General features: G+C 70.0%; 45 protein-coding genes and 1 pseudogene (2 of these 46 running past the window's edge). 29 read left to right on the top strand and 17 right to left on the bottom strand.

Translation table 11 applies throughout. From position 1 onward, the window contains the following. Both ACT3T5_RS07005 and ACT3T5_RS07000 read left to right on the top strand, forming a co-directional pair. A protein-coding gene (locus ACT3T5_RS07005) for a hypothetical protein (protein WP_444593989.1) crosses the window boundary here: on the top strand, window positions 1–28 show its final stretch. 1,286 nt of this gene lie to the left of the window's left edge; only the last 28 of its 1,314 coding nucleotides appear in the window; its start codon lies off the left edge, out of view; it ends in the stop codon at window positions 26–28. A 32-nt stretch (window positions 29–60) separates the two neighbouring features. Then, window positions 61–3,537, top strand: coding sequence for a DNA polymerase III subunit gamma and tau (locus ACT3T5_RS07000; RefSeq protein ID WP_444593988.1), 3,477 nt, complete (start codon window positions 61–63; stop codon window positions 3,535–3,537). Between the two features lie 78 nt (window positions 3,538–3,615). Here the strand turns inward: ACT3T5_RS07000 and ACT3T5_RS06995 are convergent, their stop codons facing one another. Both ACT3T5_RS06995 and ACT3T5_RS06990 read right to left on the bottom strand, forming a co-directional pair. Then, window positions 3,616–4,146 (bottom strand): GyrI-like domain-containing protein, encoded by a 531-nt coding sequence (locus tag ACT3T5_RS06995; RefSeq protein ID WP_444593987.1) that lies wholly within the window; start codon window positions 4,144–4,146, stop codon window positions 3,616–3,618. A 126-nt stretch (window positions 4,147–4,272) separates the two neighbouring features. Continuing rightward, window positions 4,273–5,607 (bottom strand): glycoside hydrolase family 125 protein, encoded by a 1,335-nt coding sequence (locus tag ACT3T5_RS06990; protein ID WP_444593986.1) that lies wholly within the window; start codon window positions 5,605–5,607, stop codon window positions 4,273–4,275. A 212-nt stretch (window positions 5,608–5,819) separates the two neighbouring features. Here ACT3T5_RS06990 and recR point away from each other — a divergent pair, with 212 nt between their 5' ends. Together recR and ACT3T5_RS06980 are read left to right on the top strand one after the other, a co-directional pair. Then, window positions 5,820–6,413 (top strand): recombination mediator RecR, encoded by a 594-nt coding sequence (gene recR, locus ACT3T5_RS06985; protein WP_444593985.1) that lies wholly within the window; start codon window positions 5,820–5,822, stop codon window positions 6,411–6,413. A 19-nt stretch (window positions 6,414–6,432) separates the two neighbouring features. Then, a complete protein-coding gene (locus ACT3T5_RS06980) occupies window positions 6,433–8,184 on the top strand; it encodes a hypothetical protein (protein WP_444593984.1) in 1,752 nt (583 codons plus the stop codon). A gap of 89 nt (window positions 8,185–8,273) precedes the next feature. Here ACT3T5_RS06980 and ACT3T5_RS06975 read toward each other — a convergent pair whose 3' ends face one another. The 5 genes from ACT3T5_RS06975 to ACT3T5_RS06955 form a co-directional block, all read right to left on the bottom strand. Beyond that, a complete protein-coding gene (locus ACT3T5_RS06975; RefSeq protein WP_444593983.1) occupies window positions 8,274–9,362 on the bottom strand; it encodes an ABC transporter permease in 1,089 nt (362 codons plus the stop codon). Further along, entirely contained in the window at window positions 9,362–10,474 is a 1,113-nt protein-coding gene (locus ACT3T5_RS06970) for an ABC transporter ATP-binding protein (RefSeq protein WP_444593982.1), read from the bottom strand. Before ACT3T5_RS06970 ends, ACT3T5_RS06975 begins: the two co-directional genes overlap by 1 nt. Window positions 10,475–10,748: 274 nt before the next feature. Next, complete coding sequence (locus tag ACT3T5_RS06965) at window positions 10,749–12,098, bottom strand: extracellular solute-binding protein (protein WP_444593981.1); 1,350 nt, start codon at window positions 12,096–12,098, stop codon at window positions 10,749–10,751. 186 nt (window positions 12,099–12,284) lie between these two features. Next, entirely contained in the window at window positions 12,285–13,196 is a 912-nt protein-coding gene (locus ACT3T5_RS06960) for a carbohydrate ABC transporter permease (protein WP_444593980.1), read from the bottom strand. A 13-nt stretch (window positions 13,197–13,209) separates the two neighbouring features. Then, window positions 13,210–14,073 (bottom strand): carbohydrate ABC transporter permease, encoded by an 864-nt coding sequence (locus tag ACT3T5_RS06955; RefSeq protein ID WP_444593979.1) that lies wholly within the window; start codon window positions 14,071–14,073, stop codon window positions 13,210–13,212. Between the two features lie 116 nt (window positions 14,074–14,189). On the opposite strand from ACT3T5_RS06955, the gene ACT3T5_RS06950 reads away from it, so the two are divergent. After that, window positions 14,190–16,481: an NAD(+) synthase gene (locus ACT3T5_RS06950; protein WP_444593978.1), complete on the top strand. Its 2,292-nt coding sequence runs from the start codon at window positions 14,190–14,192 to the stop codon at window positions 16,479–16,481. Between the two features lie 225 nt (window positions 16,482–16,706). Here the strand turns inward: ACT3T5_RS06950 and ACT3T5_RS06945 are convergent, their stop codons facing one another. The 3 genes from ACT3T5_RS06945 to ACT3T5_RS06935 all read right to left on the bottom strand — a co-directional run bounded on the left by ACT3T5_RS06945 (window position 16,707) and on the right by ACT3T5_RS06935 (window position 19,907). Next, on the bottom strand, window positions 16,707–17,591 hold the full coding sequence (locus tag ACT3T5_RS06945; RefSeq protein ID WP_444593977.1) for a carbohydrate ABC transporter permease: 885 nt from the start codon (window positions 17,589–17,591) through the stop codon (window positions 16,707–16,709). A gap of 49 nt (window positions 17,592–17,640) precedes the next feature. Then, a complete protein-coding gene (locus ACT3T5_RS06940; protein WP_444593976.1) occupies window positions 17,641–18,621 on the bottom strand; it encodes a carbohydrate ABC transporter permease in 981 nt (326 codons plus the stop codon). Window positions 18,622–18,689: 68 nt separating this feature from the next. Next, window positions 18,690–19,907, bottom strand: coding sequence for an ABC transporter substrate-binding protein (locus tag ACT3T5_RS06935; protein ID WP_444578554.1), 1,218 nt, complete (start codon window positions 19,905–19,907; stop codon window positions 18,690–18,692). A gap of 622 nt (window positions 19,908–20,529) precedes the next feature. Between ACT3T5_RS06935 and ACT3T5_RS06930 the strand changes: the two genes are divergently transcribed. Beyond that, on the top strand, window positions 20,530–21,513 hold the full coding sequence (locus ACT3T5_RS06930; RefSeq protein WP_444578556.1) for a sugar-binding transcriptional regulator: 984 nt from the start codon (window positions 20,530–20,532) through the stop codon (window positions 21,511–21,513). Window positions 21,514–21,711: 198 nt separating this feature from the next. Continuing rightward, the gene (locus ACT3T5_RS06925) at window positions 21,712–23,235 is read left to right on the top strand and encodes a mannitol dehydrogenase family protein (RefSeq protein WP_444578557.1); all 1,524 of its coding nucleotides are present in this window, start codon (window positions 21,712–21,714) and stop codon (window positions 23,233–23,235) included. Window positions 23,236–23,564: 329 nt separating this feature from the next. Here ACT3T5_RS06925 and ACT3T5_RS06920 read toward each other — a convergent pair whose 3' ends face one another. Next, window positions 23,565–24,521: a hypothetical protein gene (locus ACT3T5_RS06920; protein ID WP_444593975.1), complete on the bottom strand. Its 957-nt coding sequence runs from the start codon at window positions 24,519–24,521 to the stop codon at window positions 23,565–23,567. Window positions 24,522–24,675: 154 nt separating this feature from the next. Between ACT3T5_RS06920 and ACT3T5_RS06915 the strand changes: the two genes are divergently transcribed. The 7 genes from ACT3T5_RS06915 to ACT3T5_RS06885 all read left to right on the top strand — a co-directional run bounded on the left by ACT3T5_RS06915 (window position 24,676) and on the right by ACT3T5_RS06885 (window position 32,951). Continuing rightward, window positions 24,676–24,849, top strand: a complete 174-nt coding sequence (locus tag ACT3T5_RS06915) for a hypothetical protein (protein ID WP_444593974.1) — start codon at window positions 24,676–24,678, stop codon at window positions 24,847–24,849. A gap of 558 nt (window positions 24,850–25,407) precedes the next feature. Beyond that, complete coding sequence (locus ACT3T5_RS06910) at window positions 25,408–26,775, top strand: aspartate kinase (RefSeq protein WP_444593973.1); 1,368 nt, start codon at window positions 25,408–25,410, stop codon at window positions 26,773–26,775. Between the two features lie 152 nt (window positions 26,776–26,927). After that, complete coding sequence (locus ACT3T5_RS06905) at window positions 26,928–28,007, top strand: aspartate-semialdehyde dehydrogenase (protein WP_444594018.1); 1,080 nt, start codon at window positions 26,928–26,930, stop codon at window positions 28,005–28,007. Continuing rightward, window positions 28,004–28,906 carry a TetR/AcrR family transcriptional regulator gene (locus tag ACT3T5_RS06900; RefSeq protein ID WP_444593972.1) on the top strand — a complete coding sequence of 301 codons (903 nt, stop codon included), beginning with the start codon at window positions 28,004–28,006 and terminating at the stop codon, window positions 28,904–28,906. The genes ACT3T5_RS06905 and ACT3T5_RS06900 overlap by 4 nt, the downstream gene beginning before the upstream one ends. A 13-nt stretch (window positions 28,907–28,919) precedes the next feature. Continuing rightward, the gene (locus ACT3T5_RS06895) at window positions 28,920–29,450 is read left to right on the top strand and encodes a hypothetical protein (RefSeq protein WP_444578563.1); all 531 of its coding nucleotides are present in this window, start codon (window positions 28,920–28,922) and stop codon (window positions 29,448–29,450) included. Next, the gene (locus tag ACT3T5_RS06890; protein ID WP_444578565.1) at window positions 29,447–30,739 is read left to right on the top strand and encodes a glycosyltransferase family 4 protein; all 1,293 of its coding nucleotides are present in this window, start codon (window positions 29,447–29,449) and stop codon (window positions 30,737–30,739) included. Before ACT3T5_RS06895 ends, ACT3T5_RS06890 begins: the two co-directional genes overlap by 4 nt. A gap of 172 nt (window positions 30,740–30,911) precedes the next feature. Next, on the top strand, window positions 30,912–32,951 hold the full coding sequence (locus ACT3T5_RS06885; RefSeq protein WP_444593971.1) for an acyltransferase family protein: 2,040 nt from the start codon (window positions 30,912–30,914) through the stop codon (window positions 32,949–32,951). Between the two features lie 31 nt (window positions 32,952–32,982). Here the strand turns inward: ACT3T5_RS06885 and ACT3T5_RS06880 are convergent, their stop codons facing one another. After that, a complete protein-coding gene (locus ACT3T5_RS06880) occupies window positions 32,983–35,163 on the bottom strand; it encodes a potassium transporter Kup (RefSeq protein WP_444593970.1) in 2,181 nt (726 codons plus the stop codon). A gap of 107 nt (window positions 35,164–35,270) precedes the next feature. Next, window positions 35,271–37,241 (bottom strand): glycoside hydrolase family 127 protein, encoded by a 1,971-nt coding sequence (locus ACT3T5_RS06875; RefSeq protein WP_444593969.1) that lies wholly within the window; start codon window positions 37,239–37,241, stop codon window positions 35,271–35,273. A gap of 174 nt (window positions 37,242–37,415) precedes the next feature. Between ACT3T5_RS06875 and ACT3T5_RS06870 the strand changes: the two genes are divergently transcribed. Continuing rightward, window positions 37,416–38,423, top strand: coding sequence for a LacI family DNA-binding transcriptional regulator (locus tag ACT3T5_RS06870; protein WP_444593968.1), 1,008 nt, complete (start codon window positions 37,416–37,418; stop codon window positions 38,421–38,423). An 80-nt stretch (window positions 38,424–38,503) separates the two neighbouring features. Here ACT3T5_RS06870 and ACT3T5_RS06865 read toward each other — a convergent pair whose 3' ends face one another. Further along, window positions 38,504–39,625, bottom strand: coding sequence for an adenosine deaminase (locus ACT3T5_RS06865; RefSeq protein WP_444593967.1), 1,122 nt, complete (start codon window positions 39,623–39,625; stop codon window positions 38,504–38,506). A 251-nt stretch (window positions 39,626–39,876) separates the two neighbouring features. On the opposite strand from ACT3T5_RS06865, the gene ACT3T5_RS06860 reads away from it, so the two are divergent. The 6 genes from ACT3T5_RS06860 to arr all read left to right on the top strand — a co-directional run bounded on the left by ACT3T5_RS06860 (window position 39,877) and on the right by arr (window position 46,452). Then, window positions 39,877–41,445 carry an alkaline phosphatase D family protein gene (locus ACT3T5_RS06860; RefSeq protein WP_444593966.1) on the top strand — a complete coding sequence of 523 codons (1,569 nt, stop codon included), beginning with the start codon at window positions 39,877–39,879 and terminating at the stop codon, window positions 41,443–41,445. 116 nt (window positions 41,446–41,561) lie between these two features. Continuing rightward, window positions 41,562–42,407: a polysaccharide lyase family protein gene (locus tag ACT3T5_RS06855; RefSeq protein ID WP_444593965.1), complete on the top strand. Its 846-nt coding sequence runs from the start codon at window positions 41,562–41,564 to the stop codon at window positions 42,405–42,407. Between the two features lie 150 nt (window positions 42,408–42,557). Then, window positions 42,558–43,442: a glucose-1-phosphate thymidylyltransferase RfbA gene (gene rfbA / locus ACT3T5_RS06850; RefSeq protein ID WP_444578578.1), complete on the top strand. Its 885-nt coding sequence runs from the start codon at window positions 42,558–42,560 to the stop codon at window positions 43,440–43,442. Between the two features lie 74 nt (window positions 43,443–43,516). After that, entirely contained in the window at window positions 43,517–44,518 is a 1,002-nt protein-coding gene (rfbB, locus tag ACT3T5_RS06845; RefSeq protein ID WP_444593964.1) for a dTDP-glucose 4,6-dehydratase, read from the top strand. Continuing rightward, window positions 44,515–45,912 carry a sugar nucleotide-binding protein gene (locus ACT3T5_RS06840; RefSeq protein ID WP_444593963.1) on the top strand — a complete coding sequence of 466 codons (1,398 nt, stop codon included), beginning with the start codon at window positions 44,515–44,517 and terminating at the stop codon, window positions 45,910–45,912. Before rfbB ends, ACT3T5_RS06840 begins: the two co-directional genes overlap by 4 nt. A gap of 114 nt (window positions 45,913–46,026) precedes the next feature. Beyond that, window positions 46,027–46,452: an NAD(+)--rifampin ADP-ribosyltransferase gene (gene arr, locus ACT3T5_RS06835; protein ID WP_444593962.1), complete on the top strand. Its 426-nt coding sequence runs from the start codon at window positions 46,027–46,029 to the stop codon at window positions 46,450–46,452. 16 nt (window positions 46,453–46,468) lie between these two features. On the opposite strand, the gene ACT3T5_RS06830 is transcribed toward arr, so the two are convergent. From ACT3T5_RS06830 to ACT3T5_RS06820, 3 genes and pseudogenes are all read right to left on the bottom strand, one after another. Next, entirely contained in the window at window positions 46,469–47,188 is a 720-nt protein-coding gene (locus ACT3T5_RS06830) for a GAP family protein (protein ID WP_443350618.1), read from the bottom strand. A gap of 163 nt (window positions 47,189–47,351) precedes the next feature. Then, window positions 47,352–48,824: pseudogene (locus ACT3T5_RS06825) on the bottom strand (amidohydrolase); the annotation flags it as partial. Window positions 48,825–48,854: 30 nt separating this feature from the next. Further along, complete coding sequence (locus ACT3T5_RS06820) at window positions 48,855–49,028, bottom strand: hypothetical protein (RefSeq protein WP_444593961.1); 174 nt, start codon at window positions 49,026–49,028, stop codon at window positions 48,855–48,857. A gap of 206 nt (window positions 49,029–49,234) precedes the next feature. Between ACT3T5_RS06820 and ACT3T5_RS06815 the strand changes: the two genes are divergently transcribed. The 8 genes from ACT3T5_RS06815 to ACT3T5_RS06780 form a co-directional block, all read left to right on the top strand. Beyond that, on the top strand, window positions 49,235–50,191 hold the full coding sequence (locus ACT3T5_RS06815) for an ABC transporter permease (RefSeq protein WP_444593960.1): 957 nt from the start codon (window positions 49,235–49,237) through the stop codon (window positions 50,189–50,191). Window positions 50,192–50,196: 5 nt separating this feature from the next. Next, the gene (locus tag ACT3T5_RS06810; RefSeq protein WP_444593959.1) at window positions 50,197–51,279 is read left to right on the top strand and encodes a taurine ABC transporter substrate-binding protein; all 1,083 of its coding nucleotides are present in this window, start codon (window positions 50,197–50,199) and stop codon (window positions 51,277–51,279) included. A 38-nt stretch (window positions 51,280–51,317) separates the two neighbouring features. Continuing rightward, complete coding sequence (locus tag ACT3T5_RS06805; protein ID WP_444593958.1) at window positions 51,318–52,127, top strand: ABC transporter ATP-binding protein; 810 nt, start codon at window positions 51,318–51,320, stop codon at window positions 52,125–52,127. 118 nt (window positions 52,128–52,245) lie between these two features. Then, a complete protein-coding gene (locus ACT3T5_RS06800; RefSeq protein WP_444593957.1) occupies window positions 52,246–54,117 on the top strand; it encodes a glycosyltransferase in 1,872 nt (623 codons plus the stop codon). 154 nt (window positions 54,118–54,271) lie between these two features. After that, entirely contained in the window at window positions 54,272–55,003 is a 732-nt protein-coding gene (locus ACT3T5_RS06795; RefSeq protein ID WP_444593956.1) for an ABC transporter permease, read from the top strand. Continuing rightward, window positions 54,987–56,060, top strand: a complete 1,074-nt coding sequence (locus tag ACT3T5_RS06790) for an ABC transporter ATP-binding protein (protein ID WP_444593955.1) — start codon at window positions 54,987–54,989, stop codon at window positions 56,058–56,060. The genes ACT3T5_RS06795 and ACT3T5_RS06790 overlap by 17 nt, the downstream gene beginning before the upstream one ends. 10 nt (window positions 56,061–56,070) lie before the next feature. After that, on the top strand, window positions 56,071–57,255 hold the full coding sequence (wecB, locus tag ACT3T5_RS06785; RefSeq protein WP_444593954.1) for a non-hydrolyzing UDP-N-acetylglucosamine 2-epimerase: 1,185 nt from the start codon (window positions 56,071–56,073) through the stop codon (window positions 57,253–57,255). Beyond that, a protein-coding gene (locus ACT3T5_RS06780; protein ID WP_444593953.1) for a glycosyltransferase crosses the window boundary here: on the top strand, window positions 57,252–57,671 show its 5' portion. The gene runs 3,384 nt beyond the window's last position; 420 of the gene's 3,804 nt are visible here — the first part of the coding sequence; its start codon is at window positions 57,252–57,254; its stop codon lies beyond the right edge, outside the window. Before wecB ends, ACT3T5_RS06780 begins: the two co-directional genes overlap by 4 nt.

The raw sequence follows: 57,671 nt of genomic DNA, 5'->3' as shown, positions 1-57,671 counted from the left end.
CACAGAACCTGCTCGTCCCCAACGGTGAGGAACGTCGGGCACCTCAACTAGCCTGTACCGGTGGCCACAGCTCTGTACCGTCGTTATCGTCCCGAGTCCTTTGCCGAGGTGATCGGCCAGGACCACGTCACCACGCCTCTGCAGCGTGCGCTGCGCGCGGGCCGGATCGGTCACGCCTATCTGTTCTCCGGGCCGCGAGGCTGCGGCAAGACGACCTCCGCGCGCATCCTGGCGCGCTGCCTGAACTGTGCGCAGGGGCCGACGGACATTCCGTGCGGGGAGTGCGATTCCTGCCGTGACCTCGCTAACGGCGGCTCCGGCAGTCTCGACGTGGTCGAGATCGACGCCGCCAGTCATGGCGGTGTGGACGATGCCCGCGAGCTGCGCGAGCGCGCCTCCTTCGCGCCCGTGCGCGACCGCTACAAGGTGTTCATCATCGACGAGGCCCACATGGTGACCTCGGCCGGCTTCAACGCCCTGCTGAAGCTGGTGGAGGAGCCGCCGGACCACGTGAAGTTCGTCTTCGCGACCACCGAGCCGGACAAGGTCATCGGCACCATCCGCTCGCGCACCCACCACTACCCCTTCCGGCTGATCCCGCCGCAGGTGCTGGGCCCGTACCTCGAGGAGGTCTGTGTCGCCGAGGGCGTGAACGTCGGCGAGGGCGTGATGCCGCTGGTGGTGCGCGCGGGCGGCGGGTCCGCCCGTGACTCCATGTCGGTGCTGGATCAGCTCATGGCCGGCGCCGGGGAGGACGGTCTGGACTTCCCGACCGCGATCGCCCTGCTCGGCTTCACGGATACCGCGCTGCTGGACAGCGCGGTCACCGCGATCGCCGAGCGGGATGCCGGCGCGCTGTATGCCGCGGTCGAGCACGTGCTGGCGACCGGTCACGAGCCGCGCCGGTTCGTCGAGGACCTGCTGGAACGCATGCGTGACCTGATCATCCTGGCGGCCGTGCCGGACCGTGGCAGGGATCTGCTGCCGCAGGTCCCTGCCGATGAGCTCGAACGCATGGTGGGCCAGGCCGGTCTCTTCGAGCCTGCGGATCTCTCGCAGTGCGGCGACCTGGTCCACGAGACGCTCTCCACGATGAGCGGTGCGACGTCGCCGCGTCTGCACCTCGAACTGCTCGCCGCGCGCCTCGTGCTGCGCGACGAGCGTGCCGCGCTGGCAGCCGGGGGAGACGGTGCCGCTCCGGCGGGGCGGAATCTGCCTGCCGGAGGTCAGCAATCTGCAGGGGGCCGACAGGGCACACCGCTGCCGGGCCGTGGGGCGCCGTCTCCCGGCGCCGCCGGAGCAGCCGCTGTCGGGGGTTCCTCGGGGCGCGAGGAAGCGCGGCGCATCGCGCAGGAGAAGGTCGAATCCGCCCGTCAGTCGCGCGGTGGGCGCCCAGCGGCGCCAGCGGCGGAGCGCCAGGGCCAGCCCCAGGCACCGGAGGGTCGAGCGGACGCCGCGACAGCCTCACCAGGCTGGGACACCCCGGTGTCGCGCCCGGGAGGCCGCCCAGCGGAGCAGGGGGCCCCTCAGCAAGGAGCCGCCGCCCCGCAGAACGGGTCGCAGCACGGTGCGCAGGGTGGTGCCGAGCAGCAGTCGGCCCCGCAGCAGCCGTCTCCGCAGCACTCCGCCCCGCAGGAGCCTGCTCCCCAGGGCGCTCCTGCCCCGGCAGCCTCGGATACCGGCGGGAGCCAGGGACTGAACGCGGATTCCGTGCGGGAGCACTGGTCCGCGATCCTCGACGAGCTCGCGCAGATCCGTCGTCCCAGCTGGGCGCTCGTCGGCCAGAACGGGCATGTGCACGGCTCCCAGGGGTCGACGCTCCTCATCGGGTTCCGCACCGAGGGCCTCGTCGCCGCCTTCCGTCGGGGCACTGCGGCGGAGAACCTGGCGGATGCCGTGCGTCGGATCATGCATGTCGAGATCTCGGTCGACGCGGTCGTCGGAGAGGATCCGGGCCCCGGCGGTTCAGGACCGGGATCGTCAGGGCCAGGCTCATCGGGACCAGGCTCAGCGGGATCGGGCGCTCCGGGTCCGGGTTCGGCAGGCTCCGGCGGCGCGGGAGACGGTCCTTCCCGCGGTGCAGGCGGCTTCCAGGGCGACCCGGGCCGCGGCAGCGCCGGAGAGGGTAATGCTGCGCCCAGCGGCACGCCGGTTCCCTGGGGTGACGCCGTAACCCAGATGACGCCATCGGCAGCAGCCCCCACGGCACCGGCCTCCGCCTCGGCGGCCTCGGCCGCGTCGGCCCCGTCGGCCTCTGCTGCGCCCGCAGATCCGGTCGGGGCGCTGGCCCCGTCGGCGGCACCCGGAGGGCAGACCTCCGCGGAGGAGCCGCCCGCCTCGCTCGGTCAGCGCGCCGCTGATCGCGCGATGCAGGCGGCCGCTCGCGCCTCTCGCGGACGCGCCACGGTCCCCGGCGGCGCTGACCGTGTCGAGGACTTCGCCCCGGAGCCCGATGACCCGTATCCGCCGGACCCCGAGGACTCCTACCCGCCCGTCGACTATTCCGCGCAGGGGGCGCCCGCCGCTCGCCACGGGGGAGGCCAGCAGGATCCGGCGCCGTCGCCGGAGCGTGCGCCGCGCTGGTCGGACGCCCTTCAGCCTGCCGCGGGAACGTCGGCAGCAGCGCCGGATGCTGCCACCGGTACGTCGGCATCTCCGACACCCTCGACCGCGTCCGCAGGTACCGCCGATGCCGGCGACATCCCGGTCGTCGACGACGCCGGCCGCGACTCCGTACCCGCTGACCAGCCCCGGACCTTCGGACAGAACGCCCTGAAACAGGCGATCGCCGAAGGCCGCGTCGTCCGCTCACGTGCTCCGCGCACGGACGCTGCGCCGGACGCGACATCGGACGCGACATCGGACGCGACATCGGACGCGACGCCGGACGCACCGGTGAGCAGCATGGATCCGATCGACCCCCCGAACGACCCCGACCAGGGGTGGGGTGGCGCGCCCGGCCAAGCACAAGGGGAGGGCGTCGCCGACTCCGCACCGGACGATGCGCACGACGGCCCGGCACCAGCGGCCCGCTCTGAACAGCCTGCAGGCTCCGAGCTCTCAGCCTCCGCCGAGCCGTCATCGGGATCGGCCACCGGATCTGCCACTGCGCGCGCAGCCGCCTCCTGGGGCACGGCGACGGTCGCGGCTCCGGGGTCCGGACAGCCAGAGCAGCCCGGCTCGTCCGGTCAGGACTTCTCGGGCCAGGATTTCACGGGCCAGAACGTCACGGGTCAGGGCGACCCGTCCGTGGTTCCGACGGACACCGACCCGACCGGAGCAGCGCCGGCGGGCGCCCCGGCCCGCAGCGGCGCGGCACTGGTCCGCGAAGCCGCGCAGGCATCCCGCACAGCAGGCCTGCGCACCCGGGGGAGCCGCGGAGGCGCTGAGGAGCCCCAGGTCGACGCCGATCCGACCGGCGGCGCGACGCGCGACGATGACGATGCCGTGGTGTCGAAGCGCAATGGCCGCGAGGTCATCGAGACCGTCCTCGGCGGCAGGGTGCTCGAGGTCATCGACGAGACCAACAGGTACTGACCGATCGCCTGACCTGGGCCGCGAGGGACCAGTCCGGCTTGGGCCGGGAAGGACCAGTCTGATCTGGTCCGCGAGGGGTCAGACCGCGCGCGGCTCGAGCAGGCTGAACAGGTCCGTGCGCAGGGTTGCGGGGTTCGTATCGGGCGTCGGCGGAGTCACGTAGAACTCCCAGAACGGGTACGTCATCTGCTCCTCGGACTCGCCGATCTCCTCGGTGAACGCGCCCCAGCTCTCTGCGAGCGCACCGTATCCGCCCACGTGGCTGACCCATGCCACGCGCCCCGCGGGCAGCGTCGAGGCGATGACCTCGTAGGCGCTGGGCAGGGTGATCGGCGCGGACAGGGGAGTGTCGACCGGGAACCCGACCTCGACATCCGCGGTCGAGACCGGCGCCCGGTGATGCAGCGCGAAGGCAGGCCCGATCGGGTGGATCCCGGCCTCCTCGAGCGCCGCTCCGAGGTGGGAGAAGGTGCCGTCCATCAGGGACGAGATCTGGTACATCGGGAAGTCACGCTGGGACACCACTGCGGTGGGCACCTCCGGCGCATCGGTCACCCGGCAGGTGGTGGCCGGCTCGGCGGCGTCATAGGGATGCGGCAACGACGACATCGTGCAAAGTCCTGTTCAGAGTCGCGAAAGGGCCGTGCATGCTGCGACGGCCCGGGCTCGACGGTACCCCTCCGGCCCGGGTCTGACCAGTGCCGTCGTCGCGGGCCCGCCGCCCGGGCCGAACTGTCACAGGGAGGCGGCGCCGACCTCCCGGTGCACCCCGGCCATGTCCAGCGCCAGCTCGCAGAACATCGAGTTGGACCAGGAGAACCATTCGCGCGTGAAGGTCGACGGATCGTCGACGTGCACGCCCTCGTGCATCATCCCCGTGCCGCCGTCGGTGCGGATGAGCTGTTCGAGGATCCGCAGCCGCTCGGTGTCGTCGACCGAGGTGAGCCCCTCGACGTTCTTCCCGATCGGCCACACATGGTCCTTGGGCGTGTGCGGCGACCCCACTCCCTCGAGGTACAGGCCCGAGTAGTAGTACGGGTTCTGCCGCGAGAGCACCGCGGCGCGGGTCGCGAGGTAGGTCGGATCGTCGGCCGCGACGCAGTCCAGGTAGGGCAGGCCCAGCAGGCTGGGCACGTTCGCGTCGTCGAGGAACACGTGATGGCCCAGGCCGTCGACCTCGTACGCCCAGATCGGCGTCCCGTCGGCCCCCTCGATCAGACCGTGCTGCTGGAGCGCGTCGCGGATCTCGGTCGAGAGCCGGCGCGCCTCGGCGGCGTCCTCCGCCTGGCCGGCGACCTCCTCGAGCAGATCGCCCAGCCGTTCCAGGGAGAGCGCCAGGAAGTGGTTGCCCGGGATGTTGTAGCCCAGCTCGCAGGCATCGTCGCTGGGTCGGAATCCTGCCCAGACCAGGCCGTTCGGTGCGGTGAGCGAGCCGCGACCCTCACGTGCCAGGGTGTCCTGGGGTGTGCAGTTCGCACGTCGGAAGAAGTACTCGGAGCGCTCCTCGTGATGCTGCTCGGTGCGCACGGTGGCGAGGATCGTGCGGGCGGCGTCGAGGAACTGCTCGGTCGCCCAGGAGGTGTCCCCGGTGGCCTTCCAGACCCGCCAGGCGAGGTCCGGGCCGTAGGAGAGGGAGTCCAGCTCGAACTTGCGCTCCCACGCCCAGGGGTTGTCGAGGTTCGTGTCGTCGCTGTCCCACTGGAAGGCGTCCGCGGTGCGGTTGAAGGCGTTGGCGTACGGATCGATGACGATGTACTGCCAGTGGCGGCGCAGCAGGCCGCTCAGCAGGGCGACCAGCGTGGCCCGGTCCTCCTCGGCACCGACCCCGGCGATGACCAGGCGCAGCAGCGGGGTGAGCTGGGCGGCGGAGTCCCGCAGCCACATCGCCGGGATGTCACCCGTGATCACGAAGGTGGTGCCGTCGTCCTCGACGTTCACCGTGGTCTCGGCGGTATTGCGCAGGTAGCTCACCACCCGGCGGGCGATCTCCTCGCGCTGGGCGGATTCGCCCAGGCCGCTGAGGACCCGTTCGTGCACGGCGTCGAGCAGAGAGGGGGGCAGCTGGACCATGGGGCTCCTCGTCGAGATCGGCTGGTCGGCCCAGGGTAACCGAATATGTCACGGCGATGGACATATTGCGCGCAGTGCGGACGCCGACGGGCGCAGTTCCGGAGCCGACAGGCGCAGTTCCAGCGCCGACGTGCACGGTTCCGGAGTCGACGTGCGCGGAGGCACGTCGGCGCGGGCGTCCTGGGTCGGGCGGGGCAACTACAGTTGAGGGCGTGTATGAAGGCATCGTCCAGGACCTCATCGACGAGCTCGGCAAGCTGCCGGGCATCGGCCCCAAGTCGGCTCAGCGGATCGCATTCCATCTGCTGGACGCCGACGACGCTTCTGTGCGCCGGCTCGCTGAGGTGCTGGTGACCGTCAAGGACACCGTGCGCTTCTGCGAGATCTGCGGGAACGTCTCGGCCGACGAGACCTGCAGGATCTGCGCCGACCCCCGCCGCACCAGCGAGATCATCTGCGTGGTCGAGGAGTCCAAGGACATCGTCGCGATCGAGAAGATCCGCGAGTTCAAGGGCCGCTATCACGTGCTCGGCGGAGCGATCGACCCGATCGGTGGCGTCGGCCCGAACGACCTGCGCATCACCCAGCTGATGAGCCGCCTGGGATCGGGGGAGACCCAGGAGGTCATCCTCGCCCTGGACCCCAATATCGAGGGCGAGGCCACGGCCGCCTACCTCTCTCGGCTGCTCGGGCCGCTCGAGCTCACCGTCAGCCGTCTCGCCTCCGGCCTGCCCGTCGGCGGCGACCTCGACTACGCCGACGAGATGACCCTCGGCCGGGCCTTCCTGGGCCGCCGCAGCGTGTGAGAGCCGAGCTGGAGCCCCGATGACCTCCCCGTACTCGCAGGCCATGCCGCCGCTGACCGACCTGCCGGCTCCCCGCGAGCTGCCCCGCGACGCGACCCATCTGGTGCCGCCGGCGGAGATCATCGCCGATTCGAAGGCCGCGCTGCGCCGCCGTCTGCTGCGGATCTCCTGGGCCCCGGGCCTGCTCCTGCTCGGCCTCTGGTACGTGCTGCTGGCCCTGTACGTCGTCGGCGCATCGCCGACGTTCTGGCTCCTCACCCTCCTGGTCGCCCTCGGGGAACCGGCGATGCTGCGGGCGACCACCTCCCAGCTCGGCTTCACCAGCGGTGGCCTCGGGACGGCGTTCCTCCTGCTCCCGCTGTTCGCCACCGTGGTGAGCCTGGCCGTCACCGCACTGGCGCCGAGCGTGATCGCGGGCATGGATCCCCGGCGTCACCTCAGCGAACGCGGATTCCAAGCCGACGTCGCCACGCGGATCACCGCCTTCCTCCTGGGCCCGAGCGTCCTCGCCGTGGCGGCGCTGCCGCTCAGCGTCGCCGTCGGGCTCCCGCAGCCCTGGAGCGGACTGGGCGCGGGTCAGCTGATGGCCTGGGCCCTGGCCGTCGGCGCACTCCTGCTGGCCTGGATCCTGGTGCGCCGCACGGTGAGCGCCCCGACGGTGCTGGGCATCGAACCGGCCGCAGCCCTGGAGACCACCGGGCGCCTGGACCGTGACCCCGTGACCCGGCGAGCCGCCGCCGCGCAGGTGCTCGGACAGGACCGTCGGCACCTGCCCCCGAACCCCGGCACCGCCGCCGCCGGGCGCGCCCTGACTCCGCGCGGGGCGCTGACCGCGCTGGCCCTCATCGCCCGCGCCTGCCTGACCTGGGTGGTCCCCGCCGCCGTGGGCCTCGGCGCGATCATCTTCGGGATCGCCGACGTGGTCGTCACCTTCAACGGGCTCCTGCAGAGCGACCTGGTCCAGGTGCGCTCCGCGCTGCACTGGCAGATGGTCGCCGTGGGCGTTCCGGTGCTCGCCCTCGTGGCCCTCGCCATGGCGTTCGCGCCCGGTCTCGCCGTGCTCGCCGCCTCGGGGCAGCGGAGCGCCGTGATCGACCAGCGCACCTACCCGTCGTGGGAGCACCGGAAGCGGGTGAACCCCTGGGAGTCGCTCGTGGTGGCGCTGACCGGCTGGTTCAGCGCCGCGCTGGCGCTGCTGGGACTGGTCCTGTTCGCCGTGGTCCTCGCGCTGCTCGACGCCGCCACGGCACTCGCCTGGGTGTGGATCGTGGTGGGCGGTCTGACGCTGATCCCGCTGCTGGGCGCCGGGGCGTCGGCCGCGATGCGCCGGGGCCTGCGCGATGTGCTCTACGGACCGGCCGGGGACTACATGCGGCGCGAGACCCCGTACTCGCTGGTCGCCCCCGACATCGGCACCCGCGCCCAGCGCGCCGAGGATCCGGCGGTGCGGGCCGAGCAGCGCCGGCGCCTGCAGGCCCGGGGCGGCGATCACGCCCTGGCGATCTTCGATCTCGACGCCTCCGGGGAGCGGCTCTGGGTCGACGACAGCGCCCCGGGGGCGAAGGACACCGCCGTGCGGCAGGCGGAGCTCGCCGTCGGGACGCTGCCGGACTTCGGCGGCGACGGCTCGCCCTTCACCCGCGGCGACGGAACCGGCGACGGGCACCACGGGGCCGACGGACGGCACGGGGCCGACGGGCAGCAGAGGGCCGACGGGCAGGGCGGTCGCCATGGGATCCCGGAGTCGATGACCGACCTGCGCGAGCGCTGAGCCGACGGCGCCCTCTGCGGGCGCTGAATCCTCCGCTCCCGCTGTGCCCGCTATACCGCTGTGCCCGCAGTGCCTGCAGCGCCTGCAGGTCAGGCGATCCGTGTCCCGGCGCCCAGGCGTTTGATCGGCACCGCCAGGCGCAGCACGGCCACAGCCAGCGAGAGGAGCGCGACGACGCCCCACGTCGCCATGCCCATCGGCCACATCGGGATGCTCAGCGGCGTCCCGAGATCGTCCGGATAGTTCTCGTCGGCCGGGTCGCAGTGGTTGTAGTCCGAGGGGTGCGGCGGGCTCGAGACCTCCCGCATCCCGAACTTGATGATGCTCAGCGCGTCGGGCGTGCGGCCGTCGTCGAACTGGTCCCAGTCCTCGTCGACGTCGATCGTGGGGGCCGTCTCGGCCAGCATGATCAGCGGGTTCGGCCACATCACGGGCTGAGCGAGGTCCATCCGCCAGACAGGCTGCTTCTCGGTAGTGGCGATGCAGACGCCGGACTCGCTCGAGCTCTCGTAGTCGTACTGGGTGTAATAGGTCGTGACCTCGCGCTCCGTGGTGAGGAACGTGGCGGAGATGCCCCACAGGATGGGGCCCACGATGGTCACGCCGAACACCAGCACATAGGCGAGCACGACCGACCCGAGCTGGCGCTGGGTGATCGCGGACAGGCCCAGGCCGAGCGCGGTCACACAGAACGTCAGGAAGCAGATCATCACCACGACCCGCAGCAGGTAGAACACGCTGACGTGCCCGAGCAGGGCGAGCGGCAGGGCCGACGGCATCGCCAGGACCATGAACGCCAGGCCGGTGAGGATCCCCGCCAGCAGCTTGCCCAGCACGATCTCGACCGGGCTGAGCAGGCTCGCCTGCAAGGTGGCGAGGGTGCCGGCGGTGCGGTCGCCGTTGATCGATCCGGCCGACAGTGCGGGCGTGACCAGCAGCATCGCGATCAGCACGAGGATCATCTGCAGGCTGAACATCACCCGCGCGACGGGCGCGACCGTGACCCACTGCGAGGTGTATATCGCGGGAACCAGGGCGAGCAGACCCAGCGCGAGCAGCACGAGGGTCCACACGCCGAGCGCGACGTACCAGCGCACCGAGCGGATCCGCTGCCGCAGCTCGAGGGACGTGACCAGCCACAGTCCGCGGGGGCGCAGGGAGAGGGTTCCGTTCCTCATCAGAGCGCTCCTTCACGGTTCGCGGCGTCGGTCGCCAGGTAGGCGGCCTCGAGGCGGCCGGTCGCCGGGCCGAAGGAGACCACGGCGGCGCCCTTCGCGGTGAGGTCCGCCAGGAGCCGGGCGGCAGTGGCCTCGTCGGGCAGATCGACCACCGTCTCGGCATGGCCGCTGGTGGTGTGCGCGGGATCCACGACCCCGTGATGGTGGACTCCGAGTTCGCCGAGGGCCTTGGACAGGGAGCTCGCATCGAGCGACTCGACCCGCCAGGGCCGTGGCCGCGCGGCGAGGTCGCGCACGCTGCTGGAGTCGACGACATGACCGCCGTCGAGGAACACGACGTGATCGGCCATCTCCTCGAGCTCGGTGAGGATGTGACTGGAGACGAGCACGGTGGAGCCGTTCTCGGCGACCTGCCGCACCACCTTCAGCAGACGCCGACGGGAGGCCGGGTCGAGACCGGAGGCCGGTTCGTCGAGGATCAGGATCTGGGGGCCGTGCACGAGGGCCCGGGCCAGGCCCAGGCGCTGCTTCTGGCCGCGGGAGAGCACGTGGGCGGGCTGCTGGGCCAGCGGCACCAGGTCCATGAGCTGCAGCAGCTCCTGGACCCGGGTGCGCACCTGGGCGGTGGGCAGGAAGTACGCCCGCCCCATCACCTCGAGCACCTCGGCCACGCGCAGCGAGTCCCAGGCCCCGAACTGATCGGGCATCCAGCCCACCATCGCGCGCACCGCCGGCGAGTCATGGGAGGGGTCGATGCCGTGCAGCAGCACCCGTCCCTGATCCGGAGCGAGCAGCGAGGCGAGCATCAGCATCAGCGTGGACTTGCCCGAGCCGTTGGGGCCCACGAGCGCGGTCACCTTGCCGCGGGGCGCCACGAAGGACAGATCCCGCACGGCGTGCACCGATCCGAAGGAGCGGCTGACGCGCTCGCAGACGATGCCTGCGCCCTGCTGCGACGGGGGGACCTGGCCGCCCGGATGGCGCTGGGCACTCGGCTGGCTCGGGCCGCCCGGACCCGGGGCCGTGAAGGCGCTGTCGGGACCCGGCCTGTCGTTCGGCTCCCCCGAGCCGGACGGCGACTGCTGCGTCGAGTCGTAGTCGTATCTGTCCATCTGTGCTTCCCCCTATGGAACCCGGCTGTTCCCCCGGCCGGGGACGCTTTCTGCGTCATGAGCACAGCGTGCCATGGGGTGACCTGCACGGAGAACGATTCCAGGGGCACGTTCCGGATACGAATCGTGGGGACATCGTGAAGAGGTGGCGACGGCGACGAGGCGCTGGGCCGAGCGACCAGCCATCCGGCAGAGCACCGGGGTGGGGCCTGCCGCTGCCGGCGAGCCCCACCCCGAGGCGTGGTGTCAGTCGGGACCGCTCAGTCGGGACTGCTCACTCGGACATCGCCTTGTTGCCCTCGTCCTGCGCCTGCGGGATGCCTTCTTCGGCGGTGAGGCGGCCGATGAAGACCTCCTGGAAGATCGGGATCGCGACGGTGAGGCCGGCGTTCGCGCGGGCTCCGATGTCCGCCTCGGCGGCATTCTTCGCGGCGTCGACGAACACGCTCACGTCGATGCCCTTGTCCTTCCAGAAGGCGAGGAAGGCGTCCTGCGCGTCGACGTGGGCGGGGAAGGAGACGCCCTTCTCGGCCAGCGGCAGCTGACCATCGAGGCTGCCCAGCCAGGTGAGCAGGGCGGTGATGCCCTCCTGCTGGTCGTCGTCGGCCTTCGCGTTGCCCACCGCGACCACGCCGTGCACGAGCGACTTCGCGCCCTCGGGGCCTGCGACCGGCGCGGCGAGCGCCCACTCGAAGGAGTCGGCCACGCCCTCGGCGATCGCCGAGAGGTTGTACGGTCCGGACTGGAACAGGCCGAGCTTGCCCTGGATGAACAGGTCCTTGGTGAAGTCGCCGTTCTCGTTGGTGTCCGCCGCGCTCGGGGCGATCTGCGCGACGTTGACCAGGTCGGCCATGTACTGGAACGCCTCGATGCCCTCGGGGGAGGCGAAGGTGTACTCGTTCTCGTCCTGCCACTGCGCACCGTTGGAGGCCAGCATCGGGCCGATGATCGCCTGCCGATCGGCCTGCGAGTTGAAGCCGAACTGCTCGCGGGAGTCCGCGTCGAAGCCGTCCTCGCCCGGGTGCTTGCCGGCCTTGTCGAGCGTGAGAGCCTTCCCGGCGTCGCGCAGCTCGTCCGTGTCGGCGGTCGGGTCGAAGGCCAGGGCCGACGGGTCCACGCCGGCCTTCTCGACCAGGGCCTTGTTGTAGAACACGGCGATGGAGTCCCAGATCTGCGGCACGCCCCAGAGGCCGCCGTCGCGCGTGTAGAGGTCCACGACGCTCTTCTCCCACTGCGCGGCTCCGTCGGGCACGACCTTGTTGATGTCCAGGAGGTCCTCGGAGTCCTTATACAGGACGTAGTTCGCGGAGTTCATCCAGTACACGTCGGCCGCATCGCCGCTGGCCACGTCGAGCGGAAGGCGGGTCCAGTAGTCGGCCCAGGGCACGAGGTCGATCTTCACGCCCCAGCCGCTGTCCGCGGTGAAGGCCTTGAAGGACTCCTCGTAGGCGGGCACGGCGTTCTCGTCCCAGAGGCGGAACGTCAGTGTGCCCTTGCTGCCCCCGCCGTCCGAGCCGCCGGAGCCGCCGTCGCCCCCGCCATCGCTCGAGGGGGAGCAGGCGGCTGCGGTGCCGAGCAGGCCGGCCGCGGCGAAGGAGGAGAGCAGGGTACGGCGCTTCAGCATGGGGTGTCCTTCCGAGGGCCGCGGACGCGGCGCAGGTGATGGCTCCATTGTGCCGCTCCGGTGCGGGGACCGGAGGGGATGTCGTCGAATCGAGACGCGGCGCGGCGTGCAGCCCGAGCAGGCCCGCCGCGGCAGGCCGGCAGCGACTGCTCAGCGGAGGTCGCTCGACGGCAGCTCGGCGGTGGCTCAGCGCATCGTCGTGTCGCCCACGGAGCTGGTGATCTGCTTCTGGAACACGATCATCAGCAGGACCAGCGGCAGCATCGCGAGGGTGGTGCCGGCCATCACCAGGGTCCAGTTGTTGTTGTACTGCGACTGCAGCGCGGAGGTCGCCACGGTGATCACGCGCCACTCGGGGCCGGACGTGATCACCATCGGCCACATGAAGTTGTTCCAGTGGGTGACCACGGTGATCAGCACGAGGGTCACGATGATCGGCCGATTCAGCGGCACCACCAGATGCCACAGCAGACGCAGGGTGCCGGCCCCGTCGATCCGCATCGCGTCCATGAGCTCGCTGGGCACCCCGCGGAAGTTCTCCCGCAGCAGGAAGATCGCGTACGGCGAACCGAGCACGAAGGGGAGGATCAGCGCCCAGAAGGTGTTGCGCAGGCCCATCTCGCTCATCATCAGGTACAGCGGCACCACCACGACCACCTGCGGCACCATCAGCGTCGCGACGTACACCCAGAACAGCAGGTCACGGCCGGGGAAGCGGAGCTGGGCGAAGGCATAGGCGGCGAGCACCGAGAACACCATCTGCCCCACCAGGATCACGGCGACCATCTGCACGGTCACCGCCACCGGGGTCACGAAGCCGTCCGCCGAGGTGAACAGCTCGATGATGTTGTCGATCACCGGCGGCGCGGGGATCGCGAGCGGCCCTTCCTGGGCGAACTGCGTGCTCGAGGTGAACGCCGTCATCACGGAGAACAGGAACGGGCCCAGGGTGAGCACGGCGGCCACGGCGAGCACCACGTAGGTGCCGGCGTAGCCCGCGAGCGTGCGTGCCTGCATCGAGCCGGTGCTGCGGGGCCGACGGGGCCGATGGGGCCGTGCGGGGGTGGCGGATTCGGTAGGGGTGTCGGGAGTGGTCATCGTCGTCCTCCTCTCAGCTCATGTCGTAGGTGATGCGGCGGGCGAAGTAGCGCTGCTGGATCAGCGTGATGACCACGAGCAGCACGAACAGGATCACCGCGACGGCGCTCGCGCGGCCCAGGCTCGAGGAGGTGAACGCCTCGTGGTAGACCAGCGAGGCGATGACCTCGGTGCGGTGCTGGGGCCCGCCGCCGGTGAGCGCGAAGACCATGTCGAACACCTGGAAGCTCGCCACCACCTGCGTGACGGCGAGGAAGAACGTCGTCGGCCGCAGCAGCGGGATCGTCATGTACCGCATGGTCCGCCAGGGACCCGCGCCGTCGATCCGCGCCGCCTCGTAGATCGAGCCGGGGATCCGGGACAGACCCGCCTGGAAGAACAGCGAGATGTAGCCGACGTTCTGCCAGATCGCCACGAACGCCACCGCGGGCAGCGCCAGGCTCGGGTCGGTCAGCCATTCGATGCGCACCCCGAGGATCTGGTTCAGCGCCCCGACAGACGGCTGGAAGATCCACTTCCACACCACGCCGAGGGCGAGCGGCGCGCACACCCACGGGATCACCACGATCACCCGCACGATCGCCGAGCCCGGCAGCGCCCGCACCAGCTGCGAGGCGAGTGCGAGGCCGAGAACGAGGGAGACCGGCACCGAGATCAGCGTGAACAGGGCGGTGACGATCAGGGAGTTCAGCAGCGCCCCGTCCGCCAGCAGGGAGGCGTAGTTGTCCAGGCCGATGAAGTCGCGCGTGCCCAGCAGGTCCCAGCGGAACAGGGAGACCACGAAGGCGAGCAGCACCGGCAGGATCAGGAAGGCGGTCACGCCGATCAGGCTGGGCGCGATCAGCAGCCATCCCAGCAGGGGCCGACGGGCGTTCATCGGCTCTCCCCTCGAGGCGCGGACTGGTGAGGATTCACCAGGTCACGGTATAGCAGTTGGGGCACGAGCGGCGGATCCGGCCGATGCCGGGCCCGCTGCTCGATTACGCTCGGCACATGAGCTCAGCGACGGATCCCGCAGGCGCCGACGCGCCGGTCACCGACCCCCACGCCAGCATCTACGACCACGGCTTCGTGCGCGTGGCCGCGGTGACCCTCCCGGTCGCGCTCGCCGACCCCGCCACCAACGCCGAGCGCCACCTCGAGCAGCTGCGCGACCTGCACGACCAGCAGGTGGGCCTCGCCGTGTTCCCGGAGCTGTCCCTGACCGGGTACTCGCTGGACGACCTGGTCATGCAGGAGCCGCTGCTGGATGCCGCCGAGCAGGCCATCGCCACGCTGGTCGAGGCGAGCCGCGAGCTGCTGCCGATCATCGTGGTCGGCGCCCCGCTGCGCGCCCGCGACCGCTCCCGGATCTTCAACTGCGCCGTGATCATCCACCACGGCGAGATCCTCGGCATCGCCCCGAAGCAGAACCTCCCCACCTATCGCGAGTTCTACGAGCGCCGCTGGTTCGCCCCCGGGGACGACGCCGACGGGGAGCTCGTGCGGATCGCCGGCGAGGACCACGAGCTCACCCCGCACTCGATCATCACGGTCCAGGACGTGCCCGGACTGCGCCTGTCCGTGGAGATCTGCGAGGACATGTGGGTGCCGGTGCCGCCGTCGGCCGAAGCCGCGCTCGCCGGCGCGACCGTGATCGCGAACCTGTCGGGCTCGCCGATCACCGTCGGCCGCGCGGAGGATCGCACACTGCTCGCGCGCTCCGCGTCGGCCCGCTGCCAGGCCGCGTACATCTACGCCGCCGCCGGCGAGGGGGAGTCCACCACGGACCTCGCGTGGGACGGGCAGACCTTCGTGTACGAGTGCGGCGACCTGCTGGGGGAGTCCGAGCGCTTCCCGCAGGGCCCGCGCGCCACGATCGTCGACGTGGACCTCGACCGGATCGTCGCCGAGCGTCGCCGCCAGAACACGGTCGACGACAACCGTCGCACCCACGCCGAGTCGCTCGAGAAGTTCTCGACCTGGCACGAGGCGTGGCTCTTCGGGCCCTTCGGCGAGGACTTCGAGGAGTTCGAGGACTGCGACGAGGGAGACGGCGAGGAGCAGGGCAGGAGCGTGGGCTGGTTCGCCCATGCACCGCTGTCCGGCGCGACGTTCCACGGTGGAGCCGTATCGGGCAGCGGCGGCGACGTCCGCGGCGAGGTGAGCGAAGCTTTCGAGCGCCCTCACCCTGCCACCGGAGCGCTGCGCCGGCCGCTGCACCGCTTCCCCTTCGTGCCCGACGATCCGGCCCGCCTCGCGCAGGACAGCTACGAGGCGTTCTCCATCCAGGTCGCGGGGTTGGTGCGTCGGCTGAGCGCGATCGGCGGCGACAAGCCCGGCGGTACGCGCCCCGTGCTCGGGGTCTCCGGCGGGCTCGATTCCACGCATGCGCTGCTGGTCTGCGCGCGGGCGATGGATCAGCTGGGCCGCGACCGCTCCGAGATCCTCGCCTACACGATGCCCGGCTTCGCGACCACCGAGCACACTCGTTCCAACGCCGAGTTGCTCTCGCGGGCGATCGGGGCGAGCTTCGAGACGATCGACATCCGTCCGGCCTCGACCCAGATGCTGAAGGACATGGGGCACCCCGCCGGCAGCGGCGAGGAGGTCTATGACGTGACCTTCGAGAACGTGCAGGCCGGCATGCGCTACGACTACCTGTTCCGCCTCGCGAACCATCACGGCGGCATCGTGGTGGGCACCGGTGACCTCTCCGAGCTGGCGCTGGGCTGGTGCACCTACGGCGTGGGCGACCAGATGTCCCACTACGGGGTCAACGCCGGCGTCCCCAAGACGCTGATCCAGCACCTGATCCGCTGGGTCATCGCCGAGGGGCTGTTCGACGAGGCGACCGGTGACCTGCTGCAGGCCGTGCTCGACACCGAGATCTCCCCTGAGCTGATCCCCACCAAGCCCGGGGAGAAGGCGCAGTCCACCGAGGACTCGATCGGGCCCTACGCGCTGCACGACTTCACGCTCTACCACCAGCTGCGCCGCGGCTACGGTCCCGCCAAGATCGCCTACCTCGCCCACCAGGCCTGGGGCGATCTCGACGCGGGGGAGTGGCCCGCCGGATACTCCGAGGGTGACAAGCGCTCCTACACGCGGGTCGAGATCAAGCACTGGCTGAGCGTGTTCACGCGCCGCTTCTTCTCCAACCAGTTCAAGCGCTCCGCCGCCCCGAACGCCCCGAAGGTGCTGGCCGGCGGCTCTCTCTCCCCGCGCGGCGACTGGCGGATGCCCTCGGACGCGACGAGCAAGGCCTGGATGGCCGAGCTCGAGAACGAGGTCCCCGGAGACTGACGCGCCCATCGGCCCCATCGACGTCAGCAACCCCAGCGACGTTGGCGACCCAGCGACGTCAGCAACCCAGCGACGTCAGCGACCCAGCGACGTCAGCAACCCATCGACGTCAGCGGGGCAAAGTTGGGGGAATGGACTGGCTATTCCCCTAACTTTGCCCCGCTGGCGCTGAGTTCTGGCGCTGAGTTCTGCCGCTGACGACAGGGTGCGCGGCCCGCTCGCCGCTTACTTCACCGCGCCCATGGACAGACCGCGCACGAGCTGCTTCTGGGCGATCCAGCCGGCCAGGACCACGGGCAGCGAGGCCAGCACCGAGGCGGCGGCGAGCCGGGCGAGGAACAGGCCCTCCGAGGTCATGGTCGACATGAGGAAGATCGGCACCGTCGCGGCGTTCGCGGCGGTGAGGTTCAGAGCGAAGAAGAACTCGTTCCAGGCGAAGATCACGCAGATCAGCGCGGTGGCGGCGACGCCCGGCGCGACCATCGGCAGCAGCACCGTGCGCATGGTGCGCAGCAGCGAGGCCCCGTCGATCGACGCCGCCTCGAGCACCTCACCGGGCACCTCGAGGAAGAACGAGCGCATCATCCACACCGCGATCGGGAGGTTCATCGCCGTGTACAGCACGATGAGGGTGAAGATGTTGTCGAGCATCCGGATCTGGCCCGCGATCACGTAGATCGGCATGATCACCGCGACCACCGGCAGCATCTTCGTGGAGATGAAGAAGAACAGGAAGTCCTGCGTGCGCTTCACCGGCCGGATGCTCACCGCGTAGGCGGCGGGCACCGCGAGCACCAGCACGAGCAGCGTCGAGCCGACGGTCGCGATCATCGAGTTCAGCAGGTACGAACCCGCCCCGGAGGAGCCGATGATCGAGGCGTACTGGTCCAGCGTGGGCGTGAAGAAGAAGGTGGGCGGGTTCGAGGCCGCCTGGCTCTCCTGCTTGAAGCTGGTCAGCACCATCCACGCCACCGGGGCGAAGAAGATCAGACCGGCCGCCCAGGCCAGGATGGTCAGCAGGATTCCGCCGGTCCTGCCCTTGGGTCGGCGCGGGCGGATCGGTGCAGCGGGGCGCGTCAGGCGCGGGGCATCAGCGGTGGAGGTGCTCATGACTCCGTCCCCTTCCGGTCTGTCCTCACGGGTCGTCGACGAAGGATGCTCATGACTGCTCCTTGGAGTTGATGCTGGTGAAGATCAGGCGCAGCGCGAAGGTCGCGATCACGATCGTGGCGATCACGGTGACCACGCCCATCGCGGCGGACTGCCCGATGTCGAAGCCGAGGAACGCGCGCTGGTAGATGTAGAACGGCAGGTTGGCGCTCGCGGTACCCGGGCCGCCCGCGGTCATGAGGTAGATCTGGTCGAAGGTGTTCACGACGTAGATCGCGCCCAGGAGCACCGACAGCTCGAGGTAGAACCGCAGGTGGGGCAGGGTGATGTGCACGAAGGTCTTGCCCGGGCCGGCGCCGTCCATCGAGGCGGCCTCGAGCACGTCGCCGGTCTGGGACTGCAGGCCCGCCAGGAGCAGCAGCATCATGAACGGCGTCCACTGCCACACCAGCGCGATGATGATCGAGACCATCGGGAACTGACTCGTCCAGTCCACCGGAGAGATCCCGACGGTGCCGATCAGCCAGTTGACCAGCCCGTACGTCGGATCGAACATCGAGATCGACCACAGCATCGCACCGGCTACCGGCATGATGAGGAACGGCGTGATCAGCAGGGTGCGGATGAAGCCGCGCCCGAAGAACTTCCGATCCAGCAGCAGCGCCAGGCCCAGCCCCAGCAGGAGCGAGACGACCACGCAGCCCAGCGTGAACAGGATCGAGTTCAGTGCCGCGGTGCGGAACGTGGAGTCGACGAAGAGGTCGAGGTAGTTGCGCAGTCCCACGAACTTCTCGCCCTCGGGGCGCAGCAGGTTGCGTGAGCGCAGCGAGTACCAGATCGTCAGCAGGAACGGGATCTGGGTGCAGACGACCACGAACAGGAACGCGGGCATCAGCGGGAGCCGACGGCGCCACGCCTCGGCCTTGGAGTAGTCGCCGTCGTGCGGGGCACGGTCGCGGGGCTTCTGGGCCGACGAGGTGCGCGGTGCGTCCGGTCCGCGGCCGACGGGAGTGTCAGTGGCTGTGCTCATCGGTCCCTCTCCTCCCGCTCTGTTCTGGTGCTCTTGCTCTCGGTTCGTCGTCGCGAGGTCGGCATCGCTCAGCCCTCCCAGCCGTAGGTGCGGGCGACCGATTCGGCGAACCCTTGAGACTGCTTCAGCGCGTCGTCGACGCTCTTCTGCCCGGCGATCGCGGCGGAGAACTGCTGGCCCACGCGCGTGCCGAGGTCCTGGAACTCGGGGATGACCACGTTCTGGAGCCCGTCGTACGGGACCTCCACGGTCATCGAGTTCTCCTGCGTCGAGTTCTCCATCGAGTCGAGCGTGGGCTTCGCGTAGTTCTTCGAGAGCTCCGCGTACTCGGGGATCTCGTACGTGGATAGGCGGGAGCCGGGCGGGAGCGCCTCCCAGCCCACCTCGTTGCCCACGAGCTGGAAGTAGTCGGGATGGGTCATCCAGGCGATGAACTCCCAGGCCGCGTCCTTCTTCTGACTGGTCTCGGGGATCGCGAGAGCCCACGAGTACAGCCAGCCGGCGTAGGGCGTCTCGAGCGTCGGCCCCAGGGCGTAGCCGGTCTTGCCGACCACGGTGGAGGAATCGGGGTTCTCCACGCCGGAGACCATGGAGGAGGCGTCGAACCACATGGCGGCGTTGCCCTGGCTGAACCGGGTGAGGCACTCGCCGAAGCCGGAGGTGGCGGCGCCGGGCTGCCCGTAGGAGCGCAGCGTGTCCACGTACATCGAGACCGCGTCGTACACCTCGGGTGAGCTCAGCTGCGGGGCCCAGTCCATGTTGAACCAGCAGCCGCCGAAGGTGTTGATGACCGTGCTCATCGGCGCGAGGTTCTCGCCCCAGCCGGCCAGACCGCGCAGCGCGATGCCGCTCATGCCGGCGTCGGGGTCGTGCAGGGTCGAGGCGAAGTCGCGCACGTCGTCCCAGCTGGGGTGCTCCGGCATCGTCAGACCCGCCTCGTCGAACAGGTCCTGGCGGTACACGAGGAACGCGCTCTCGCCGTAGAAGGGCACCGAGTACATGGAGCCGTCCACGGTGAGCGCGTCCTTGATGGTGGGCACGAAGTCGTCCGGCGCGTAGCCGTCGGTCTTCGCGATGTAGGGCTCGAGGTCGGTGAGCCAGCCGTTGGGCGCCCACAGCGGGGTCTCGTAGTTGGAGATCATCACGACGTCGAACTCGCCGCCGCCGGAGGCGACCGACGCGGTGATCTTCGCGCGCGCCTCGTTCTCGGGCAGGGACACGAACTGCACATCGATGTCGGGGTGCTTCTGCGTGAAGTCGTCGATGAGGCTGATGGCATCCTGCATCTGCGGGTTCGAGACGATCGCGACGACGATCGACTCCTTGCCGCCGCCGGAGCCGGAGCCGCAACTGGCCAGGGCTGTGGCACCGAGCCCGGCGGTGAGGCCGGCGCCCAGGACAGTGCGACGGCTGGGGCGTATTCCTGCAGGTGCAGGTGCAGGTGCAGGTGCAAATGCAGGTACGGGTGCGGTTACGGGTGCGGGTGCGGGCGCGGTCGTGGCGGGGTCCGGGGGCCGAGGCGGGCTTCCGGGTCGGGCCTGTCGTGCCGCGCGGGGTGGTCGTGGTCGGAGGTGTCCCATGCGCTGTTCTCCTCTGAACGGCTGAGGCTGGACGGGCCCTGAGATGGGGAGGGGCTCGCGTCGTGGCCGCTGTAGAACGGTGGGTCCGGCGGGTCCTGCGTGACCCTGAACTGCTCAGGGCTGGTCCTGAGCTGTCCCGGGTGTCCGGGGGCTGTCTCAGGAGGGGTCGACAGTGGCCCGCTGGGATGGTGTGCCTCGGCAGCAGTGCCGTGCACTCATGTGATCGCTGAATATTGCTCAACTGAGAGTGAGCGTAGTCATATACGCTCAGGTGAGCAACAGTCCGCGAGCAGATGTTCACGACGTGAGATCTTGGAGGAGGGTTCCCATGGCGCACCACGGCACGATGTCGGACGGGGAGCCGCAGGTCGGCACGGAGATCGAGGTGCCCCCGACGGCCCTGCTCAAGGTCCAGCTCGCCACCGGATATTTTGTGGACGGCCAGTCCAAGGTCGAGCTCGCCCGCCGCCATGGGTTGTCCCGGTTCCAGGTGGCCCGACTGCTCGACGAAGCGCGCGACGAGGGCATCGTGCGCATCGAGATCGTCGACCCGACGGCCACCGGACGCACCCACGCGCAGCTCGCGCAGCGCCTCGGGATCTCCTCGGTGACCATTGCCGCGTCCCGCCCGGGCGAGCCGATGCGAGACGCGATCGCCCGCCAGGTGGCACGCCTGCTGCCCGTCGCCCTGCGCGAGGGCGGCCGCCTCGGTGTCGCCTGGTCGCGCACCCTCATGCATCTGCCGGACCACCTCGGCGCGCTGCCCCCGGCGGACGTCGTCCAGCTCGTCGGCCCGCTCAGCGCGCCCGGCTTCTCCACCGCCCTGTCCTCGGCGCTGGTGCACACCCTCGGCGCCCGGGCCGGCGGTCGGGTCTGGGCCCTGCCCACCCCGCTCATCGTCGACTCCGCCCAGGTCGCCTCGTCACTGCGAGCCATGGAGGAGGTGCGCACCGCGCTCGATGCGGCCGACGACCTCGACGTCGCCGTGGTCTCCATCGGTGCCTGGGCCGCCGGTGCTTCGACGCTCTGGGCGCGGCTCGGGGCCGACGAGCAGCGCCGTGCGCACGACGCCGGCGTCGTCGCCGAGGTGTGCGGGATCCTCCTGGACGGCTCGGGGGCGGTGTGGCACTCCGCGATGGAGGATCGTGTGATCGGTGTGCGGGCCGACCAGCTGCGACGCGCCCGGGTGATCGCTGCGGCCCCCGCCGTCGGCCGCCCCGAAGCGGTCGTCGCCGCAGCTCGCTCCGGTCTCGTCGACGACATCGTGCTCGCCCCCGAGCTCGCCGACCAGGTCGCCGCGCTGCTCGGGTGAGGGGTGGGGCTCCGCTCGCCGCTCGCCGCTCGACGCTGGCAGCTCGCCGCTCGCCGCCTTCACCTGGGCGTCGTCGTCTCTCTGTGTCCCGATCGTCGGCGCTCAGTCGATTCGATCAGATGAGCGTCAACCCCTGCTCATCTGACGCGGGAGTGTGTATCGTCAGTGCTCCGAGCACTCGCCGACGAAGGATGAGCCATGACCGCGTTGACCTCCGCTTCCCTCTCCGACATCGCTGCGAAGGGCGAGGTCGCCGTCCCGACGTACCCGCTCCAGGAGCGGAAGGTCGGCATCGTCCACTTCGGCGTGGGCGGCTTCCACCGCGCGCACCAGGCCATGTTCCTGGACCGGCTGTTCAACGCCGGCCGTGACCGCGACTGGGCTCTGTGCGGCGTCGGCCTGCTGCCGGGCGATTCCCGCATGCGCGATGCCCTCACCGCCCAGGACGGCATGTACACGCTGGTCACCAAGGCGCCCGACGAGACCCGCGACCCCCGCATCATCGGCTCGATCGCCAAGTACCTCTTCGCCCCCGACGACCCCGAGGCCGTGCTCGCCCAGATGGTCGACCCGGCGGTGCGCATCGTCTCGCTGACCGTCACCGAGGGCGGCTACAACTACAACCCCTCCACCGGCGAGTTCCAGTACGAGACCGAGGCGGTCGCCGCGGACCTCTCCACCGATTTCGCCGACGGCTCCGGCACCCCGCGCACGATGTTCGGTTACGTCGTGGAGGCGCTGCGCCGCCGCCGCGAGGCCGGCACGGAGCCGTTCACGGTGATGTCCTGCGACAACGTGCGCGGCAACGGTGACCTCGCCAAGCGCATGATCCTCGCCTACGCGCGCCGCCGCGACGAGAACGGCCTGCACGGCGAGGCCACGCTCGGCGACTGGCTCGAGAGCGACGTCGCCTTCCCCAACTGCATGGTCGACCGCATCACCCCGGTCACCGCGCCCGAGGACATCGAGATGATCTCGGAGGATTACGGCATCGAGGACGCCTGGCCCGTGGTCAGCGAGGACTTCGTGCAGTGGGTCCTGGAGGACGACTTCCCCGCCGGCCGCCCCGCCTATGAGGAGGTCGGGGTGCAGATGGTCGAGGACGTCGAGCCCTACGAGCTCATGAAGCTGCGCCTGCTGAACTGCTCCCACCAGGCCATCGCCTACTTCGGCCTGCTCCTGGGGCAGACCTACGCCGACGAGGCCGCCGTGGACGAGCATCTCGCGCCCTTCACGCGCACCCTCTACATGGACCACGAGGGCACCCCCACCGTGCCCGAGGTGCCGGGCATGGATCTGACCGCCTACAAGGATGAGCTCATGGCGCGTTTCGCGAACCAGAGCGTCAAGGACACACTGGCCCGCCTCGCCGCGGAGTCCTCTGACCGCATCCCCACCTGGCTGGTCCCCGTGATCCAGGAGAACCTCGAGGCCGGACGCGACGTCACCGCCTCCGCCGCGATCGTCGCCTCCTGGGCCCGCTACGCCGAGGGGACCGGCGAGAACGGTGAGGAGTGGCCCGTGGTGGACCGTCTCCACGACCGCGTCATGGCCGCCGCCGCGAAGCACGACGAGGACCCGCTGGCCTTCCTCCGCGACGAGGAGCTCTTCGGCGACCTCGTCGACCAGGAAGCCTTCACCACGCCCTACCTCCACGCCCTCGAGGTGCTCCGCACCGACGGCGCCCGCGCCCTCCTCACCGAGCTCGTCGAGAAGGGCTGACCCAGCGCCCCGCGTGCCTCGCCCTGCCCCGGCGCTGTCGCGACCTGCCCGGCCTCTGCGTTGTCGTGCCCAGTCCTGCCTCGGTGCTGCCGTGCCCAGCCCGCTCTCGAGTGTTGCCCAGCCCTGCCTCCGCACCGCCCGAGAGAGGCAAAGATGGGGTTATCCGGTATCGATTCCCCCAACTTTGCCTCGCTGGCTGCGGGTCGTCGTGTCGGGTGACGGGCTGGGGACTATGCCTCGGTGTCGTCGGGTCGTCGGGTCGTCGAGGAGTCGTGTCCGCTGGCGGGGCACGAGGCCAGGTCCTGAGGGGGTTGAGGCGTCGGCGGTGCTCAGGCAGCTGCGCTGCGCCGCCAGCCGTGACGCGTGAGCGCCTCCTCCAATCGCCGTATCCCGCGTCGGCATCCTTTGTGGAGGTCAGCGGCCACCGTCTGCACCTCGATCCATCCGGCTGCCTCTCGATTCTCGCGTCGGGCGATGTCGTTCTCCTGCTGCTTCGGAGTGCGGTGCCTCGGACCGTCATGCTCGACGCACACCCGCCACCGCGGCCAGGCGAGATCCGGCTCCCCGAGGTCGTGACCCCCGTCGAACTGACGTGTATTGAGTTCGGGCTCCGGTAGCTCTGCCCGTGCGGCGGCGAGCCTGAGCCTCGTCTCGGCGGGGGAGTCGCTCCCCACTCGGACCAGTTCGAGTGCTTCCAGCAGGCGCAGTCTTCCCGAACCCGAGTATTCGCGCGCCGCCGTGCCGAGCTGCTGCGGCGTCGCGTAGGCGTGGGTGCGATGTTCCAACCTGCTGCGTGGGTGACGCACCAGGTGGTCGCCGATCTCGACGAGTTGGTCGAGGGTGAGATCCCGGGCGAGATCGAGCCAGGTGCGCACCCTGCTGGTGACCCGCAGCGCGCCGATTGCGACGAGCTCTTCGCCCCGGAGGCGCTGTCGAGTCCAGCGCACCAGTCGTGTGTCGCGTCTGAGGTGTCCATTCGCGGTCATCTGAATCGACGTGGTGCGCGACTCCACGCTCCAGGTCTCGACGGGCAGGGGGAGCGGCAGTCCCCAATGCCGCGCGGCGCTCGAGCCCCGGACCACAGCCATCGGGTCATTGCGGGTCAGCGCGGTGATGATCGCGGCTTCGGTGAGGTCGGCGTCCGCACGGACATAGATGCCGTAGCCCAGCCGGCGGAGATCCTGTGCCCGCAGACGGTCGGTGCTCACCCCTGCGCGCCGCGCTTCCGCAGTGGTGAACACGGCGAACGGCAGCGAGGGCGGCAGGGGTGAGGGGTGGCGAGGCATGGGTGAATGCTCCGATGAAGGAGGCGCTGACGCGGGACGCCGTCCACAATCCCGAGGTCCACGGCGTGCGAGAAGCTTCCTCCCCAGGGCGTTCTGGTCATCGCCTCTCGCGCGCAACCCGCTGCCGCTGCCGCTGCCGCTGCTGCCGCCGCGGGTGCTGCTGCCGCCGCGGGTGCTGCTGCCGCTGCTGCCGCTGCCGCTGCCGCTGCTGCCGCTGCTGCCGCCGCGGGTGCTGCTGCCGCCGCGGGTGCTGCTCCTGCTTCCTCCCAGCGATACGGAAGCCTCTCCTACTCGCAGGGCCGCCGAGAGCGGTCTGCCGTCCCGTTAGCGAGGCAAAGTTGGGGGAATCGAGGACGCTATCGACCAACTTTGCCTCGCTCGCCGTGACGAGGTCGTGGGGAAGAGCGGCGAAGGCCAATGAGGTCGTGGTCCGGGGAGTCGCCACGGCGCGCGCGGGGGAGTGTTGGGTGGGCCACGTCTCGAAAGGGCTGTGACCTGGGGGTGCGTCTCGATGGGTGGGGTCATGAGCGTCTGGGCGAGAGCCCTCGTAGACTGGGCGGCGGTTCCGTGTGCTGGGTCGACGAACAGGTCAGCGCCCAGGTCACGGAATGTGGGGCCCGCTCGTCGGTGTCCCGCAGCGGGGCAGTCCGATGCCTGGTCAAGCACCCGGGCTGACGCCTGGTGACGTTGACCGTCCCTGGGTGGACGCCGGTGGTGCAGCGCCCGGGCCGACGCCTGGTGACGTTCGCAGTCGCTGGGCTGGTGCCCGACGCAGTACCCCGCTCGATGTCTGACGCAGTACCCCGCTCGATGCCTGATGCCTGATGCCTGATGCCTGATGCCTGATGTTTTGCCCGATGCCCGCAACCGTGAAGGAACCCGTCTCATGAGCCTGGTCGTCCAGAAGTTCGGAGGATCCTCCGTCGCCGACGCCGACTCGATCAAGCGTGTCGCCCAGAGGATCTCCCTGTACTCGAAGGCGGGCCACACAGTGGTCGTCGTCGTCTCTGCCATGGGCGATACCACCGATGAGCTCATCGATCTCGCCGAGCAGGTGAGCGACGAGCCGCCGGCCCGAGAGCTCGACATGCTGGTCACCGCGGGCGAGCGCATCTCGATGGCGGTGCTGTCGATGGCGCTGAACGATGCGGGCGTCGAGGCGCGTGCCTACACCGGTTCGCAGGCCGGCCTGATCACGGACGAGGTGCACGGCAAGGCCCACATCCTGCGCGTCACCCCCGGTCGTATCCAGGAGGCTCTGGACGAGGGATCGGTCGCGATCGTCGCCGGTTTCCAGGGCGTCTCGCAGAGCACGAAGGACATCACCACGCTGGGTCGCGGCGGCTCGGACACCACCGCCGTGGCGCTCGCCGCCGCGCTCGACGCGGACGTCTGCGAGATCTACTCGGACGTCGACGGCGTGTTCAGCGCGGATCCCCGGGTCGTCCCGGCCGCTCGCCGCGTCCCCTACATCTCGTGCGAGGAGATGCTGGACCTCGCCGCCAACGGCGCGAAGATCCTCATGGTGCGCAGCGTCGAGTACGCGCGCCGCTACGGGGTGCCGCTGCACGTGCGCTCCTCGTACTCGGGCCGCTTGGGGACGATCGTCTCCGACGATCCCGAGCGCATGATCCCCATCGACCCCGACGTCACCATCCGCACTGCGGACGTCGCCCGCCGCGACGCCGCCGACCCGACCCAGGAGCTCCCCATGGACGACCATTCCGATCCCGGCCTCGAAGCCCCCATCATCTCGGGCGTCGCGCATGACCGCAGCGAAGGCAAGATCACCGTCGTCGAGGTGCCGGACGTCCCCGGCCGTGCGGCGCTGCTCTTCGATGTCGTCGCCGGTTCCGGGGCGAACATCGACATGATCGTGCAGAACTCCTCGACGGTCGACGACACCGTCGCGATCTCCCTGACCCTCCCCGAGGAGGACGTCCCGGCCGCGCTGAAGGCCATCGAGGCGTCCCGCGAGGCGATCGGCTACTCCGAGGTGCGCTACAACGACCAGATCGGCAAGGTCAGCATCGTCGGCGCCGGGATGCGCTCCCACCCGGGCGTCTCGGCGACCCTGTTCCGCAGCCTCGGCGAGGCCGGTATCAACATCGACATGATCTCGACCTCGGAGATCCGCATCTCTGTCGTCACCGAGCAGTCGCGGCTCGACGACGCGGTGCGCGTGATCCACTCGGCGTTCGGCCTGGACTCCGAGCAGACCGAAGCCGTCGTGTACGGAGGGACCGGACGATGAGCACCCAGAACCCCGAGGAGCGGACCATCGTGGCGAACGACTTCCAGCAGGACTTCCCGAGCGACTCCGCGCACGGGGTCCCGGCAACCAGCACGTCCGGCGCGGCAGCCGGCACGACCCCCGGCGCGGCAGCCGGCGCGCACTCCGTGGACATGACCGCGACCCCCGGGTATGCGGCCGACGGGCCCGTCATCGGCGTCGTCGGCGCGACTGGTCAGGTGGGCAGGGTGCTGCTGGCCCTGCTCGCGGAGCGGGCCGTGCCGCACAGCGCGGTGCGCGCGTTCGCGTCGGCCCGCAGCGCCGGCTCGACCGTGCAGTACGCGGGCGGTGCGCTCGTGGTGGAGGATGCCACGACCGCGGACATCACGTCCGAGGGCAGGGCGGTCGACATCGCGATCTTCTCCGCCGGCGGCTCGACCTCGACGGCGCTGGCCCCCCGCTTCGCCGAGGCCGGCGCGACCGTCGTGGACAACTCCTCGGCCTGGCGCCGTGACGGCGAGGTGCCGCTGGTGGTCTCCGAGGTGAACCCCGAGGCCATCACCGATCTGCCGCGCGGGATCATCGCGAACCCGAACTGCACCACGATGGCCGCGATGCCCACCCTGAAGGCGCTGCACGACGAGGCCGGTCTGGCGCGGCTGAAGGTCGCCACCTACCAGGCCGTCTCCGGGTCCGGCGTGGCCGGGGTCGCAGAGCTCGCCGGGCAGATCCGTGCCGGGGCCGACGACGTGGAGAAGCTCGCGCTGGACGGGTCGTCCGTCGACCTCGGCGAGCCCGCCGTCTACGCGAAGCCGATCGCCTACAACGTGCTCGCGCTGGCCGGGAACCTGGTCGAGGACGGCTCCGGCGAGACCGACGAGGAGCAGAAGCTCCGCCATGAGTCGCGCAAGATCCTGGGCCTGCCCGAGCTGCCCGTCGCGGGCACCTGCGTGCGCGTGCCGGTGATGAGCGGACATGCGCTCGCGATCCATGCGGAGTTCGATCGCGAGATCACCGCCGACCGTGCCCGTGAGCTGCTCGAGGAGGCCGACGGCGTCACCGTCGTGGACCTGCCCAACCCCCTGGAGGCCGCCGGCCAGGACGGCACGTTCGTGGGCCGGATCCGTCAGGATCAGTCGGTTCCGGGCGGAAAGGGTCTCGTATTCTTCGTCGTAGCGGATAATCTGCGCAAGGGCGCTGCCCTGAATGCCATCCAGATCGCCGAACTGATCGCGAAGGGACAACCTCGATGACGCTTGCCGCGACGAGTGGCCCCCCGGGTGCGGGGACCGGGCCATCGCCGTTGTCCGCCGTCTTCTCCGATCGTGCCGGCGATGAATCGTTCGACGGGAACTCGGTGAACATGAGCGTGGACCCCCTGGCGCAGGCGCTGCGTACTTTGGACTCGATCTCGGCCGCGGAGCTCGAGGTCGGTACCGATCTGCGGACCATCGTCGGCGCTCCGGCCGAGGTCTCGGCGGTGGCGCCGCCGGCCACGACCGGGGATGCCGCCCCTGATCTCGCGATGGTCCTCCAGGAGCCCGAGGTCGTCGAGGCGCCGTTGTCGACCACCCCGGGCCAGGCCCGACGGGAGGCGATCCTCGACGGTGCCGCGGCCCTGTTCGCCGAGCGCGGCTATCACGGGGCGAGCCTGCGCGACATCTCGCGCCGCGTGGGCATCTCGCATCCGGGGATGCTGCACCACTTCGCCTCGAAGGAGGTGCTGCTGGGCGCGGTCGTGGACCGGCTGGAGGCCCATGCCCAGGGCCTGCTGGACTCCGTGGAGTCGCTCCAGGGATCCCCGAAGGCGCTGCTCGCGGCGCTGGCCGGCCCGTGGAACCCCACGCAGCACTCGATGGCGCTGCTGGCCACGCTGGCCGCGGAGACCGTGAACCCGGATCATCCGGGCCGCTACCGCATCTCGCGGCTGCGCCTGGTGCACGAGCATGTGCTCGAACAGGTCTTCACCGGGCACGCCGAGCGGGGTCTGCTGCTCGAGGGCGTGGAGCCGGCGTTCATGGCACGCAGCCTGTTCTCGCTGCTGCTGAGCCTCACGGTGCGCGAGCATTCCGTGCGTGAGCTGCAGCAGGACCGCACGGCCGACCCCATCCGCGACGTGCACGACTTCGTGCGTCTCTGCATCGTCGACTGAGGCGGGCGCGAGCGTGGCGGAGGTATCCGGAGGCACGGCAGCCACGGAGGGGACGGCCGGGTCCGACGGATCCGGCCAGGCCGACGGAACCGATCAGGCCGACGGTTCTGGCCAGGCCGACGGTTCTGGCCAGGCCGACGGAGCCGGCCAGGCCGACGAGGCGACCCCTCACGGTGATCCGGGAGCCGGCGCTGCGGGACCACGGGCGCGGCTGCTCGCCCTCGCGGGACTCGCGGTGCTCGGCAGCGAGGGCGATACGGTGGGTCGCGTGCGCGATATCTACCTGCACGATGCCACCGGCGAGCTCGCGGCGGTCTCCGTGGTGCGTCGTCAGCTCAGCTCCCGCCACGGGGTCATCCCGTCGGCCGCGATCGCCGAGCTGCCTGCTGCGGAGCCCGACGAGAGCGCGCAGTCGATCCGTCTGCTGATCTCCGCCGAGACCGCTCGCACCGGGATCCGCCCGCCGCAGACCGGCCACCTCACCCCCGAGCTGCTGCGCGAGGCGCACCAGGTGCTCGGGCTCGAGGAGTCCGCGACCGCATGAGGATCCTGCTGCTGACGCACTACTACGCGCCCGAGTTCGGGGCGCCTCAGCGTCGATGGTCCGCCCTGATCGAGCGCTTCATCGCCGCCGGCCATCGGGTGACCGTGGCGGCGCCGGTGCCGCACTATCCCAGCGGACGGCCCAACAGCACCCAGCGGCGCACCCATCGCGTGGGCGGGGTCGAGGTGGGCCGGCATGGCGAGACCGTGCTGCGCACCGCCTATCTCCCGCACTTCGCAGACATCGGCACCCGCACCGCCGATCACCTGGTGGCCGCCGCGGATGCGCTGTGGCGCCTGCGTCGGCGGTTCTCCCGGCCCGATACCCGACCCGATGTGGTCATCGCGACCGCCCCCGCGATCCCGACGCTCATGGTGGGGCGCGCGCTCGCCTCCCTGTGGGACGTTCCGCTCGTGGTGGAGATGCGTGATGCCTGGCCGGATCTGGTCACGCACGTCGGCCCGGCCGGCGCGCTCGTGGCCGAAGCGGTGCACGCCCCGCCTCGGAACGCCGCCCGGACCAGCATGCGCTGGGCGGTCGCGCTGGCCAAGGGCGTGGTGCACCAGCAGGTGACCAGCTGGCAGAGCGGCGCGCAGGCCGTCGTGACCACGACGGATCGCTTCGCCGAGGTGCTCGAGGAGCGCGGCGTCACCGAGATCGACGTGGTGCGCAACGGCACCGATCTGTCGAAGGTCACCCCGCGTCACGACCACCTGCCTGGTGACCATCCAGAGCTGCGCTGCCTGTACCTGGGCAACATGGGGCGCTCGCAGGGACTGGACACCGTGGTGCGGGCCGCGGCGCAGCTGCGTCGCGAAGGTGTGGACCTGCAGGTGCGTCTCGTGGGCCACGGGGTCGAGGCGTCGGCCCTGGCCGCTCTGGCCGAGGAGCTGGACGCGCCGGTGGAGGTGCTGCCGCGCATCCCGCACCGCGAGGTCGGCGCGCAGTACCACTGGGCGGACACCGTCGTGGTGTCGCTGCGGGACTGGGCGCCGTTCCAGTGGACCGTTCCCTCCAAGCTCTACGAGATGCTCGCGACCGGGCGGCACATCACGGCGCTGCTGGATGGCGAGGCGGCCGACGTGGTGCGGGCGGCCGGCGCCGGCCACGTGCTGCCCCCGCAGGACGTCGACGCGCTCGCGGACCTGTGGCGGGGGCTCGCCGCGGACCGGTCGCAGGCGGGCGTGCGGGCCAGCGGCAGAGCCTGGGTCTCCGACCACGCCGACGACGACGTCCTCGCGCGGAGGTACCTCGACATCCTCGCCCGCGTGATCCGCCGGGCCGCGTGATCCGCCGGGCCGCCTGACCCGTCCGAGCCGTCGGACTCCGCCGACCGTGGACCGATCTGCCGGATCCTGCACCGACGCGGGACTCGTCACGCGACCGTGCGTTGCGCTTCCCCTGGAGCGCGCGGCGCGGAATATACTCCACGGCCCGAGGACATCCACGGGAAGGACACCAGTGAGCGCTCACGCCAGAGCAGCGGCCGGGACGCCCGCCGCGACGAAGTCCGGGTTCCGTCCCGACGTCCAGGGGCTGCGGGCGATCGCCGTGCTGTTCGTGGTGCTCTACCACGCCGGGGTCCCGCTGATCACCGGTGGTTTCGTCGGGGTCGACGTCTTCTTCGTGATCTCCGGATTCCTCATCAGCACCCATCTGCTGGAGATGCTGGAGACCCACGGGCGGATCCGCTTCGGGAGCTTCTACGCCAAGCGCGCCCGACGGATCCTGCCGGCGTCCCTGCTCGTGGCGCTGCTGACCGTGCTGGCGGCCTGGATCTGGATGCCTCCGCTGCTGATGAACGAGGTGGCCAAGGGCGCAGTGTCCGTCGCGCTGTACGTGCCCAACATGCTGTTCGCCGTGGAGGGCACGAACTACCTGGCCGAGACCAGCCCGTCGGTCTTCCAGCACTACTGGTCCCTGGGCGTCGAGGAGCAGTTCTATCTGTTCTGGCCCGCGATCCTCGCGCTCGGCTTCTGGCTGTGCCGGCGCAGCGAGCGGCGCCTGCTGATCGTCGTCTCGGTCCTCACAGCGATCTCGTTCGTGCTGTGCGTGGTGGGCATGGCCATCTCCCAGCCGTGGACCTTCTTCGCCCTGCCCACGAGGGCGTGGGAGCTGGGCGCCGGCGCGCTGGTCGCGTTCCTGCTGCGCTCCGGGGCGCCGTGGCTGCGTTCGGTGCGCACCGGTCTGCTGTCCTGGCTGGGGCTGGCGCTGCTGGTGGCGGTGGGTCTGCTGTACACGGACGTGACCCCGTTCCCCGGATACACCGCGGCGCTGCCCGTGATCGCGACCGCCCTGCTGATCGTGGGCGGTGCGGCGCCCGGCGGCGCGAACGCGAATCGTCTGCTGAGCGTGCGCCCGATGCAGTTCGTCGGTGCGATCTCCTATTCGCTGTACCTCGTGCACTGGCCGCTGCAGGTGATCCCGCAGGTCGTCGCCGGGGAGGAGTCTCCGCTCCCGCTGTGGGTCAAGCTGCTGCTGGGCGCGGCGGCGTTCCCGCTGGCCTGGCTGCTGTTCCGCTTCGTGGAGCGCCCCGTGATCGCCTGGGCCCCGCTGCGGCAGCGTTCGCAGCTGTGGACCGGCGCCGTGGCGCTCGCGGCGTCCGCCGCACTGATCGCCACGGGTGGCAGCAGCTATCTCCTGACCCAGGAGGAGGCGGCGACCGATGTCGCGGCGGCCGCGGAGGCCCCGAGCCCGAACCCCGAGGGCACCGATTTCGTGCCCGAGAACCTCACGCCCTCCCTCGAAGAGGCCGAGGACGACAATCCCACGATCTACGCCGACGGCTGCCACCGCCAGGAGCCCGACACCGACCCCAGCGGCTGCCAGGTGGGGGACAACGAGGACGCTCCGCTGGTGTTCCTGTTCGGAGACTCCCACGCGGCCAGCTGGTACCCGGCCCTCGCGGAGCTCGCCGAGCAGGGGAAGATCCGCCTGGACACGAACACCAAGAGCTCGTGCACCTCGGCGGACCTCCGGCAGCTGGACAAGGGCGTGGAATACACCGAGTGCGACGAGTGGCGGGCCGGCGTGATCGACCGGATCAACGCCGAGCAGCCCGACCTGGTGCTGCTGACGAACTACCCCGGCGCCCCGCCCGAGCTGGTGGGCGGCGACGACGACTTCCCCGCGAAGTGGCAGGCCGGGCTGGAATCCACGATCGGGAAGATCGACGGGCCGGCCGTCGACGTGCTCGCCGACGTCCCCAACCAGGGCAGCACCTCCGCGGTGTGCCTCTCGGCGCATCTGGAGGACGCCCAGGAGTGCGCGATCCCGGTCGGCGAGGCGTTCGACGCCCCTCTGGTGAAGGCCACCGAGGCCCCCGCCACGGACAGCGGTGCGACGTTCCTGGATCTCGGGCGGTACTTCTGCAACGACACGAACTGCCCCGCGATCATCGGGAACACCCTGGTGTACCGCGACGGCCACCACCTCACGGCGCACTTCAGCCGCCAGATGGCCGAGCCGCTGTGGAAGGAGCTCGAGCCGACGATCGGCTGAGCCGGGCCGACGCCGACGGGCGGCCGGGCCGCTACAGCACCGTCTCCGCGCCCATCACCACGGTGCGCGTGGGCGGCAGGTGCAGCACGTGCGTGCGGTTGGCCGAGGCCCGTTCGAGCTGACGGAAGATCGCCTTCTGCCAGCGTGGCATGGAGCTGTCCTGGCCGGGTTCGATGCGGAACACGGACAGGAAGTAGACGGCGTCCTCGGGATCCAGCACCAGCTCCGGGACGTGCTGCGTGCAGTCCGGTGCGCAGTGGTCGTGGAGGTGCCCGCGCAGCTCGATGGCGGCGCGCAGCGCGGCGGGGACGTCCTGCGAGTCATGGAAGCCCACCTGATAGGTGACCTGCACGATCCCGTCGGAGCTGTCGCCCAGCACGTCGACCAGCACCCGGTCGTCGCGGTGCACGCGCGGCACCCAGAGGTGCTTCATGGTCACGATCACCACGTGCTCGTGGAGCACGCCGTTCATCTCCACGCCGGTGCGCAGGGCCAGCGGCACCGTCGTCGGATCCCCGTGGGGGTACACCGCGAGGCCGTGGACCCGCGGGACGGCCCGGGCGGGCCCGGCCACGAAGTCCGCGATCGGTCCCTCCATCTCACGGCGCCGCCCGAACAGGATCCGCGAGCCCCGCTTCCACACCAGCATGATCGTGGTGAGCACGGCGGCGACCACCAGCGGCAGCCAGCCCCCGTCGGGGATCTTCACGACGTTGGCGGCGAGCAGCACGAGCTCCAGACCGCCCACGACCACGGCCATGGTGATCACGCGCCACAGGGGCCACTTCCGGATCCGTCGGGCGTAGAGCAGGAACAGGGCGAGCACCAGGATGATCGTCCCGGTCACCGCGAGGCCGTAGGCCGCGGCGAGCGCCTCGGAGCGTCGGAAGACGACCACCAGCACCACCACGCCCACGAACAGCAGCGCGTTGATCGAGGCGACGTAGATCTGCCCGCCGTGCTCGGCGGAGGTCTGCGTGACCTTCAGCCGCGGCAGCAGGGACAGGCGCGTGGCCTGGCGGGACACGGAGAACGCGCCGGAGATCACGGCCTGGGAGGCGATCACGGTGGCCATGGCGGCGAGCACCACCAGGGGGATGCGCAGGGCGTCGGGCACGAGGGAGAAGAAGGGGTTCGCGACGGCGGCGGGGTCGGCGAGGATCAGGGCGCCCTGGCCGAAGTAGTTCAGCAGCAGGGCGGGCAGCACGAGGCAGATCCAGGCCAGCGCGATGGGCCGTCGGCCGAAGTGCCCCATGTCCGCGTACAGCGCCTCGGCGCCGGTGATCGTCAGCACCACGGCGCCCATCGCGATGAACGCGACCACGGGTCGGTCGATCATGAACGCGATGGCGTAGTGCGGGGACAGCGCCCGCAGGATCGACGGGCTCGCGAGCACGTGCGGCAGACCCATCGCCGCGAGCGTCAGGAACCAGATGACCATCACGATCCCGAAGGAGCGGCCGATGCGGGCGGTGCCCCAGCGCTGCACCGCGAACAGCGCCGTGAGCACGATCAGCGCGCCGGGCAGGATCACTGTGTTCGGGACGGAGCTGGCCACCTCGATGCCCTCGAAGGCGGAGAGCACGGAGATCGCAGGGGTGATCAGCGAGTCCCCGAAGAACAGGGCGGCCCCGACCACGCCGAGCACGAGCGCGACCGCCGCTTCCCGGGAGCCGATGAGCGAGCCGCCGGTGCCGAGCTTGCGCAGCACGAGCGCGGTGAGGGCGAGGATGCCGCCCTCACCCTGGTTGTCGGCGCGCAGGATCAGCCCGATGTAGGTGACGCTGACGATGATCAGCAGGCACCAGGTGACCATGGAGATCACGCCCAGCACGTCGGACTCGGAGGGGGCGACGGCGTTGTGGTGGGTGCTGAAGACCGTCTGCAGCGCATACAGCGGGCTGGTGCCGATGTCCCCGAACACCACGCCGAGCGCACCGGTCATCAGGATCGCCAGCGGTTCCCGGGTGCGGGGCATGCCGCGCTGGTCGAGGTGGTGATGGGGGTGCTGGTGCGGATCAGGTGCGTGCGCGGGGTGCGGTCCCGGGGCGTGACGTGCGGCCGACGCGCGCTGCGCGCGGTGCGGGTGCTCCGGGTCGGTGTCGGTCGACGGAGGGACCGGTGACTCGTGGTCGTCGGTCTGGGGGATTTGCTCGTGATCAGGGTCAGATGGCTCGTCGGAGCGGGGCGAGCGCGAGGAGTTCTCGGGCACGACGCTGATCCTGCCACTGCCCGGGCCGTTTGCACCCGACCGGACCGCAGCAGTTCTGTTCCCTGCGCCTCACCAGGGGCGGCGCAGGCCTGCGCGCCGCGAGATCATCAGTCGGCCTCGAGGGGGAGCCACACGCGCATCGGGCCCACGCTGCGGTTGCCCCAGGCGTAGTACGGGATCGCGGTCCAGGTGGTGGGCGTGCGGGTGACCTCCGCATCGGCGCTGCCGTGGACCGGGTAGGGCCAGGCGGCGGCCGCGGCGGAGACGGCGACAGCGCTGCCGCGGACGGCGAGCGGCACGGCGCCGTCCAGCGCGGGGAGCGGATCACCGGCCGACGGGGCCTGGTGCGGATCCACGGCGGCGTCGTCGACGCTCGCCGCGCCGTCCTGGTCCTCGTTCTCGAGCGCGTAGACCAGCGGGCCGCGCTCGAGGGCGACGGCGCCGCGGGAGGCATCGAGGCGGTGATGGGCGCCGACGAAGCGCGGGGAGAGATCCAGGTCCAGCTCGATCACGTCGCCGGCGGTGAGGACCGCGCGGACCTCGGCGGGGGAGCCGTCGGCCGGCACCGTGATCGGCTGCTCGGGCGCCGCGGCCGCCATCCCGCGGAAGGTGACCTCTGCGGTACCGCGCGACCAGGCCGGGATGCGCAGCGACACGGTGCGCTCCGTCGCCGGGGCCTCGAGGACCTCCACGTGCACGCGGCCGTCCGTCGGATAGTCGGTGGTGACGCGGACGCTCAAGGTGTCCGTCCCCTCTCCGGCGCTCCAGGTGCCGGAGGCGAACTGATGGAGCTGCAGGCCGTCGGCGGTCGCGGTCGCCGCGAGATGGTCGAGGCTCGCGAAGGTGCGCATGATGTTGGGCGGGCAGCAGGCGCAGTCGAACCAGCCGCGCCTGCCGTGGGCGATCGAGCGGCCCTCGTCGGCCGTGGCGCCCTCGCGCAGCTGCAGGGAGTTGACGTAGAAGTACTCGGTGCCGGCGAGGGAGACACCGGGCAGGAAGGCGTTGAACAGCAGGCGCTCGATGACGTCGGCGTAGTGGCTCTTCCCGGTGGCCAGGAGCAGGCGCCAGGCCCACTGGATCGCGCCGATCGCCGCGCAGGTCTCCGCATAGCCGCGGTCGGTGGTCATCTCGAAGGGGTCCCCGAAGGCCTCCCAGTCCCAGCGGGCGCCCATCCCTCCGGTGACGTACGTCTTGGAGGCCAGCAGATCGGCGAAGACGGATTCCGTGGTGGCGAGCAGGGCGGCGTCGCCGTCCTCGACGGCCTGGTCGGTGGCGCCGGCGAAGAGATAGAGCGCGCGCACGGCATGCCCCTCCGCGGTGCGCGCCTCGCGCACCGGGACCGCGGCGGAGAAGTAGCCCGGCCCGGGGTTCACGCCGTCGAAGCGCTCCTCGCGGCCGCGCATGTCCAGGAAGAAGCGGGCGAGGTCCTTGATCTCCTCGCGGCCGGTGAGGCGGAACAGCTCCACGAGCGCCATCTCGATCACGGGGTGGCCGCCCGTGGAGTGGCGCAGCTCGGGGCCGAACACGGTGCGCAGGTGCTCCACGATCCGCAGCGCGACCTCGAGCAGCTCCTGCTCGCCGGCGTTCCGGGAGAGGGCGACGGCGGCCTGGATCAGGTGGCCGTAGCAGTACAGCTCGTGGTTCCAGGCCATGTGCGAGTAGTGCTCGTCGGGGGAGTGGCGCAGGGTGTGGACGGAGTTGAGGTAGCCGTCCTCCTGCTGTGCGCCGGCGATCATCGAGGTGACCTCCCGGGCCATGCCGCGCAGCTCGGGATCGTCCTCGCGGCCGAGTTCGAAGGCGACCGCCTCGAGCCACTTGTAGACGTCGGAGTCCTGGAAGATCATCCCGGAGGCCCCGCCCTGCTCCGTGCCGCCGACGATGCGGAAGTTGCGGAACGTGCCCGAGGCCTCGAGCTGTTCATAGCCGGAGCGCAGGCCGGCCGTACGGTTGCGCTGCTGGCGGGTGTGCCAGAAGCCGCCGGTGATCCGGGCGGCCCCGGGCTGCAGGGGACGCAGCGTGACGGCGGCCTGAGCGGTGGGGACCGCCGGGGCGGCAAGCGTGTTCGGGGACGTCGTCATCAAGGACCTCGCAGGTGAGCTTCGTTGCGGAAAGTGCGGAAACCAAGTTTCTGTGTCGATAATGGCATGCTCCCTCCAGCGGGACAACCCCCGCCCCGGAACGCACGTCACCGCACGCCACGCGTGCCACCGCACGCCACACACCGCACACCATGCACGAGCCCAGGAGGCCCCGTGAAGACCACGCCGATGCGACCGTCGATGCCCTCCCCCCGCATCGCCGACGTCGCCGAGCTCGCCGGGGTCTCGATGAGCACGGCGTCCAAAGCGCTCAACGACACCGGGCAGCTGCGCGAGGACACCCGGGCACGGGTCAAGGAGGCGGCGGCGCAGCTCGGCTTCGTGGTCGGCGCCTCCGGCCGTGGGAGCGCCGATACCCGCACCTACACCGTGGGCCTGCTGACCACGGACAGCTTCGGCCGCTTCACGATTCCGCTGCTGATGGGCGTCGAGGACGCGCTCGCCGGGGGCAAGATGGCGATCATCCTGTGCGACACCCGCGACGACGTGCTGCGCGAGCAGCACTACCTGCAGTCCCTGCAGGAGCGGCGCGTGGACGGCCTGATCATCACCGGGCGCACCACCGATCCGCGACCCTCCATCTCCCTGCCGATCCCGACCGTCTACGCCTTCTCCCCCTCGGAGGACCCCGACGACTACGCGGTGGTGGCCGACGAGGGCGCCGGGGCGACGATGGCCGCCGAGCACCTGCTGGCCATGGGCTCGCGGCGCATCGCGCACGTCACCGGACCGCAGCGGCACCATTCGGCCGACGCCCGGGCGCTCGCCGTGCAGCAGACGCTGGGGGATGCCCTGGTCGCGCCCACCCTCTTCGGGCACTGGTCCGAGGAGTGGGGCCGCGCCACCGTGGACATGCTGCTGGCCTCCCACCCCGATCTCGACGGACTCCTCTGCGGCTCGGATCAGATCGCGCGCGGGGTGACGGATCGCCTCCGGGAGAAGGGGATCGACGTCCCCGCTCAGGTGCGGGTCACCGGCTTCGACAACTGGGAGGTCATGGCGCTCGCCTCGCGCCCGCCGCTGACCACCGTGGACATGGGCCTGACCGAGCTGGGCCGCCTCGCCGGCCGCACCCTGCTCGACCTGGTCGAGGGGAAACCCGACGTGCCGCACCAGCAGGTGCTCACGCCCCGCCTCGAGGTCCGCGCCTCCAGCCTCTGACCTCGGACCGAGGCGCAGAACTCCGGGCCCGTGCGGGACGGTTCGGGGCGTGGGGATGCGCGAGCGCGGGACTGCCGGGGTCAGGCCTCGCGGGCGGCGCGGAAGGCGGGCAGCACGACCTCTTCGCGCAGCGCCCGACGGTGCGGCTCGGGGGCGAAGCCTGCCTCGAGCCCGGTGAGCACGACCTGCTCGAGGTCCTCGAGCGTCCAGTCGAAGGTCTCGGTCACCAGGGTCATCTCCCGGGAGGTGGAGGTGCGGCTCATGAGGCGGTTGTCGGCGCTCAGCGCGAGGGTGAAGCCGAGGTCGTGCAGCGGCCCGACGGCGTGACGGGCGACGTCCGTGGTGTCGCTGGTCTGCAGGTTCGAGCTGGGGCATACCTCGAGGCAGATCTGCTCGCGGTGCACGCGCGCCGCGACGGGGCCGAGCTCCTGGCCGTCGATGTCCTCGATCAGGCGCACGCCGTGGCCGATCCGCTGCGCGCCGCAGTCCAGGGCATCCGCGATCGAGGAGGGGCCGTCGGCCTCCCCGGCGTGGATCGTGACGTGGATGCCGTGATCGCGGGCGAGGTCGAACTGGGCACGGAACCGGGACGCCGGGAAGCCCTCCTCGGGGCCGGCCAGATCGATGCCCACCACGCCGCTCGAACGCCGATCCATGGCGAGCTCGACCAGGTCATCGGTGGGCTCGAGGTGGCGGAGGTAGGCCAGCAGCTGACCCACCACGATCCGTGCGCCGGAATCCGCCGCCGCAGCGACGCCCTCGTCCAGTCCGTCCTGGACCGCCTGCACGGCCTCGTCGAGGCTGAGCCCGCCGGCGGTGTGCTGGTGCGGTGCCCAGCGGGTCTCGGCGTAGACGACGTCGTCGGCGGCCATGTCCTCCACGAACTCGCGGGCGATGCGCCGCAGCGCGGGGGCGGTCTGCATCAGCGCGAGAGTGCGGTCGAAGGTGGCGAGGTAGGCGGGCAGGGACCCGGAGTCGGCGGCGTCGTGGAACCAGTCGGCCACATCCTGCGCAGTGGGGACCTCGGCGCCGCCGGGCACGTCGACGCTGCCGTCCGCCTCGCGGGCAGGAGCGATCGGCGGCGGGGCGATGCCCAGCTCGGCGCACAGCTCGAGCACGGTCGCCGGGCGCAGCCCGCCGTCGAGATGGTCGTGCAGCACGACCTTGGGCAGGGATCGCACAAGAGCGGGGGAGAGGCGCATCCGTGCAGGATACGCCGGAGAACTGGGCGTGAATCGCGTGCTCGGGCCGGTGTCGTCGAGTCCGGGAGTCGGGCCGCGGGCGGTCGAGGCTCGGGGCACCGAGCTTCCCGAAACCATTCACGGGACTTTCCTCGTTCGTCATGCGCGCGAAACCCCCCTGTGGTCGGATCGGACGTGGACACGCTCGACACGGAGAGCTCGAGCGACCTCCCCGAATCCCTTCTCCCACACCCCCACGCCCAGGAGACCCCATGCCGGCATCCGCCGCGCCCGCCACTGCCACCGCGACCGCCCCCGTCAGCCGCCGCCGGCTGCTCCAGGCCAGCGGTGCCTCCGCCGCCGTGATCGCCCTGGGCATCACGGCCCCGAACGCGAGCGCCGAGGAGGGGCCGCAGCCCGAGGGCCTGTTCTCCCTGGGCGTGGCCAGCGGGGCGCCCCGGCCCGACGGCGCGGTGCTGTGGGCCCGGCTGGCCCCGGAGCCGCTCGCCGAGGACGGCCACGGCGGGATGGAGCTGCGGGATGTCACGGTGCGCTGGCACGTCGCGAAGGATCCTGAGTTCCGGCAGATCGCGGCCCGCGGGCAGGCCCTCGCCCAGCCCGAGCTCGCGCACGCCATCCACCCCAAGGTCGAGGGCCTCGACCCGGCGACGGACTACTACTACCGGTTCTCGGTGGGGCGCACGAACAGCCCCGTCGGCCGCTTCCGGACCCTGCCCGCGCAGGGCGCGGAGGTCGAGTCCTTCAGCGTCGGTGTGGTCTCCTGCCAGGCCTGGTACCACGGGCATTTCACCGCGCACAAGCATCTGGCCGCGGAGGAGGAGCTGGACCTGGTGGTGTTCGTGGGCGACTACATCTACGAGTACGGCATCACGGAGGCGAACCTCTGGCGCCAGGGCGCCGAGGTGGGCCCCGCGCATCAGGTCGAGACGGAGACCCTCGAGCAGTACCGGCTGCGCTACGCCCTGTTCAAGCTGGATCCGCACCTGCAGGCGGTCCACGCCCGGGTGCCGGCGGTCGCCGTGTGGGACGACCACGAGGTGCAGAACGACTACGTGGGCGGCGGCTCCAGCACCGGCATCCCGGAGGATCAGTTCGCCTATCGCATCGCCGTCGCGTACCGCGCCTTCTACGAGAACATGCCGCTGGACATCGAGGCGCTGCCGGAGGGTCCGGATTCCGACATCACCACCGGGTTCGACGTGGGCTCCCTCGCGCGGTTCTCGCTGCTGGACACCCGCCAGTTCCGGGACCCGGCGCCGACGGGCGCCGAGGACCAGCAGGATCCGGACCGCACCATGCTCGGCGCGGAGCAGGAGGCCTGGGTGACCGAGCGCCTCGAGCAGTCCCCGGCGCTGTGGAACGTGATGGCCAATGGCGTGGTGGTCGCCGCGATCACCGAGGACCGCACCGACATGTGGGACGGATACCCGGCGGCCCGGCAGCGTCTGCTGGACGCGATGGTCGCCAGCAGCAACCCTGTGGTGCTCACCGGCGACATCCACAAGCACGTCGCCGCGGAGCTGCTGGCCGACTTCACGGATCCGGGCAGCGGCACCATCGGGGTGGAGCTGATCTGCACCTCGGTGGGCTCCGACGGCGACGGCGCGAAGACCGACAACTACACCGATGACTGGACGCAGCACGAGTACGTCAAGCACTACGACGGCCGACGCGGCTACATCCACCTGCGCTTCACGCCCCAGGAGCTGGTCTCCAGCTTCTACATCGTGGAGTGGATCGAGGCCGACGACACCGCCCCGAAGCAGCTCTCGGCGCGCTTCACCACGCCCGCCGGCGACCCCCGCCTGATCCAGGCCTGACCCGGCCCGACCCCCGCCTGATCCAGGCCTGATCCCGGCCCGCCCCGGCCTGACCCAGGCCCGCCCCGGCCTGACCCAGGCCAGATCCCGGCCCGACCAGCCAGAGAAGAGCAGCCATGAGCCCGCGCCCCGACACCGTCACCGACCTGCACGCCGAACCCGCCCTGGCCAGGACGCTCCTGTCCTGGGAGCCCCTGGGATTCGACCCCCTGATCGACCACTTCCGGATCTACGCGGTCCGCGGCGAGAGCGCCCCGGAGGAGCCGCAGGAGAGCGACCTGATCGCCAAGACCGTCTACCCGAACGTCGCGCACACGAACCTCGACCCGGCCGGGGAGACCTGGACCTACACCGTGCTCGCGGTCTCCGACGCGGGCCGGCGCGGCCTCCCCAGCGCTCCGGTGACCGCGAGCTCCCAGCCCTCGGTCACCGCGACCGGGCGGGAGATCGCGACGATCGGCGCCTTCGACGGCCGCACGCTCGAGCACCACCTGGCCCCGAACTCGTACGCGAAGATCCCCGACGAGTTCCCCGACGCGCTCGTCGAGTACGAGCAGGGGACCGACGAGCCCGGCGCCGCCTGGCCGTACCTGCTGCCGGGCCCGGGCGACGCCTGGGCGGGGAAGAAGGCCTACCGTGCCCGCTGGACGTTCACGCTCGAGGAGGCACCCCAGGCGGAGTACGACCTCGCCGTGTGGCTCGTGGACACCACGCGGCTGGGTGGGATCCTGCGGGTCAGCGCCAACGACGAGCACGTCACCGATATCGAGCTGCCCGTGGGCAGCACCCGCGGCTCCCGCGAGGGGGACGCGACCGTGCCGGGCTCGACGCTGCGGCGCTCCTTCCACGAGCACGCGCTCCCGGCCTCGCTGCTGCAGGCAGGGGTCAACGTCCTCGAGCTCGAGCTGGCCGAAGGCGGCTGGGCGGCGTGGGACGCGGTGGGGGTGTTCGCGCGGGAGTAGCAGGAGCAGCGGGAACGGCAGGAGTGGCGGGAGCAGCCGCATCCCCGGGTCGCGGGATCTGTCGCTGCCCGTCGCCTCCCTCGAAGCACCTCGAGATCCCCGCGTGAAGAAAAGGGTGCAAAACGGACAAAGCGTGACATACTCCGTAGTATGCGAGGCATCATTCTGGCGGGCGGCACAGGCTCGCGGCTGCATCCTTTGACCATCGGCGTCTCCAAACAGCTCATGCCTGTCTACGACAAGCCGATGATCTACTACCCCCTGAGCACCCTCATGCTCGCGGGCATCCGCGACATCCTGATCATCACCACCGCCGATGACCAGCCCGCGTTCCAGCGCGTCCTCGGCGACGGCAGCCGCTTCGGGGTGTCGCTGAGCTATGTCATCCAGCCCGATCCCGACGGTCTCGCCCGCGCCTTCGTGCTCGGCGAGGAGTTCCTGGCCGGCGAGCCGGCCGCGCTCGTGCTCGGGGACAACCTCTTCTACGGGCAGGGCATGGGTGAGCAGCTGCGCCGCTTCCACGACCTCGAGGGCGCGGCCGTGTTCGGCTACTGGGTGAACGACCCCAGCGCCTACGGCGTGGTCGAGATGGACCGCGACGGCAACGCGATCTCGCTCGAGGAGAAGCCGATCCGCCCCCGGTCGAACTACGCGGTGCCGGGCCTGTACTTCTACGACGCCACCGTGGTGGAGCGGGCGAAGATGCTGCAGCCCTCCGCGCGCGGAGAGCTCGAGATCACCGACCTGAACCGCTCCTATCTCGACGACAGCATGCTGCAGGTCGAGGTGCTCACCCGCGGCACCGCCTGGCTGGACACCGGCACCTTCGACGACCTCGCCGCCGCCGGGGACTTCATCCGCACCGTCCAGCAGCGCCAGGGCCTGTCCATCGGCGCGCCCGAGGAGGTCGCCTGGCGGATGGGGTACCTCAGCGACGAGGAGCTGCGTGAGCGCGCCGAACCGCTCGTGAAGTCCGGCTACGGCCGTTACCTGCTGGACGTCCTGAGTCGCGAACGGGCCGATCGGCCCGTCTGACCCTCGGCCCTGCCCCACCTCTCGGCCCGCTCCACCCGTGGGCCCGTCACCCACCCACCGCGGAGGAATCCTCGATGTCGCGTCATCTGCTCGTCACCGGAGGGGCCGGCTTCATCGGCTCCGATTTCGTCCATTACGTCATGGCCCATACCGAGGACACGGTCACGGTGCTGGACAAGCTCACCTATGCCGGCAGCCGCGAGTCGTTGGCCGGGGTGCCGAGCGGCCGGGTGCGTCTGGTGGTCGGGGACATCGCTGATGCCGCGACGGTGGAGCCGCTGGTCGCGGAGGCCGACGCGGTGGTGCACTACGCGGCGGAGTCCCATAACGACAACTCGCTCGAGGATCCCAGCCCGTTCCTGACCACGAACCTGATCGGCACGTTCACGCTGCTCGAGGCGGCGCGGAAGCACGGCACCCGGTTCCATCACATCTCGACCGACGAGGTCTACGGGGATCTGGCGCTCGATGATCCCGAGCGGTTCACGGAGGCCACGCCCTACAACCCGTCGAGCCCGTACTCGGCGACGAAGGCCGGCAGCGACCTGCTGGTGCGGGCGTGGGTGCGGTCCTTCGGGGTGCAGGCGACGCTGTCGAACTGCTCGAACAACTACGGGCCGCGCCAGCACGTGGAGAAGTTCATCCCGCGCCAGATCACGAACCTGATCGACGGGATCCGGCCCCGGCTGTACGGGGCGGGGCAGAACGTGCGCGACTGGATCCACGCCGATGACCATTCCAGCGCGGTGCTCACGATCCTGGATCGCGGCACGATCGGGGAGACCTACCTGATCGGGGCCGACGGGGAGAAGAGCAACCAGGAGGTCGTGGAGCTGATCCTGGACCTCATGGGGCGTGAGAGCACGGACTACGAGCACGTCACCGACCGCGCCGGTCACGATCTGCGCTACGCGATCGACTCGACCCGGCTGCGCACCGAGCTGGGCTGGGAGCCCGCGTTCCAGGACTTCGAGGCGGGTCTGGCGGCGACGATCGACTGGTACCGGGGGAACGAGGCGTGGTGGCGCCCGCAGAAGGCGGCCACCGAGGCGAAGTACGCGAAGGCGGGGCAATGACGGTGCTCGCTGTGCACGAGACCTCGATCCCGGGTCTGCTCGTGATTGATCTGCCGGTGCATGGGGATGATCGGGGCTGGTTCAAGGAGAACTGGCAGCGGCAGAAGATGCTCGCCGCGGGCCTGCCGGACTTCGGCCCGGTGCAGAACAACATCTCCTTCAACCAGGCCGTGGGCGTCACGCGGGGTATTCATGCGGAGCCGTGGGACAAGTACATCTCGGTCGCGACCGGGCGCGTGTTCGGGGCGTGGGTGGATCTGCGCGTCGGGGACAGCTTCGGGGCGACCTACTGGCACGAGATCACGCCGGAGGTGGCGATCTTCGTGCCGCGCGGGGTGGGCAATGCGTTCCAGACCCTGGAGGCGCCGGCGGCGTACACCTACCTGGTCAGCGACCACTGGTCCGACGCCGCGCAGTCGCAGTACACGTTCCTGAACCTGGCGGACGAGACGGCGTCGATCCCGTGGCCGATCCCGCTGGACCAGTCGGAGCTCTCCGCGAAGGACCTCGCCCATCCGCGTCTGGCGGAGGTCACGCCGGTGCCGCCGCGCCGCACCCTGGTCATCGGCGGGGGCGGGCAGCTCGGTCGTGCGCTCGCGGCGCGCTGGACGTACCGGTCCGACGTGGACGTCGTGACGCGGGCGCAGCTGGATCTCGCCGATCCCGCGAGCGTCGACGCGTTCGACGTCTCCGGGTACGGGACGATCGTCAACGCCGCGGCGTACACGGCGGTCGATGCCGCAGAGTCCGAGGAGGGGCGTCGTGCGGCCTGGGCGGTCAACGTCATCGGGGTCGCGCGCCTGGTGGAGGTCGCCCGTGCGCAGCGGGCCACGCTCGTGCACGTCTCCAGCGACTACGTCTTCGACGGGACCGCCGAGGTGCACGGCGAGGACGAGGCCCCGAGCCCGCTGGGGGTCTACGGGCAGACGAAGGCCGCCGGCGACCAGCTCGTGGCGAGCCTGGGGGAGCACTACATCGTGCGCACCAGCTGGGTGATCGGCGAGGGCGGCAACTTCGTGGACACCATGGCGGGCCTCGCGGCGCGCGGCATCGACCCGACGGTGGTCGACGACCAGATCGGCCGGCTCACCTTCACCGCCGATCTCGCCGCCGCGATCGACCACCTGCTCACCGTGCGCCCTGCCCCCGGCACCTACAACGTCACGAACGAGGGTGAACCGGTCAGCTGGGCCCGGATCGCCGCCGAGGTGTTCGCGCTGACCGGCCACGAGCGGGGTCGCGTCACGCCCGTGAGCACGGGTGAGTATTACGCGGGCAAGACGGGGATCGCCCCACGACCTCGGCATTCCGCTCTGGACCTCGCGAAGATCCACGCCACCGGCTTCGCCCCCCGCGAGCAGTTCGCGGCCCTGGGGGAGCACCTCGCGGGCTGACCGCGCCGAGACGGAGGAGCTACGGAGAATTTCCTCGCGCTTCGCGGTGGCGCGCGCGACGTTCCCGGAGCAGACTTCTGGGACCTGCAGACGCCGATCCAGAGGGAGGGCACGATGACAGAGCCTGCACCCTTCGAGGTGTTCGACGAGGGCGTGTACCTGCACGGCACGAAGGCCGCGCTGGAGCCCGGGGAGCTGCTCACGCCGCAGCAGCCCTCGAATTATCGAGACGGCCTGGCGATGCGCCACGTCTACTTCACCGAGACTCTGGCCGCCGCGGCCTGGGGAGCCCAGCTCGCCCAGGGCGAGGGCCAGCCCCGCATCTATGTCGTGGAGCCGACAGGGGAGATCGAGGACGACCCCAACGTCACCGACAAGCGGTTCCCGGGCAACCCGACACGTTCCTATCGCACCCAGGAGCCGGTCCGCGTGGTCCGCGAGCTCGAGGGCTGGACCGGGCACAGCCCCGAGAGCGTGCACGCCATGCGGGAGGGCCTCGCCGAGCTGCGCCGAAGCAGGGATGACGAGATCATCGACTGACGGCAGACCCGCGCGCTCAGTGCAGCGAGAGCAGCTGCCGCAGCCAGGGCACGTGCGCGCCGATCAGGGAGATCGTGCCGTCCCCGAGCACCAGCAGCGCGATGAGCGCCAGCACCACGGCGAGCACGGCCTGCAGCGCGCGCCATCGCTCGACGAACCAGTCGGCGAGGCGCCGCACCAGGCGATCATGCTTCCCGGTGCTCGCGATGATCGTGAGGGTCACCAGCGGCGCCTGGTAGATGAGGTGCCACAGCACGAGGAGCCCGATCCGCAGGGGGAGCGACTCCTCCTGGGCGGCCATGCCCACCGCAAGCGTGAACGCCGGATCGGCGAGAGCGGTCATCGAGAAGGCGAGGCCGGCGGCGAGCAGGGGCCAGATCGCGAGCCGGGACGGCGTGCTGCGACTGCTGAGCCGGCCGGGGGCGGAGGGCTGCCGATGCACCGAGCGCCACTGGTGCAGCGCGAGCGCGCCGAGCGCGAGGCCGGCGACCACCTCGATGCTGCCGATCGCGTTGTTCGAGTGGAGGATCGGGCGCAGCCACGTGCCGAGCACGGTGAGAACGGGGTGCAGGAGGGCGGTGACCGGGATGATCACCAGCGCGTAGCCGCCGCAGAAGGCGAGCAGGTGCCGAAGCCGCCCACCGCGCAGGAGGATACCGGTCGCGATGACGCCGCCGAGCACGTCCATGGTGATCGCGCCGAGCCCCAGGAACGCGAGGACGCCGGCGAGAGTCATGATCCGAGCGTACGAGGCCGGACCGTGCGATGCGGCGCTGCTGGCGCCCGTTCGTGACGGGGGTTATCCAGATGTCAGCTTCCGGTGCACAGCACTCCGCACAAAGCACACCGCCGCCGCGCAGCGCCGCTGGACGGCCGGGAGGGGACGAGGCGGCGCGGCCTCACGCCTCGAAGACGACCTCCCCGTCCTTGATCGTGGTGACCACCTCGAGGTCTCGCAGGTCCTGCGGGACGGTGGTCAGAGGGTTCGCCGAGAGGATCACGAGGTCGGCGCGCATGCCCTCGCGGATCAGGCCCTTGGTGTCCTCTTCGCCGTACTGGTAGGCGGCGTCGGTGGTGACGGCGCGCAGCGCCTCCCAGGTGGAGATCCGCTGCTCGAGGCCCACGGGCCGGCCGGCGCGGCTGATGCGGTTCACGGCCGCCCAGATCGTCAGCAGCATGTCCGGGGGCGTGACGGGGGAATCCTGGTGCAGGGTGATGCGCACGCCGCGGTCCAGAGCGGAGCGGGAGAGGGAGACCCGGCGCCCGCGCTCGGGCCCGACGTTGCGCAGGTGCACGTCGCCCCAGAACCAGGTGTGCACGGAGAAGATCGACGCGATCATGCCCAGCGGCGCCATCCTCTCCAGCTGGTCGTCGCGCACGGTCTGGGCATGGATCATCACCGGCCGGGCCCCGAGCAGGGCGGGCACCTCGGCGCCGACGCGCTCGACCGTGGCGACCCACAGCTCGGCCGCGGCGTCGCCGTTGCAGTGCACGATCAGCTGACGGCCCTGGGCGGCGACCTCGCGCACGTACGTCTCGACCTGCTCGGGGGAGTGGATCGGGTACGCGCAGCCGGGGCACTCGTCCCCGGGAATCGCCGCATACGGCTCGCTCATCCAGGCCGAGCGTGCCTGCGGCGAGCCGTCGAGGATCATCTTGTACCCGCCCAGGCGCAGCCCGCCCACGTACTCGCCCGCGAAGTCCGGATGCGTGTCGTAGGCGACGGTGCCCGTCTGCACGACGGGATAGCAGACCAGGCCCAGGCCGATCCCGCCGGCCTGGGCGACGCCCACGAGGCTCGCGATCCCGGTGGGGTCCGCGGCGCCCTCCTGCGCGGTCGTGATGCCATGGCGCAGGTAGTCCTGAACCGCGAGCGAGACCGCTGCGGAGGGGTCGGCCGCGCCGCCGGGCAGCAGCCCGCCGCTGCGGTTTGGGTCGAGGGCTGCGGCGAAGGCGGCCATCGCAGGGTGCTCCTCGACGTAGCCGTCGGGGGTGCCGTCCGCAGTGCGGCCGAAGCGCCCGCCCTCGGGATCCGGGGTCTCGGCGGTGAGGCCCGCCCCGTCCACGAGCACCGAGTTCCCGACGGCCACGTGCAGGCTGCGGTGCAGGGCGAACACGGGCAGCTCGGTGGTGACGGCATCGAGGTCGAACCGGGTGGGGTGGCGGCCCTCGGCCAGCAGGTTCGGGTCGTACTTCGCGCCGATCAGCGGGGAGCGGTCGTCGGGCTCGCGCTGGGCGAGGCGCTCGCGGAAGGCGGCGACGATGTCGTCGATGCTGGTCGCGTGCTCGAGGTCGACGACGGCTGCCAGCGCGCCGTGCTGCAGCAGGTGCCCGTGGGAGTCGATGAACGAGGGCATCAGGGCGCGGCCGTCGAGGTCGACCTCGGTGGCCTCGGGTCCGAGCTAGGCACGGGCGTCGTCCAGGGCGCCGACGACGGCGATCCGTCCGTCACGGACGATCACCGCCTCCGGGGCGTCGTCCTGATCGACCATCGTCAGGATGGGGCCGGAATGGTAGAGCGTCTCCACGGTGAGCAGTCCTTCGATGCGGTGAGGCGGTCTCGTCGATCGTGTCATGCGGCCGACGGGGCGGGTCGTGCTCTGGTCCGAATCTGCGGCGCGACAGCGAACAGTCCGGTAACGATCAGCTCCGAGGGCTGGTCAGATGGCTGAGGGTCGGGTTCGATCGAGGGGCTGACTGGGCGGAACGCCCGTCACGCCTGCCCTCGCGGGGTAGTGTCCACCCAGCGAATCGACGACACGGGACGGAGCTCAAGCAGCTCATGAGTGACAGCGCCAGCGCGGCAGCGGCCGCCCGATCCTCCGCGGATCCTGGGTTCGCCGGGGGCTCCGATCCAGCAGAAGGCCCCGATCCCGCCGAGGACAGCGAGCATTCGACCCGGGTCGCCAAGGCGGCTCGGCGTGGCCGATCCCGCCGGCTGCGCCGCAACCGGCTCCTCCAGGCCAGCGTGCTGGTGGTGGTCCTGGCCCTGTGGTGGCTGATCACCGCGCTCAAGCTGGTGGACCCGCTGTACCTGCCCAGCCCTCAGGCCGTCTTCGGGGCGTTCGTCGACGCGAACCGGTGTATCGAGGTCGATGAGGCCACGGGGCGCACCGTCTGCGGGGTGCAGAACTACTACCTCTGGGAGCACCTGCTCGCCTCCCTGCAGCGCATCGGCGTGGGCGTCTCCCTGGCGGCCGTGGCCGGCATCGCGCTGGGCGGGCTGATGAGCATGTGGGAGCCCGCGAACACGGCATTCGCCCCGTACCTGAACTTCCTGCGCGCCCTGCCCCCGCTGGGCTACATCGGCCTGATCATCGTGTGGGTGGGCATCGGCGACCTCTCGAAGTTCCTGCTCCTGTTCCTCGCCGCCTTCCCGCCGATCGTCATCGCCACGATCGACGGCGTGCGCGGGGTGCGCGAGGACTACGTCTCCGCCGCCCGCAGCATGGGCGCGGGATCGCCGCAGATCGCCCGCTTCGTGGTGCTGCCGGCGGCCACCGCCTCGATCCTCTCCGGGGTGCGCCTGGCGATCGGCTTCGCCTGGACCACCGTGGTCGCCGCCGAGCTCAACAACGGCATCCCCGGCATCGGCGGTCTCGCCTACATCTCCGGCACCCAGCTGAAGACTCCGCTCACCATCGCCTGCATCATCGTCATCGGGCTCGTGGCTGTCGCCCTGGATGGTTGCATCCGATGGATCGGCGACCGCCTGGTGCCCTGGCACGGAAAGGTCTGAGACCTATGAATCCCCTTCCCACCAGGCGTCGCGGCATGGCGCTGCGCCTCACGGCGGCCGCGCTCGGTCTCACGCTGGCGCTGAGCGGCTGTGTGTCCTCCGGCCGCACCAGCCACCCGGACAACTTCGCCGGCGACGTCGCCTGCCCCGTCGACCCGGACCCGTCGATCACCACCACCGCTCGCGTGGGGTGGCAGGCGATCCCCAACGGGGACCTCGTGGTCAAGGACCTGGAGCTGCTCGAGGCGTGCATGCCCGAGGCGAACATCTCCTGGATCAAGATGAACTCCGGCGGTGACGCCATCCAGGCCTTCGGGTCCGAGTCGCTGGACATCTCCCAGGTGGGCTCGAGCCCCGCCGTGAAGTCCGCGTCCCCGCCGTTGTCCAAGGATGTCAAGGTGATCTGGATCAGCGACGTCATCGGCGACGCCGAATCCCTCATCGTGAAGGACCCGGACGTCGAGAAGCTCGCCGACCTGACAGGCAAGACGATTGCGGTGCCCTTCGGCTCCACCGCGCACTACTCCCTGCTCACGGCGCTCGGTGAGGAAGGCCTGACCGGGAAGGTGCGCGTCATCAACCTCGCCACCGACGCGATCCTCGCCGCCTGGCAGCGCGACGAGATCGACGCGGCCTGGGTGTGGGAGCCCACGCTCACCCAGCTGGTGGAGAGCGGTCACCCGATCCTCTCGAGCAAGGACAGCGCGGGCCTGGGCGCACCGACCTACGATCTGGTCGCCGGCACCGCCTCGTTCCTCGAGGAGAACCCTGACTTCCTGCGGATGTGGACCCTCGTGCAGGCCGAGGGCACCCGGCTGCTGACCGAGGAGCCCGACGAGGCCGCGGTCTCCATCAGCGTGCAGCTCGGCGTGCCGGTCGAGGACGCGCAGAAGCTGCTGGACGGCTACCTCTACCCCACGCTGCAGGAGCAGGCAGGGCCGGAGTACTTCGGAGGTGACGGACTGGCCGAGGCGTTCAGCGGCACTGACGAGTTCCTCGAGCAGCAGCGCGAGATCGACGCGCTCGCCGACAGCTCGGTGTATGCAGAGATGCCCTACGGCGATGCGATCGAGGAGGCGGCGAAGTGAGCGAGCAGCAGACGGGGACTGACGCGGCGGAGTCAGGCATGACAAGAACAGGCACGACAGGACCAGGCACGGCAGGGGCGGCTCCGGTCGTCACTCTCGACGGGGTCTCCCAGCGCTATGTCACCGACTCCGGGGACGTGGTCCATGCGCTCGCCGAGACGGATCTGCAGATCCCCGAGGGGCAGTTCGTGTGCGTGGTGGGGCCGTCCGGCTGCGGGAAGACCACGCTGCTGAAGATCATCGCCGGCTTCCTCGACCCCACCGGGGGCACCGCCCGCTACCGGGGCGAGCAGATCGGTGGCCCCGGCGCCGAGCGCGGCGTCGTGTTCCAGCAGCCCAACCTCTATCCCTGGTTCACGGTGCGCGACAACGTGGCACTGGGGATGCGGATGCGCAAGGTGGGGAAGAAGGAGCGCGCGCAGAAGGCGCAGGAGTACCTCGAGCTGGTGGGACTGCCGGACTTCGGTGATGCGAAACCCTATGAGCTCTCCGGCGGCATGCAGCAGCGTGCCCAGATCGCCCGCGTGCTCGCCAACGAGACCGACGTGATCCTCATGGACGAGCCCTTCGGCGCGCTCGACGCGATCACCCGCTCCCGGCTCCAGGGCGATCTGCTCACGCTCCAGCGCGAGCAGCACCGCACGGTCTTCTTCATCACCCACGACGTGGACGAAGCGGTGTTCCTGGGCGACCGGGTGCTCGTGATGAGCGCCCGCCCCGGCCGCGTCGTGCTCGACCAGGACGTCACGCTCTCCGCCGGCGCGGGCCGCGTGCTCGGCGAGGAGATGCGCAGAATGCCCGAGTTCATCGAACTGCGCGAGCGCATCGCGGGGGCGATAGAGCATTGAGGAATCACCGGTCAGTACCGCGAAGCAACGTGGCCTTTCGCATGGTCATGCTGTGCGACCTGCGGAGATGGCCCGTCGCAGGATCGGCACGGTCTTCTCGCTGGGTATTCTCAGACACGTGAACATTCCTGTTGCGCGTGGCGAGCTGAAGACGACATCGATCGTGTCGTCCGCGCAGCGAGCCCTCCGGAACGGAAGGCTTCTCGCGACGGCCGCGTTGCAGCATCTGGTCGACGATCCGGCACTTCTCGCCATCCAGGTGAGCAGGCGCCTTCCCTTCACTCCTCGGATGGCGGTGGGTCGGGCGCTGGAGCAGGCCGGCGCGATAGTGCCCGCTGTTGGTGCCCTGGGGTCCGTGATAGTCGGGCGTGATGCGCACGCCGAGCAGGCCGTCGAGCGAGCGAACGTCCACTCCGGGCGACAAATGTCCCGTCTGGCCGGTGAGGTGGCCATCCTCCTGGACCGGGTCGACCTGATCCCTTCCACCGCTCCTGCCGCTACACGTGCCCGTGCGGCCTGGTCCCGCGGAGGGATAAGCGAAGCGCTGGACGTCCTGGAGCGGGACGGGCAGCGCGACTCTCGCTACGCGCGCCGTCTCCGCAGCGAGCTACAGCTCCTCCAGCCGGGCTTCCGGCTCTCGACCCCGACACCCGCGCAGGAGTCTACGCCGACAGAGCGCCGCGACGGCGAGCCGCTGCGTGTGCTGCACCTACTGACTAACTCCTTGCCACATACCCAGTCCGGATACTCGCTGCGCAGCCACCGGATCCTGACCGCTCTGCGAGACCAGGGCATCGAATCGATCGCTCTGACCCGTACCGGGTATCCGGTGATGGTGGGTATCCCGACTGCTCATGACGAAGACATCGTCGATGGCATCCGTTACGTGCGCACCCTTTCTGCGCGGCTTCCGCGGACCCAGAAGGAGCGCCTCGAGGTAGAAGTCCACCGCGCTTTGCAGCTGGTCGACGAGTTCCGTCCCCATCTTGTGCATGTCACCACCAATTACTTGAATGCGCTGGTGGCCCAGGAGATCTCCACGAGGACCGGACTGCCGTGGGTGCTCGAGGTGCGCGGGTTGATGGAGAAAACATGGGTGGCATCGCATCGGAGCGAGGAGGGGCGTGCGGTCACCTCGCGTTCCGAACGTCGCCGTCTCATCGTGGCAAGGGAAAGCGAGCTGGCCCGCGACGCAGATGCAGTCGTGACCTTGTCGAAGACCATGGCTGATGAGCTCGCGGAGCGTGGGGTTGATCGGGAGTCGATCACACTGGTGCCCAACGGTGTGGACGATTCTCTCTTCGAAGACCACGTCAGCATCGGCCGCGCGAGGGAGATAATTGGGCTTCACAACACGCCCAATTTCGGTCAGGACGCTCTTCTCATCGGAGCGGTGAGCGCTCTGGTCGACTACGAGGGATTCGATGTGCTGCTTCGGGCTGCCGCACGGCTTATGGAGGATGAGCAGGTCCCTGCGGATCTGCGGAGTCGTCTTCGGATCGTCATCGCCGGAGAAGGAGTTTCGCGCCCTGGGCTGGACGCTCTCGCGGAGGAGTTGGGAATCCAGGATCGGGTTCTCCTCCCAGGCCGGATCGAGCGCGGAGAGGCGCGGCGATGGGTGGAGGCTCTCGACCTGATCGTGATTCCTCGGCTGGACATGGAGGTGACAAGGACGGTGACGCCGCAGAAGCCGGTCGAAGCCATGGCCCTCGGCAGGCCGCTAATCGTATCGGACCTCCCGGCACTGAGGGAGGCGGTCTCGCCTCCCGGCGGGCCCCCTGTGGCGGTCTGCGTGCCCCCGGGTGATCCTGAAGCTCTTGCTGAGGCGATCGAGAAATGGGCGGCCCCTCATTATCCAGTGCCTCGGGAAGGAGCCGATGGCCTTGCAGTAGCCCGGTCCCGATCATGGGGAGAACTAGTGAGACGATATAGCGGGTTGTACGAACGTGTGGCTGGGCAACGGAACGGAGGGCGGGGCGGTGGCGAATGACGTTAGAACTGCACGACAGATCGTCGAGGCTCTAGATGCTCGTGGACTGCAGGCCGAGGGCCTGAGCCCCGTGGGCGTCCGCCCCAGTCTCATCGAGTACCTCTCCCAGCTGTGGGATCGCCGTCACTTCATCTGGATGGACGCTCGCCACCGCGTGGCGACCCAGAACAGCAGGAACCGCCTCGGCGGCCTCTGGCTGCTGTTGCGACCAATTCTCGACGCGCTCATGTATTACCTGATTTTCGGCGTCATCCTTAGCAGGGTCCTTGAGGGGGTCGAGAACGTACCGGCGTTCATCATCGTGGGCATCCTGATGTTCCGTTCCACGATGCGAAGCATCAGCACGGGGCCGGCGATTCTGTCCTCAGGGCGCAGCATGATCCGGGCCTTTTCCTTCCCGCGGGCGTCCCTCGCGATCGCAGCGGAGCTCCGGGACACCCTGCAGATGCAGTACACGATCGCGGTCGTTCTGCTTCTGGTGATCCTGATCCCGCCGTACGAGTCTCCGGAGTGGACCTGGTTTTTGGTGCTCCCTATCTACGTCTTGCAGTTCTTCCTCAACCTCGGCATCTCGTTCTATACCGCACGGATCGGGTTCATGATCCCGGACGTCTCGCAGCTCATGTCCTTCGTGGGCCGTTTCATGATGTACGGGTCCGGGGTGATCTTCCCGATCGACCGATGGTCGGACCATCCGGCGATCATGGCGATCATCCAGGCGAATCCCGTATACCACATGATCGTCATGTACAGAGAAGTCATCATCGACGGCGTCGTCCCGGCCGCGGAGCATTGGATGGTGCTCGGGGCGTGGGCGGGCGGGTTGACGCTGTTCGGCTTCCTCTACTTCTGGCAGGGGGAGGCGACGTATGGCGACGAGCAGTGACGCGGAGGCGTCGGGCCGCAGCGACGGAGGCGAGTCGCCCAATGAGCGATGGCACGCGCCAGCCGAGTCCCCGGTGACCGTCGTGGCGCACAACGTCCGCATGCGGTACAAGGTAGTGCGCACGGATCGGACCCCTCGACCGGGTTTGCTCGGCAAGCTGACCCGAAAGCAGCACGTCAGCGTGTCTGCTCTCCGCGGAGTTTCGTTCACCGCGCGCTCTGGAGAGTTCGTAGGAATCATCGGGCGCAACGGGTCGGGGAAATCTACTTTGTTGCGCACGCTGGCGGGCCTTGAGAGCCCCAGTTCCGGCACCGTGATGACCTCTGCCAAGCCGGTATTGCTCGGAGTGAATGCCGCTCTCATTCCGGAGCTCACCGGCGCGCAGAACGTCAAGCTCGGGGCCCTGGCCATGGGACTGACCCCAGCGCAGGCGGATGAGATCTTCGAACAGGTTGTGGAAGTGTCGGCACTCGGAGAAGCGATCGATCTCCCAATGCGGACCTACTCGTCAGGGATGGGATCGCGACTCAAGTTCGCGATCTCGCTCGCCGCAGACCCATCCATACTGATGATCGACGAAGCGCTGGCCACGGGCGATGCCACATTCGCCGAGCGATCCAAGCGTGCGATGGACGAGATGCTTGAGAAGGCTGGCACGGTGTTCCTAGTCAATCACGCTGCGCAGACCATCGAGAGCATGTGCTCGCGCGCAATTTGGATGGAGCGCGGCCAAGTCGTTCTCGACGGTGATGCTGTCGAAGTGGCACGCAAGTACCGATGGTTTGCTCATAACCTTGCTCAGGGCAATGAAGAGACCGCCGCGGATCTTCTCCGCGAGGCCGTTCTCGACGGCGAGCCTAGCCGGCGAGTGGGTCAGCTCGTCCTCGACGCAGACCCCGAGCGAGCACCGTCGGCGATGAACGCCGAAGATGTCCCCGATTTCGAACCGGACCCCTTCACCAAGGTCTATGACCGGAGAAGGCTCTCTCCCAAGAAGTCGTTCCCCTCAACCATTCTTCCCAATATTGATGACTCACCGAGACAGACGCGACGCTGAGGAGCACAACATGACACTGCGCATCATGACCATCTACGGCACCCGCCCGGAAGCGATCAAGGTCGCCCCCATCATCAAGGCCATCGAGGCGGACGGGGAGCTCGAGAGCATCTGCGTGGTCACCGGACAGCATCGCGAGATGCTCGACCAGGTCAACACCGTGTTTGAGATCGTCCCGGATCACGATCTCAACATCATGAGCGAGGGCCAGACCCTGAACGGCATCATTACCAAGGTTATCTCCGGGATCGACGAGATTCTCGAGATCGAAAAGCCCGATGCCGTGATCGTCCAGGGCGACACCTCCACTGTGATGGGCGCGGCCGTGGCCTCTTTCAACCGCCAGGTCCCGGTGATCCACCTGGAAGCTGGTCTTCGCTCCGGTGACATCAACTCGCCTTTCCCCGAGGAAGCGAACCGCAAACTTACCAGCCAGATCGCTGCCCTCCACCTCGCTCCGACCGAAAGCTCCAAGGCGAATCTGACCCACGAGGACATCAGCGAGAACAACATCGTGGTGACTGGCAACAGCGTGATCGACTCGCTGATGTTCGCGACCAAGAACCTCAACGTGAGGTTCGCGGACAAGCGGCTCGAGGCGCTGCAGAAGGCGAAGGATGCTGACACCGCCGGCCGGGTGCTACTCGTGACCGCTCATCGCCGTGAAAATCTGGGCTCGGCCATGGAAGATATCGGTTCTGCGGTGGCCGGCCTGGCCCGCAGATACCCCGACCTGACCGTAGTGTTCCCGATCCATAAGAACCCTAAGGTGCGCGCAGCGATCCGTCCTGCCGTTGAGGGTCTGGAAAACGTCCTGCTCATCGAACCGCTCGCCTACGCCGAATTTACCCAGGCGCTGAACCTTGCAGACATCGTCCTGACCGACTCGGGAGGCGTGCAAGAAGAGGCGCCGAGTCTCGGCAAGCCTGTTCTCGTCATGCGCGAGAATACCGAGCGCCCGGAGGCCGTTGTCTCGGGGACGGTCAAGCTGATCGGTACGCACCGTCAGCGCCTCGTCGATGAGGTGGCTCTGCTACTGGACTCCGAAGGGTCCTACGCCGCTATGGCGAATGCCGTGAACCCGTACGGTGACGGCAGGGCTGCAGAGCGAACTGTCGCGGCAATTAAGTGGAAGTTCGCGGATGCCGAGCGCCCCGAGGACCTCGGGTCCGAGCCGCGGAAGGAACTGTCATGATCCGAAGAACTGTCATCGCCTTGCTTGTCGCCACTAGTATCATTGGGGTCGCGGCGCTCATTCTGTTCGCCTTGGGCATCATGACGAGTTCCGCGTCGGCCGCAGTGGTCGGAATGGTGCTCTTAGCTGTCGACGTCGCGCTCGCCATCGCCGGGCTTATCGTTGTAAGCAAGCGTGCAACGCGACGGCTAGATGGGATGGCGACTCGAATGTCCGGGCTGGACGCGCGGCTGCACGAAGAAGAGCGTCGCGGCCGCACCGAGGCCGTGCAGGCCACTGAACGGCAGGCGGAGGCATCGCAACGCCTGGACTCTATCGGAGGCATGGCCGCCCGGTCCCGCGCCGAGCTGCGGATCCTCCGCCGGCGCGTGCCGGCGCACTTCCTGGAGGGCCTCGAGACTTCGGTGACCGATCTA

Origin of the sequence: Brachybacterium sp. AOP3-A1-3, assembly GCF_052378285.1 — a bacterium.
Taxonomy (GTDB): Bacteria; Actinomycetota; Actinomycetes; order Actinomycetales; family Dermabacteraceae; genus Brachybacterium.
Note: the sequence above shows the minus strand (reverse complement) of the source record. Positions and strands in the feature narration are given on the sequence as shown.

Excerpts from the sequence above, each read along its gene's own strand:
- ACT3T5_RS06820 (WP_444593961.1), bottom strand. The coding sequence starts at position 49,028 with ATGACACGATCGACGAGACCGCCTCACCGCATCGAAGGACTGCTCACC.
- ACT3T5_RS06960 (WP_444593980.1), bottom strand. The coding sequence starts at position 13,196 with ATGACCACTCCCGACACCCCTACCGAATCCGCCACCCCCGCACGGCCC.
- rfbB (WP_444593964.1), top strand. The coding sequence starts at position 43,517 with ATGTCGCGTCATCTGCTCGTCACCGGAGGGGCCGGCTTCATCGGCTCC.
- ACT3T5_RS06855 (WP_444593965.1), top strand. The coding sequence starts at position 41,562 with ATGAGCCCGCGCCCCGACACCGTCACCGACCTGCACGCCGAACCCGCC.
- wecB (WP_444593954.1), top strand. The coding sequence starts at position 56,071 with ATGACACTGCGCATCATGACCATCTACGGCACCCGCCCGGAAGCGATC.
- ACT3T5_RS06810 (WP_444593959.1), top strand. The coding sequence starts at position 50,197 with ATGAATCCCCTTCCCACCAGGCGTCGCGGCATGGCGCTGCGCCTCACG.
- ACT3T5_RS06865 (WP_444593967.1), bottom strand. The coding sequence starts at position 39,625 with ATGCGCCTCTCCCCCGCTCTTGTGCGATCCCTGCCCAAGGTCGTGCTG.
- ACT3T5_RS06950 (WP_444593978.1), top strand. The coding sequence starts at position 14,190 with ATGAGCTCAGCGACGGATCCCGCAGGCGCCGACGCGCCGGTCACCGAC.
- ACT3T5_RS06995 (WP_444593987.1), bottom strand. The coding sequence starts at position 4,146 with ATGTCGTCGTTGCCGCATCCCTATGACGCCGCCGAGCCGGCCACCACC.
- ACT3T5_RS06815 (WP_444593960.1), top strand. The coding sequence starts at position 49,235 with ATGAGTGACAGCGCCAGCGCGGCAGCGGCCGCCCGATCCTCCGCGGAT.
- ACT3T5_RS06970 (WP_444593982.1), bottom strand. The coding sequence starts at position 10,474 with ATGGACAGATACGACTACGACTCGACGCAGCAGTCGCCGTCCGGCTCG.
- ACT3T5_RS06940 (WP_444593976.1), bottom strand. The coding sequence starts at position 18,621 with ATGAGCACAGCCACTGACACTCCCGTCGGCCGCGGACCGGACGCACCG.
- ACT3T5_RS06955 (WP_444593979.1), bottom strand. The coding sequence starts at position 14,073 with ATGAACGCCCGTCGGCCCCTGCTGGGATGGCTGCTGATCGCGCCCAGC.
- ACT3T5_RS06945 (WP_444593977.1), bottom strand. The coding sequence starts at position 17,591 with ATGAGCACCTCCACCGCTGATGCCCCGCGCCTGACGCGCCCCGCTGCA.
- ACT3T5_RS06905 (WP_444594018.1), top strand. The coding sequence starts at position 26,928 with ATGACCGCGACCCCCGGGTATGCGGCCGACGGGCCCGTCATCGGCGTC.
- ACT3T5_RS06890 (WP_444578565.1), top strand. The coding sequence starts at position 29,447 with ATGAGGATCCTGCTGCTGACGCACTACTACGCGCCCGAGTTCGGGGCG.
- ACT3T5_RS06935 (WP_444578554.1), bottom strand. The coding sequence starts at position 19,907 with ATGCAGGATGCCATCAGCCTCATCGACGACTTCACGCAGAAGCACCCC.
- arr (WP_444593962.1), top strand. The coding sequence starts at position 46,027 with ATGACAGAGCCTGCACCCTTCGAGGTGTTCGACGAGGGCGTGTACCTG.
- rfbA (WP_444578578.1), top strand. The coding sequence starts at position 42,558 with ATGCGAGGCATCATTCTGGCGGGCGGCACAGGCTCGCGGCTGCATCCT.
- ACT3T5_RS06830 (WP_443350618.1), bottom strand. The coding sequence starts at position 47,188 with ATGACTCTCGCCGGCGTCCTCGCGTTCCTGGGGCTCGGCGCGATCACC.
- ACT3T5_RS06925 (WP_444578557.1), top strand. The coding sequence starts at position 21,712 with ATGACCGCGTTGACCTCCGCTTCCCTCTCCGACATCGCTGCGAAGGGC.
- ACT3T5_RS06875 (WP_444593969.1), bottom strand. The coding sequence starts at position 37,241 with ATGACGACGTCCCCGAACACGCTTGCCGCCCCGGCGGTCCCCACCGCT.
- ACT3T5_RS06975 (WP_444593983.1), bottom strand. The coding sequence starts at position 9,362 with ATGAGGAACGGAACCCTCTCCCTGCGCCCCCGCGGACTGTGGCTGGTC.
- ACT3T5_RS06990 (WP_444593986.1), bottom strand. The coding sequence starts at position 5,607 with ATGGTCCAGCTGCCCCCCTCTCTGCTCGACGCCGTGCACGAACGGGTC.
- ACT3T5_RS06920 (WP_444593975.1), bottom strand. The coding sequence starts at position 24,521 with ATGCCTCGCCACCCCTCACCCCTGCCGCCCTCGCTGCCGTTCGCCGTG.
- ACT3T5_RS06900 (WP_444593972.1), top strand. The coding sequence starts at position 28,004 with ATGACGCTTGCCGCGACGAGTGGCCCCCCGGGTGCGGGGACCGGGCCA.
- ACT3T5_RS06860 (WP_444593966.1), top strand. The coding sequence starts at position 39,877 with ATGCCGGCATCCGCCGCGCCCGCCACTGCCACCGCGACCGCCCCCGTC.
- ACT3T5_RS06790 (WP_444593955.1), top strand. The coding sequence starts at position 54,987 with ATGGCGACGAGCAGTGACGCGGAGGCGTCGGGCCGCAGCGACGGAGGC.
- ACT3T5_RS06805 (WP_444593958.1), top strand. The coding sequence starts at position 51,318 with ATGACAAGAACAGGCACGACAGGACCAGGCACGGCAGGGGCGGCTCCG.
- ACT3T5_RS06980 (WP_444593984.1), top strand. The coding sequence starts at position 6,433 with ATGACCTCCCCGTACTCGCAGGCCATGCCGCCGCTGACCGACCTGCCG.
- ACT3T5_RS06930 (WP_444578556.1), top strand. The coding sequence starts at position 20,530 with ATGGCGCACCACGGCACGATGTCGGACGGGGAGCCGCAGGTCGGCACG.
- ACT3T5_RS06910 (WP_444593973.1), top strand. The coding sequence starts at position 25,408 with ATGAGCCTGGTCGTCCAGAAGTTCGGAGGATCCTCCGTCGCCGACGCC.
- ACT3T5_RS06840 (WP_444593963.1), top strand. The coding sequence starts at position 44,515 with ATGACGGTGCTCGCTGTGCACGAGACCTCGATCCCGGGTCTGCTCGTG.
- ACT3T5_RS06965 (WP_444593981.1), bottom strand. The coding sequence starts at position 12,098 with ATGCTGAAGCGCCGTACCCTGCTCTCCTCCTTCGCCGCGGCCGGCCTG.